The sequence below is a fragment of the Limnohabitans sp. WS1 genome, assembly GCF_003063265.1.
Taxonomy (GTDB): domain Bacteria; phylum Pseudomonadota; class Gammaproteobacteria; order Burkholderiales; family Burkholderiaceae_C; genus Limnohabitans_A.
In genome coordinates this window covers 54134-110157 of the sequence record NZ_NERU01000014.1, presented here as the reverse complement: position 1 = coordinate 110157, position 56024 = coordinate 54134, and the positions used below count along the sequence as shown (strand labels likewise).

General features: G+C 57.4%; 55 protein-coding genes, 1 tRNA gene and 1 pseudogene (2 of these 57 running past the window's edge). 36 read left to right on the top strand and 21 right to left on the bottom strand.

The window, feature by feature from the left end; all coding sequences use genetic code 11:
- The 3 genes from B9Z48_RS16010 to B9Z48_RS16000 form a co-directional block, all read left to right on the top strand.
- Positions 1–394: the 3' portion of a glutathione S-transferase N-terminal domain-containing protein gene (locus tag B9Z48_RS16010; protein WP_089959973.1), read on the top strand. Its footprint begins 218 nt before the window's first position; only the last 394 of its 612 coding nucleotides appear in the window; its start codon lies beyond the left edge, outside the window; its stop codon occupies positions 392–394.
- 18 nt (positions 395–412) lie between these two features.
- Positions 413–859 carry a ClpXP protease specificity-enhancing factor gene (locus B9Z48_RS16005; protein ID WP_108379706.1) on the top strand — a complete coding sequence of 149 codons (447 nt, stop codon included), beginning with the start codon at positions 413–415 and terminating at the stop codon, positions 857–859.
- Between the two features lie 53 nt (positions 860–912).
- Positions 913–988: transfer RNA gene (locus B9Z48_RS16000), tRNA-Thr, on the top strand.
- Between the two features lie 85 nt (positions 989–1073).
- On the opposite strand, the gene B9Z48_RS15995 is transcribed toward B9Z48_RS16000, so the two are convergent.
- Positions 1074–1376 (bottom strand): DciA family protein, encoded by a 303-nt coding sequence (locus tag B9Z48_RS15995; RefSeq protein WP_108379704.1) that lies wholly within the window; start codon positions 1374–1376, stop codon positions 1074–1076.
- Positions 1377–1598: 222 nt separating this feature from the next.
- Between B9Z48_RS15995 and secA the strand changes: the two genes are divergently transcribed.
- The 4 genes from secA (at position 1599) to B9Z48_RS15975 (ending at position 7021) form a co-directional block, all read left to right on the top strand.
- A complete protein-coding gene (secA, locus tag B9Z48_RS15990) occupies positions 1599–4349 on the top strand; it encodes a preprotein translocase subunit SecA (protein ID WP_108379751.1) in 2751 nt (916 codons plus the stop codon).
- 76 nt (positions 4350–4425) lie between these two features.
- Positions 4426–5655 carry a bifunctional glutamate N-acetyltransferase/amino-acid acetyltransferase ArgJ gene (argJ, locus tag B9Z48_RS15985; protein ID WP_108379702.1) on the top strand — a complete coding sequence of 410 codons (1230 nt, stop codon included), beginning with the start codon at positions 4426–4428 and terminating at the stop codon, positions 5653–5655.
- Positions 5652–6542: an ATP-binding protein gene (locus B9Z48_RS15980; protein ID WP_108379700.1), complete on the top strand. Its 891-nt coding sequence runs from the start codon at positions 5652–5654 to the stop codon at positions 6540–6542. Before argJ ends, B9Z48_RS15980 begins: the two co-directional genes overlap by 4 nt.
- Positions 6539–7021 (top strand): NUDIX domain-containing protein, encoded by a 483-nt coding sequence (locus tag B9Z48_RS15975; RefSeq protein WP_108379699.1) that lies wholly within the window; start codon positions 6539–6541, stop codon positions 7019–7021. Before B9Z48_RS15980 ends, B9Z48_RS15975 begins: the two co-directional genes overlap by 4 nt.
- Positions 7022–7043: 22 nt before the next feature.
- On the opposite strand, the gene B9Z48_RS15970 is transcribed toward B9Z48_RS15975, so the two are convergent.
- From B9Z48_RS15970 to B9Z48_RS15945, 6 genes and pseudogenes are all read right to left on the bottom strand, one after another.
- Positions 7044–7259: a DNA gyrase inhibitor YacG gene (locus tag B9Z48_RS15970; RefSeq protein ID WP_108379697.1), complete on the bottom strand. Its 216-nt coding sequence runs from the start codon at positions 7257–7259 to the stop codon at positions 7044–7046.
- On the bottom strand, positions 7256–8011 hold the full coding sequence (gene zapD / locus B9Z48_RS15965; protein WP_108379695.1) for a cell division protein ZapD: 756 nt from the start codon (positions 8009–8011) through the stop codon (positions 7256–7258). Before zapD ends, B9Z48_RS15970 begins: the two co-directional genes overlap by 4 nt.
- Before the next feature lie 22 nt (positions 8012–8033).
- Entirely contained in the window at positions 8034–8651 is a 618-nt protein-coding gene (gene coaE, locus B9Z48_RS15960) for a dephospho-CoA kinase (RefSeq protein WP_108379693.1), read from the bottom strand.
- Between the two features lie 6 nt (positions 8652–8657).
- Entirely contained in the window at positions 8658–9491 is an 834-nt protein-coding gene (locus B9Z48_RS15955; protein WP_108379691.1) for an A24 family peptidase, read from the bottom strand.
- 1 nt (position 9492) lies between these two features.
- Positions 9493–10707: a type II secretion system F family protein gene (locus tag B9Z48_RS15950; protein ID WP_108379689.1), complete on the bottom strand. Its 1215-nt coding sequence runs from the start codon at positions 10705–10707 to the stop codon at positions 9493–9495.
- Positions 10704–11879 (bottom strand): annotated as a pseudogene (locus B9Z48_RS15945) (GspE/PulE family protein); the annotation flags it as partial. The gene B9Z48_RS15950 and the pseudogene B9Z48_RS15945, both read right to left, overlap by 4 nt.
- A gap of 246 nt (positions 11880–12125) precedes the next feature.
- Between B9Z48_RS15945 and B9Z48_RS15940 the strand changes: the two are divergent.
- Positions 12126–13016: an NAD(P)-dependent oxidoreductase gene (locus tag B9Z48_RS15940; RefSeq protein ID WP_108379685.1), complete on the top strand. Its 891-nt coding sequence runs from the start codon at positions 12126–12128 to the stop codon at positions 13014–13016.
- 29 nt (positions 13017–13045) lie between these two features.
- On the opposite strand, the gene B9Z48_RS15935 is transcribed toward B9Z48_RS15940, so the two are convergent.
- Both B9Z48_RS15935 and B9Z48_RS15930 read right to left on the bottom strand, forming a co-directional pair.
- Complete coding sequence (locus B9Z48_RS15935; RefSeq protein ID WP_233261159.1) at positions 13046–14041, bottom strand: tripartite tricarboxylate transporter substrate binding protein; 996 nt, start codon at positions 14039–14041, stop codon at positions 13046–13048.
- Between the two features lie 149 nt (positions 14042–14190).
- Positions 14191–15174: a polyprenyl synthetase family protein gene (locus B9Z48_RS15930; protein ID WP_233261158.1), complete on the bottom strand. Its 984-nt coding sequence runs from the start codon at positions 15172–15174 to the stop codon at positions 14191–14193.
- A 218-nt stretch (positions 15175–15392) separates the two neighbouring features.
- Between B9Z48_RS15930 and rplU the strand changes: the two genes are divergently transcribed.
- From rplU to proB, 4 genes are all read left to right on the top strand, one after another.
- A complete protein-coding gene (rplU, locus tag B9Z48_RS15925; protein WP_089959923.1) occupies positions 15393–15704 on the top strand; it encodes a 50S ribosomal protein L21 in 312 nt (103 codons plus the stop codon).
- 12 nt (positions 15705–15716) lie between these two features.
- On the top strand, positions 15717–15977 hold the full coding sequence (gene rpmA, locus B9Z48_RS15920; RefSeq protein ID WP_019430604.1) for a 50S ribosomal protein L27: 261 nt from the start codon (positions 15717–15719) through the stop codon (positions 15975–15977).
- 105 nt (positions 15978–16082) lie between these two features.
- Positions 16083–17198, top strand: coding sequence for an Obg family GTPase CgtA (cgtA, locus tag B9Z48_RS15915; protein WP_089959920.1), 1116 nt, complete (start codon positions 16083–16085; stop codon positions 17196–17198).
- A gap of 57 nt (positions 17199–17255) precedes the next feature.
- A complete protein-coding gene (gene proB, locus B9Z48_RS15910; RefSeq protein ID WP_089959915.1) occupies positions 17256–18392 on the top strand; it encodes a glutamate 5-kinase in 1137 nt (378 codons plus the stop codon).
- A gap of 29 nt (positions 18393–18421) precedes the next feature.
- On the opposite strand, the gene B9Z48_RS15905 is transcribed toward proB, so the two are convergent.
- Entirely contained in the window at positions 18422–19039 is a 618-nt protein-coding gene (locus tag B9Z48_RS15905; RefSeq protein WP_108379681.1) for an RNA pyrophosphohydrolase, read from the bottom strand.
- A gap of 99 nt (positions 19040–19138) precedes the next feature.
- Between B9Z48_RS15905 and B9Z48_RS15900 the strand changes: the two genes are divergently transcribed.
- Both B9Z48_RS15900 and B9Z48_RS15895 read left to right on the top strand, forming a co-directional pair.
- Entirely contained in the window at positions 19139–20884 is a 1746-nt protein-coding gene (locus B9Z48_RS15900; RefSeq protein ID WP_089959904.1) for a proline--tRNA ligase, read from the top strand.
- Between the two features lie 32 nt (positions 20885–20916).
- Positions 20917–21522 (top strand): lytic transglycosylase domain-containing protein, encoded by a 606-nt coding sequence (locus B9Z48_RS15895; RefSeq protein WP_089959901.1) that lies wholly within the window; start codon positions 20917–20919, stop codon positions 21520–21522.
- 61 nt (positions 21523–21583) lie between these two features.
- Here the strand turns inward: B9Z48_RS15895 and grxD are convergent, their stop codons facing one another.
- The 4 genes from grxD to hemA form a co-directional block, all read right to left on the bottom strand.
- Complete coding sequence (gene grxD / locus B9Z48_RS15890; RefSeq protein WP_053171770.1) at positions 21584–21907, bottom strand: Grx4 family monothiol glutaredoxin; 324 nt, start codon at positions 21905–21907, stop codon at positions 21584–21586.
- 85 nt (positions 21908–21992) lie between these two features.
- Positions 21993–22862 (bottom strand): peptide chain release factor N(5)-glutamine methyltransferase, encoded by an 870-nt coding sequence (gene prmC / locus B9Z48_RS15885; protein ID WP_108379679.1) that lies wholly within the window; start codon positions 22860–22862, stop codon positions 21993–21995.
- Positions 22862–23950 (bottom strand): peptide chain release factor 1, encoded by a 1089-nt coding sequence (gene prfA / locus B9Z48_RS15880; protein ID WP_108379749.1) that lies wholly within the window; start codon positions 23948–23950, stop codon positions 22862–22864. Before prfA ends, prmC begins: the two co-directional genes overlap by 1 nt.
- A gap of 85 nt (positions 23951–24035) precedes the next feature.
- The gene (hemA, locus tag B9Z48_RS15875; RefSeq protein WP_108379747.1) at positions 24036–25307 is read right to left on the bottom strand and encodes a glutamyl-tRNA reductase; all 1272 of its coding nucleotides are present in this window, start codon (positions 25305–25307) and stop codon (positions 24036–24038) included.
- A 138-nt stretch (positions 25308–25445) separates the two neighbouring features.
- Here hemA and B9Z48_RS15870 point away from each other — a divergent pair, with 138 nt between their 5' ends.
- Together B9Z48_RS15870 and B9Z48_RS15865 are read left to right on the top strand one after the other, a co-directional pair.
- Positions 25446–25721, top strand: coding sequence for a hypothetical protein (locus B9Z48_RS15870; RefSeq protein WP_108379677.1), 276 nt, complete (start codon positions 25446–25448; stop codon positions 25719–25721).
- A gap of 110 nt (positions 25722–25831) precedes the next feature.
- Positions 25832–26746, top strand: a complete 915-nt coding sequence (locus B9Z48_RS15865) for a tripartite tricarboxylate transporter substrate binding protein (RefSeq protein WP_233261161.1) — start codon at positions 25832–25834, stop codon at positions 26744–26746.
- Positions 26747–26753: 7 nt separating this feature from the next.
- Here B9Z48_RS15865 and ugpQ read toward each other — a convergent pair whose 3' ends face one another.
- The 5 genes from ugpQ to ugpB all read right to left on the bottom strand — a co-directional run bounded on the left by ugpQ (position 26754) and on the right by ugpB (position 31784).
- Complete coding sequence (gene ugpQ / locus B9Z48_RS15860) at positions 26754–27515, bottom strand: glycerophosphodiester phosphodiesterase (protein WP_108379673.1); 762 nt, start codon at positions 27513–27515, stop codon at positions 26754–26756.
- The gene (gene ugpC / locus B9Z48_RS15855; protein ID WP_108379671.1) at positions 27512–28525 is read right to left on the bottom strand and encodes a sn-glycerol-3-phosphate ABC transporter ATP-binding protein UgpC; all 1014 of its coding nucleotides are present in this window, start codon (positions 28523–28525) and stop codon (positions 27512–27514) included. The genes ugpQ and ugpC overlap by 4 nt, the downstream gene beginning before the upstream one ends.
- A gap of 110 nt (positions 28526–28635) precedes the next feature.
- Positions 28636–29490, bottom strand: coding sequence for a sn-glycerol-3-phosphate ABC transporter permease UgpE (gene ugpE / locus B9Z48_RS15850; protein ID WP_108379669.1), 855 nt, complete (start codon positions 29488–29490; stop codon positions 28636–28638).
- A gap of 9 nt (positions 29491–29499) precedes the next feature.
- Positions 29500–30381, bottom strand: a complete 882-nt coding sequence (ugpA, locus tag B9Z48_RS15845; protein ID WP_062406255.1) for a sn-glycerol-3-phosphate ABC transporter permease UgpA — start codon at positions 30379–30381, stop codon at positions 29500–29502.
- Positions 30382–30479: 98 nt separating this feature from the next.
- Entirely contained in the window at positions 30480–31784 is a 1305-nt protein-coding gene (gene ugpB / locus B9Z48_RS15840; RefSeq protein ID WP_108379667.1) for a sn-glycerol-3-phosphate ABC transporter substrate-binding protein UgpB, read from the bottom strand.
- 280 nt (positions 31785–32064) lie between these two features.
- On the opposite strand from ugpB, the gene B9Z48_RS15835 reads away from it, so the two are divergent.
- From B9Z48_RS15835 to aspS, 10 genes are all read left to right on the top strand, one after another.
- Positions 32065–35943, top strand: a complete 3879-nt coding sequence (locus tag B9Z48_RS15835; RefSeq protein WP_108379665.1) for a DUF3683 domain-containing protein — start codon at positions 32065–32067, stop codon at positions 35941–35943.
- A 41-nt stretch (positions 35944–35984) separates the two neighbouring features.
- A complete protein-coding gene (locus tag B9Z48_RS15830) occupies positions 35985–36404 on the top strand; it encodes a gamma-butyrobetaine hydroxylase-like domain-containing protein (RefSeq protein ID WP_089959846.1) in 420 nt (139 codons plus the stop codon).
- 10 nt (positions 36405–36414) lie between these two features.
- Positions 36415–37146 (top strand): bifunctional demethylmenaquinone methyltransferase/2-methoxy-6-polyprenyl-1,4-benzoquinol methylase UbiE, encoded by a 732-nt coding sequence (gene ubiE / locus B9Z48_RS15825; protein ID WP_108379663.1) that lies wholly within the window; start codon positions 36415–36417, stop codon positions 37144–37146.
- A 35-nt stretch (positions 37147–37181) separates the two neighbouring features.
- A complete protein-coding gene (locus B9Z48_RS15820) occupies positions 37182–38180 on the top strand; it encodes a Tim44 domain-containing protein (RefSeq protein ID WP_089959836.1) in 999 nt (332 codons plus the stop codon).
- Between the two features lie 60 nt (positions 38181–38240).
- On the top strand, positions 38241–38801 hold the full coding sequence (locus B9Z48_RS15815) for a hypothetical protein (protein ID WP_108379661.1): 561 nt from the start codon (positions 38241–38243) through the stop codon (positions 38799–38801).
- Positions 38801–40375, top strand: a complete 1575-nt coding sequence (ubiB, locus tag B9Z48_RS15810) for a ubiquinone biosynthesis regulatory protein kinase UbiB (protein WP_089960099.1) — start codon at positions 38801–38803, stop codon at positions 40373–40375. Before B9Z48_RS15815 ends, ubiB begins: the two co-directional genes overlap by 1 nt.
- A gap of 24 nt (positions 40376–40399) precedes the next feature.
- Positions 40400–41881, top strand: coding sequence for a sodium:solute symporter family protein (locus B9Z48_RS15805; protein ID WP_108379659.1), 1482 nt, complete (start codon positions 40400–40402; stop codon positions 41879–41881).
- 175 nt (positions 41882–42056) lie between these two features.
- Positions 42057–42386 (top strand): FmdB family zinc ribbon protein, encoded by a 330-nt coding sequence (locus B9Z48_RS15800; RefSeq protein WP_089959827.1) that lies wholly within the window; start codon positions 42057–42059, stop codon positions 42384–42386.
- Between the two features lie 35 nt (positions 42387–42421).
- On the top strand, positions 42422–43093 hold the full coding sequence (locus B9Z48_RS15795; protein ID WP_108379745.1) for a DUF502 domain-containing protein: 672 nt from the start codon (positions 42422–42424) through the stop codon (positions 43091–43093).
- Between the two features lie 49 nt (positions 43094–43142).
- Positions 43143–44957, top strand: coding sequence for an aspartate--tRNA ligase (gene aspS, locus B9Z48_RS15790; RefSeq protein ID WP_108379657.1), 1815 nt, complete (start codon positions 43143–43145; stop codon positions 44955–44957).
- A 219-nt stretch (positions 44958–45176) separates the two neighbouring features.
- On the opposite strand, the gene B9Z48_RS15785 is transcribed toward aspS, so the two are convergent.
- Positions 45177–45635: an RNA-binding protein gene (locus tag B9Z48_RS15785; protein ID WP_089959821.1), complete on the bottom strand. Its 459-nt coding sequence runs from the start codon at positions 45633–45635 to the stop codon at positions 45177–45179.
- A gap of 442 nt (positions 45636–46077) precedes the next feature.
- On the opposite strand from B9Z48_RS15785, the gene katG reads away from it, so the two are divergent.
- Positions 46078–48237: a catalase/peroxidase HPI gene (gene katG, locus B9Z48_RS15780; protein ID WP_089960093.1), complete on the top strand. Its 2160-nt coding sequence runs from the start codon at positions 46078–46080 to the stop codon at positions 48235–48237.
- A gap of 247 nt (positions 48238–48484) precedes the next feature.
- Positions 48485–49747 carry a serine hydrolase gene (locus B9Z48_RS15775; protein WP_089959818.1) on the top strand — a complete coding sequence of 421 codons (1263 nt, stop codon included), beginning with the start codon at positions 48485–48487 and terminating at the stop codon, positions 49745–49747.
- A 141-nt stretch (positions 49748–49888) separates the two neighbouring features.
- Here the strand turns inward: B9Z48_RS15775 and B9Z48_RS15770 are convergent, their stop codons facing one another.
- Positions 49889–50488 (bottom strand): ATP-binding cassette domain-containing protein, encoded by a 600-nt coding sequence (locus B9Z48_RS15770; RefSeq protein WP_108379655.1) that lies wholly within the window; start codon positions 50486–50488, stop codon positions 49889–49891.
- A gap of 228 nt (positions 50489–50716) precedes the next feature.
- Between B9Z48_RS15770 and B9Z48_RS15765 the strand changes: the two genes are divergently transcribed.
- The 8 genes from B9Z48_RS15765 to B9Z48_RS15730 all read left to right on the top strand — a co-directional run.
- Positions 50717–51091, top strand: a complete 375-nt coding sequence (locus tag B9Z48_RS15765; RefSeq protein ID WP_158273294.1) for a response regulator — start codon at positions 50717–50719, stop codon at positions 51089–51091.
- Between the two features lie 225 nt (positions 51092–51316).
- Complete coding sequence (gene nudB / locus B9Z48_RS15760; protein WP_089959806.1) at positions 51317–51790, top strand: dihydroneopterin triphosphate diphosphatase; 474 nt, start codon at positions 51317–51319, stop codon at positions 51788–51790.
- On the top strand, positions 51787–52542 hold the full coding sequence (locus B9Z48_RS15755; protein ID WP_089959801.1) for an endonuclease/exonuclease/phosphatase family protein: 756 nt from the start codon (positions 51787–51789) through the stop codon (positions 52540–52542). The genes nudB and B9Z48_RS15755 overlap by 4 nt, the downstream gene beginning before the upstream one ends.
- Before the next feature lie 2 nt (positions 52543–52544).
- A complete protein-coding gene (clsB, locus tag B9Z48_RS15750; protein ID WP_089959796.1) occupies positions 52545–53771 on the top strand; it encodes a cardiolipin synthase ClsB in 1227 nt (408 codons plus the stop codon).
- Positions 53772–53840: 69 nt separating this feature from the next.
- On the top strand, positions 53841–54569 hold the full coding sequence (folE, locus tag B9Z48_RS15745; protein ID WP_089959793.1) for a GTP cyclohydrolase I: 729 nt from the start codon (positions 53841–53843) through the stop codon (positions 54567–54569).
- A gap of 2 nt (positions 54570–54571) precedes the next feature.
- Positions 54572–54994, top strand: a complete 423-nt coding sequence (locus tag B9Z48_RS15740; RefSeq protein WP_089959789.1) for a BLUF domain-containing protein — start codon at positions 54572–54574, stop codon at positions 54992–54994.
- Between the two features lie 44 nt (positions 54995–55038).
- Positions 55039–55917: a DMT family transporter gene (locus B9Z48_RS15735; protein WP_108379651.1), complete on the top strand. Its 879-nt coding sequence runs from the start codon at positions 55039–55041 to the stop codon at positions 55915–55917.
- 1 nt (position 55918) lies between these two features.
- A protein-coding gene (locus tag B9Z48_RS15730; protein WP_108379649.1) for a DUF429 domain-containing protein crosses the window boundary here: on the top strand, positions 55919–56024 show its beginning. It continues 719 nt past the right edge of the window; 106 of the gene's 825 nt are visible here — the first part of the coding sequence; the start codon lies at positions 55919–55921; the stop codon falls past the right edge of the window.

Below are 56024 nucleotides of genomic sequence, written 5' to 3'. Positions count from 1 at the left end.
CTTTCCTCATCCACAGTTGATGCCTGGTGATCCAGTAGACCGTGCCCGTGTCCGTTTGTTCTTGCTCAATTTCGAAAAAGAACTGTTCGCACATGTGCTGACTTTGGAAAATCGCGCCTTGAAGGGCAGTGATAAAACACTTGAAAAAGCACGCGCACACATCCGTGATCGATTGACTCAACTGGCCCCTGTTTTCTTGAAAAACAAGTTCATGCTGGGGGATAATTTCTCGATGCTGGATGTCGCCATTGCGCCACTGTTGTGGCGACTTGATTACTATGGTATTGAGTTGAGCAAAAATGCAGCACCTTTGCTCAAGTATGCAGAGCGCATTTTTTCGCGACCTGCCTACATTGAGGCATTGACGCCTTCGGAAAAGGTCATGCGCAAGTAAATTGCTTTGGAGTTCACAATGATCAGTGCAACCGAGTTGCCTTCGACCCGACCGTATTTGATACGTGCACTGTATGAATGGTGTTCTGAAAACGGCTTCACGCCTTATGTCGCTGTCAAAGTTGACAATTCGGTCCAAGTGCCTCGTGAATACGTGCAAGGTGGGGAAATTGTCCTGAATGTGAGCATGGATGCCACAAGCTCGTTGAAATTGGGCAATGAATTCATTGAGTTCAAAGCCCGATTTGGCGGTAAGCCTCGTGACATCATGGTCCCTATACATCGGGTCATGGCCATCTATGCACGAGAAAACGGTCAAGGAATGGCTTTTCCTGTCAGCGATGAAGATTCAAAGCCAATTCCCGTCAATGCGCTCGCTGCTGCAAAAAGTATTGAGCAAACCGATGAGCCGCCACAGCCTCCACCAGCAGCGTCGGGTCGTCCTGCTTTAAAGCGAATCAAATAAAAATTCTCTTTAAAGTCTAACTTGGTCAAATAGCACGTTAGAATTCAGCCCGTGCCGCTTTAGCTCAGTTGGTAGAGCACCCGCCTTGTAAGCGGTAGGTCGTCAGTTCGAATCCGACAAGCGGCACCACAGTTTAAAAAAACCTTGATCCCTAAGATCAAGGTTTTTTTTTGGCTGAACGCTGGGAATTAAATCTTCGTCAAAATGTGCAAAGTTATCGATTTTGAACTTTGATGCGAATTGTTGAGACGTGCAAGCCGTGTGTATTCAGGTGTGCCAATAAACTGGGCACCAGTTGACGAAGTTTGGCTGCCACTGCATTGGAGTGAACAATCAAGCACCAGCAGTTGTCCTCAATGGGGCCTGCCACGACATTGGGGCGTAATGCAGCAGGGATCAAGGACCGTACCGCATTCAAACGCTCGCTGGACGCATGGACACGGTTCATCAATGACGCCAGTGATGGTGACTCTTGTGCGGCTTGCTGTAGGGGGATGGCGTGATGACGACGTTGCATGTAATAAATAGGAACACAGCATTATCAAGGATGCGTGCAAGCAGGGCAAAGGTCTTTGGCGGGCTCAAGCGAGAGGCTAAAATCAGCAAGTTGGGCGATCCCTCAATGGAGTCGCCAAGGTCATGGGGCACATTGTCGCCTTAGACACGTTTTTGAATCTTTTAACCTGACAGGATAGACGGTCTGTTTTTCAGCCAGAAGCTGAAGGTGGATCAAATCAACATGGCCATCCCATTCCTTACCAAAATTTTCGGCAGTCGCAATGACCGCCTGCTCAAGCAATATCGAAAAACCGTTGAACGTATCAATGCACTTGAGGCAGGTTTGGAGGGATTGAGTGACGACGAGTTGAAGAGCAAGACGCAGCAGTTTCGCGACCGCTGTGCCGCAGGCGAGACATTGGATGCCTTGTTGCCCGAAGCCTTCGCTGTGGTCCGTGAGGGCTCTAAGCGCATCATGAAAATGCGCCACTTTGATGTGCAACTTGCGGGTGGTATTGCTCTGCATAACGGAAAAATTGCAGAAATGCGCACAGGGGAAGGCAAAACACTGACTTCCACCTTGCCAGCCTACTTGAATGCCATTGCAGGCAAAGGAGTCCACGTGGTCACCGTCAATGACTACCTGGCTTCAAGGGACGCGCAATGGATGGGCAAGCTGTACAACTTTTTGGGACTGACAGTGGGCATCAATTTGGCCCAACTGCCTCGAGAGGACAAGCAAGCTGCATACAACGCCGACATCACTTATGGCACCAACAACGAGTACGGTTTCGACTATCTGCGTGACAACATGGTCTATGAGGCTTATGACCGTGTTCAACGTCCTCTGAATTACGCCATCATTGATGAGGTGGATTCGATTTTGATCGATGAGGCACGCACACCTTTGATCATCAGTGGTCAAGCAGAAGACCACACTGCTACTTACTTGGCCATGAACCAAGTGGTGCCCTTGTTGACGCGTCAAATAGGTGAGGCCGATCCCCGCACGGGTGAAGGCATTGAAGTTCCGGGTGACTTCACCGTCGATGAAAAATCTCACCAGGTGTTTTTGACAGAACAGGGACACGAAAAGGCAGAAGCCGTGTTGTCTCAGTTGGGGCTCATCCCCCAAGGTGCTAGCCTTTACGATCCGGCCAACATCAGCTTGATGCACCACTTGAACGCAGCATTGCGTGCAGTGAATCTCTATCACAAGGACCAGCATTACGTGGTTCAGGATGGTGAAATCATCATCGTGGACGAATTCACCGGTCGATTGATGACGGGTCGACGCTGGAGTGATGGTTTGCATCAGGCCGTGGAGGCCAAAGAAGGGGTGCAGATTCAGGCTGAAAACCAAACTTTGGCCTCAATCACTTTCCAGAACTATTTCCGCCTTTACAACAAAATAGGTGGCATGACGGGCACGGCTGACACCGAGGCCTATGAGTTCCAGGAAATATACGGTCTTGAAACGGTGGTGATTCCGCCGCACCGCAAGAGCCAGCGTGAAGATCAACTGGACCGTGTTTATAAAACATCTCAAGAGCGCTATACCGCAGCTATTGCAGATATCCGCGAGTGTCATGAGCGTGGACAGCCTGTTTTGGTGGGCACGACATCGATTGAAAATTCAGAGTTGATCTCGAACCTTCTGACACAAGAGAAGTTGCCGCATCAAGTTTTGAATGCCAAGCAGCATGCCCGAGAAGCAGACATCGTGGCTCAAGCAGGGAGGCCCGCCATGATCACGATTGCCACCAACATGGCGGGTCGTGGAACCGACATTGTCTTGGGTGGCAATATCGAAAAAGATGTTCAAGCGGTGGAGTCCGATGAAAGTCTTTCAGCCGATGAACGCCAGTTGCGTGTCAACAGTATGCGAGAGCAGTGGAAAGTCACGCACGAGCAGGTCAAGGCATTGGGTGGTTTGCGGATCATTGCCACAGAAAGACATGAGTCACGGCGCATTGACAACCAGTTGCGGGGTCGTTCAGGTCGTCAGGGTGATCCAGGCTCGTCGCGCTTTTACCTGAGCTTGGACGATCCCTTGATGCGCATCTTTGCGGGTGATCGCGTCCGCGCGATCATGGACCGCTTGAAGATGCCTGAGGGCGAAGCCATTGAGGCTGGCATTGTGACGCGCAGCATCGAAAGCGCACAACGCAAAGTTGAAGGGCGTAACTTTGACATTCGCAAACAACTGTTGGAATACGATGATGTATCGAATGACCAACGCAAGGTCATCTACCAACAACGCAATGATATTTTGGATGCCACCGATCTGAATGGCCAGATTGCAGGTTTGCGTGAAGGCTGTTTTACCGACATGGTCAGGCAATACGTGCCTGTTGAATCGGTGGAAGAACAGTGGGATTTGCTCGGCTTGGAAAAGGTGCTGGCGGAAGAATGGGGGATCGAGTTGGGCCTGAAAGACAAGGTCCAGGCTGCCAATGCGATCACCGATGAGGACATTTTGGAAATGGTCGTCGATGCGGCCAATGCCCAGTTTTCAGCAAAACTCGAACAAGTGGGCCCAGACCAATTCGTCTCATTTGAGCGGATGATTTTGTTGCAAAGCATTGATACCCATTGGCGCGAACATTTGAGTGCACTGGATTATTTAAGGCAAGGCATTCACCTGAGAGGTTATGCACAAAAGCAACCCAAGCAAGAATACAAACGCGAAGCGTTCGAGTTGTTTGGCCAGTTGCTCGACGCTGTCAAGAACGAAGTCACCAGAACGCTCATGACGGTGCGAATCGATTCAGGAGATCAAATCCAACAAGCCGCTCAGGCCATTGAAGAGCGTGCTGAGCACATCAGCAATGTGACCTACAGCGCACCTGATGAAAATGGTCAAGCACAAACACAGCCTGCGACCAACTTGTCCAGCTTGGCCAACGATTGGGGCCAAGTGGGACGCAACGACCCTTGCCCTTGTGGCAGTGGTAAAAAATTCAAGCAGTGCCACGGCAAACTGGCTTGATCAAATGAAACAAAAACGGACTTCGGTCCGTTTTGACGTTGATGTTGTGTGTATCCCATTTGTTTGAAAGATCTTCATGCCCGTGAATTTGCCCCCACTGGACCCCGCACAGCTGAGCCCCATCGCGGGCGTGCGCATCGGCATCGCCCAAGCGGGTGTGCGCAAAGCCAACCGCAAAGACCTCACCGTGTTCTTGCTGGACGAAGGTGCGAGCGTGGCGGGTGTGTTCACCAGCAACCGCTTTTGCGCCGCCCCTGTGCAGGTCTGCCGTGAGCACCTGGCCGCGGGCAGTTCTGTGCGGGCTTTGGTCATCAACACGGGCAACGCCAATGCGGGTACCGGTGCACCGGGCATGGCCCATGCACGCCAAACTTGCGAGGCGCTTGCCGCACTGCTGAACTGCGAACCAACACAAGTGCTGCCGTTTTCGACCGGCGTGATCATGGAGCCGCTGCCCGTGGACCGCATCGTGGCGGGTCTGCCCGCTGCTTTGGCCGATGCGCAAGCTGCTCACTGGGCCAAAGCCGCCGAAGGCATCATGACCACCGACACCGTGCCCAAAGCGGCCAGCGTGCAGGTGCAGGTGGGCGGGAAGGCCGTGAGCATCACCGGCATCAGCAAGGGTGCTGGCATGATCCGTCCCAACATGGCCACCATGCTCGGCTTTCTGGCCACCGACGCTTGCATCGATGCAGGGTTGCTGCCTGCTTTGGCCAAACAGCTGGCCGATGGCTCGTTCAACCGCATCACCATCGACGGTGACACCTCGACCAACGACTCCTTCATGTTGATCGCTACGCACAAGGCCGGTCATGCGCCCATCACCTCGCTGGACAGTGCCGATGGCCAGGCTCTGCTCAAGGGCTTGATGCAAGTGGCCCGCCAGTTGGCGCACGCCATCGTGCGCGATGGCGAGGGCGCGACCAAGTTCATCACGGTGCAGGTCGAAGGCGGCCGCACGGGCGAAGAGTGCCGCCAGGTGGCTTATGCGATCGCGCACTCGCCCTTGGTCAAAACCGCTTTCTTTGCCAGCGACCCGAACCTGGGCCGCATTCTGGCCGCCGTGGGTTATGCGGGCATTGAAGACCTGGACCAAGGCCAGATCGAGCTGCACCTGGACGATGTGCATGTGGTCTCGAAAGGCGGCCGCCGAGCCGAATACAGCGAAGAAGACGGTCAGCGCGTCATGAAGAGCAGCGAGATCACCGTGCGTGTGGGCCTGGGCCGTGGCACCGCCAGCGACACCGTGTGGACCTGCGACCTGAGCCACGATTACGTCACCATCAACGCCGATTACCGTTCATGAACCTCCCCGCATCTTCTTCCTTGGACCAACTGCTGGCCAAAGTCAGCCAGCTGGTGGACCGCATCGAGTCGGTCTTGCCTCAACCCCTGTCGGCACCCGACTGGACGCAGGCCATTGCCTGGCGCTACCGCAAACGCTCGTCCGGCCACGGCGTGCTCGAACCTGTGCGCCATGTAGCGGCCATGACGCTGGCCGACCTCAAGGAAATCGACGACCAAAAGGAAAAGCTGCAGCGCAACACCGAGCAGTTTGTGCACGGCCGTCCGGCCAACAACGTGCTGCTCACAGGCGCACGCGGCACCGGCAAGTCCTCGCTCATCAAGGCCTGCCTGAACACCTATGCGCCGCAAGGTCTGCGATTGATTGAAGTGGACAAGGAAGACCTGACCGACCTGCCTGACATCATCGAAGTGGTGGCGGGTCGCCCCGAAAAGTTCGTGGTCTATTGCGACGACCTGAGCTTTGAAGATGGCGAGCCGGGCTACAAGGCGCTCAAGTCGATTTTGGACGGCACCGTGGCGGCCTCGACCCCCAATGTGCTGGTATACGCCACCAGCAACCGCCGCCACCTGCTGCCCGAGTACATGAGCGAAAACCTCACCTACAAACACACAGACGATGGCGAAGTCCATCCCGGTGAAGGCGTGGAAGAGAAAATTTCATTGTCCGAGCGCTTTGGTTTATGGATCAGTTTCTACCCCTTCTCGCAAGACGAGTACCTGACCATTGCCGGGCAGTGGCTCAGCGCCTTGGGGGCCACACCCGCGCAAATCGAGGCCGCACGCCCCGATGCGCTGCTGTGGGCTTTGGAGCGCGGCTCACGCAGCGGCCGGGTGGCCTACCAGTTTGCGCGGGACATGATGGGCCGCCAAGCCGACCCCGCATGAGCGCAGGTTTGCTGGTCGCCGACGGCGAGCGCGCACGCGAAGACCTGAGCACAGGCCAGGCCGAGCGAGCCGTGGTCGATGTGGCGGTGGGCGTGCTGCTGCAAGACGATGGCCATTTTTTGCTGACCTCGCGCCCAGAGGGCAAGGTGTATGCAGGCTATTGGGAGTTCCCGGGCGGCAAGCTCGAAGCGGGCGAGTCGGTCGAGCAAGCGCTGCGCCGCGAGTTGCAGGAAGAGCTGGGCATCACCATCGGTGCCGCCCAAGTCTGGAAAACCCAGATGGTCGATTACCCACACGCGCTGGTGCGGCTGCACTTTTGCAAGGTGTGGGACTGGCAGGGTGAGTTGCAAATGCGCGAGGCGCAATCACACGCTTGGCAGTTACTTCCCGTGGCTGTGACGCCGGTTTTGCCGGGCACCATTCCCGTGCTGGCTTGGCTGGCCCAAGAGCGTCAGTTCACGGACGCCACACACGCTTGAAACCCCAGGGGTTCCGGGCTTCTCACTGCAAACGCGGATCACCAAACGGCTCGTCGGGCGGGGTGTTGTCAGGCAGTTTGAATTCTTCGCTGGCCCAGGCCCCCAAGTCCACACCCTTGCAGCGGGCACTGCAAAACGGGCGGTAAAGATTGCTGGGGCTGTACAAGCTCTGCCCTGCACAGGCGGGGCATCGCACTTTGCGGGGTTTGAATGAATCTGTGGGTTCAGCGTTGCTCATGCGCACAAGGACATTTCAAATGGAACATCCTCGGTCGTGGCCACGAGTTTGCCATCGCTTTGCTGACGCATCATTCGGATGACCACCAGCAAGCGATTGCAACTGATCTCTGGCGTGATGCCCAGAGAAGAGTCGATCTTCAGACGCAAAAGTTGGTAAGTGCGACCTTGGGGCAGGTTTTGCTGCAACTGACCCGATGGCGCCATCACTTTTTGATTGGTGCCCGATTCGCGCAACATTTGAAGCAACATTTGAATCGCGTTGGACAGCGGTGCAAATGGGGCAGCCCATGAATTCAGGTCGGACGTTCGGCTGTTGGGATCGTGGTGTTGCCAAGCATGGTAGGCAGGCAAGTCAAATTCGCAGGTTCCCCCTGGGATGACGACGCGGCTGCGCAAAGCCATCAAGAAATCGCTTTCTGTGAGGCTTTGGCCAATTTTTCCATTGACTTGGTTCAGGGTGTCGAAAAGCTCGTCAAGTTGGGAGATCAACTGATCGAGCGCTTTTTCAGAGATGGCCGGATTGCCCCTGTAGCTGCCGTAGAGTTGTTTTTGTCGCTCTAAATCCTTCAAAACGTCGGATTTGAGCTCGGAACGCGAGCCAACCTCCATGATTTCAAACAAGGTGGTCAGTGCGAAATGATGGTCGATGGATTCCACCCGCTGAGTCAGCTGACTCAGGCGGTTAAAGAGCTGATGCAGTCGCAAATAGGTGCGAATGCGCTCGTTGAAGGGATATTCGTACAGTATCACGCAGCATTTTCCAATTCCGTAATCATAGCCCGAAGTCAGCGGCCACTTGAGTGACTTGAATTTCTAATTGAGACAAACTCAAGCCCTGATTGAAAATAACCACGTCGGCACAAGCCAAACGTTGCGCCCGCGAAGCCTGTTGTTGGATGATCCGTTTTACCTCTTGGGTGTTCAGGCCATTGCGGAGCATGACCCTGCCACATTGGGTGTCCTCATCGCAATCGATCACCACAACACGGTCCATTTGACGACGCCACCGTTCCCCCGATTCAACCAACAGGGGAACATCAAAAATCAAGCAGCGCTGGCCTTGGGTCAGCGCTGCCTGAGTTTGTTCGGCGGTGATTTGACTGACCAAAGGGTGGATGATGAGCTCGAGCTGTCTTTTGGCATTCGGGTCTTTGAAGACAAGTTCACGCATGGCTTGTCGGTCCATGGCACCGTCTGGACCGACCATGGCAGGTCCAAATGTGCGTTCAATGGCCACCATGGCTCGTCCATGAGGGGCCGTTAAGCTGCGGGAAATGGCATCAGCGTCTATGACGGCTGCCCCCAAACCTGCCCAAAGGCTGGCCACAGTGCTTTTGCCGCTGCCAATGCCGCCGGTGAGGCCAATCCGCCATACGCGTTGAGTTGTCATACGTGTTCAGATCTGAAAAGGGGGCAAGGAGCCAAACATCATGACCCACAAGCCCGCAAACACCAGAAAGGGACCATATGGCAGATACCCCTCAGGAGACAATTTTTCCCGAGACTTTAACCAAATGCCGACCAATGCACCTGTGATCGAGGAAATCAATACCAAGGAAAGCAAAGCGGGCCAACCCAGCCAGGCTCCTAAAGCGGCGAGCAGCTTGAGATCACCTTGACCCATGCCTTCTTTGCCTGTAATCCATTTGAACAAGTGCAAGACAAGCCACAGTAAAAGGTAGCCTGCACAGGCCCCCCACAAAGACATGCTCAGGGAAATGCCTGTCCAACTCAAACTGCTCATCAGCAATCCCGACCAAAGCAAGGGTTGTGTGATGGCATCGGGCAACAAGGTGGTGTCTGCGTCAATCGCTGCCAAAGCGACCAGTGCCGCTGAAAATCCGCACCAAGCCAAAGCTTCAACCCCAAATCCGTGGTGCATGAAGGCCCATGCAAACAAAATGCCTGTCAAACACTCCACCCCCAGATACCGCCATCCAATGCGGGCGCTGCAGTATCGGCAGCGGCCCTTGAGCAAGAGGTAACTCAGTGCCGGGATGTTGTCGAACCACCGCAGATCGTGCTGGCATTGAGGGCAATGTGAGCCAGGCCAAGCCAGGTTGTAGGTGGGTAAATTGGAGGGGGCCGCTGGATTGGACATGAGGCTGGCTTCGGCCTCCCACTGGGCCTGCATCATGCGGGGCAGTCGGTGTATCAGTACATTCAAAAAACTGCCCACCACCAGACCCAGCAAAGCTGGCAAGCACAAGGTCAAGACCGCATTGTTCATTTTAAAAAGCCTGGCCCAGTCGAAAAATAGGCAAATACATGGCCACCAAAATGGCACCGATGAACCCGCCCAACACCACAATGATCAGCGGCTCCAGAAGGCTGGATAAACCATTGACCTGGTCATCCATTTCGGTTTCCATGAGGGCGGCGGCCCTGGCCAGCAAGCTCTCAAGAGCGCCAGTCTCTTCACCGATTGCGCAAAGTTGAACAATCATGGCGGGAAAACGACCATTTTGCCCCATGGCTTCACTCAAACTGCCGCCCTGCGCCACGCGGCGCTGAAATTGCAGTGTCCATCGGGCAAAAACCGGATGATCACAAGCTTGTGCGGTGGGTCCTAAAGCCTCCGTCAAGGGGACGCCTGCGGACAGCAAGGCTGAGAGAGTTTGGCCCCAACGTGCCACCACCGATGTGGTGATGAGCGGGCCGACAACAGGCCAGCGCAACAACCACCTCGCGGTCCATTGACGCAAGCGATCGCGGCTATCACTTGGCCGCTGTGCAAACCAGAAAGCCACCATCAAAGTGATCAAAAGCAGGGGGCCGAAGTGTACAAGGGCATCGCTCAAACCGACCACAATTTGGGTGGCCCAAGGTAATTCGGCGCCAAATGATTTGAAAACGTCTTGGAAAACAGGCACCACAAAAACCAAAATCATGACCAAGATGCCAATGGCAACCGACAAGACCGCACTGGGGTACATCAGCGCTGAGCGAATTTTGGAGCGAAGTGCCTCGTTTTTTTCAAGCGTCAGCGACAGGCGCTCCATCATGACGTCAAGAATGCCTGCTGATTCACCCGCTTGCACCATGTGCACGTACAAGCCGCTGAAGTGTTGGCTGTGCTTGGCCAAGGCGGTATGCAAGCTCAGGCCTGCTTCAACATCTTCTTGCACATCGCGCAATGTTTGAACCAGTCCAGGTGAGGTCATGCTGCGACTCAGCATGTTCAGTGACTGAAGCAAAGGAATACCTGCACGCAGCAAGGCCGCCAATTGGCGCGTCATGGCAGACAGGTCTTTGGGTCGCACCTTGGGTGTCGTGTCCCACCAAAGACGGTTCACTTGAATGTGTTGCAGACCTTGTCTTCGTAAATGGGCTCGGGCCAAATCTGCATTGAGCGCATGGAGTTTGCCTTGATGCAATTGGCCTTGCGAATTTTGACCCTTCCAAGCAAAACTGGGCGTTTGGCGAGCATTGGAGCCTGGATTCATGCTTCCTCCCGAGTGGCCGCCAGCACCTCGTCCAAAGATGTGATGCCTTGAAGGACTTTGCGCAGGCCAGCCATGCGCAAGCTGGCCACGCCTTCTTTTTGGGCCAGTTTGGCGACTTCTTGGCCGACAGCATCGTGTAACACCAGATTTTGCATGTCAGGGCTCACGGGCATGACTTGGAAGATGCCTGTTCTGCCTGAAAAACCTTTGTGGCAATGTTCGCAGCCCACCGGTGTGAAAACCTCGACGTGCTCGTTGGGCAGCAGTTTCAAGCCCAGTCCAGCCTGATGCAACACGGCAGAGGGTACTTGCGTGGCTTGTTTGCAATGGACACATAAACAACGCACCAGACGCTGGGCTGTGATCAAGGTCACGCTCGCTGCAATGTTGTAGGGGGCCAAGCCCATGTTTCGCAAGCGGATCAGTGTCCCTGGTGCATCGTTGGTGTGCAAAGTAGAAAGAACCAAATGACCGGTTTGTGCGGCTTGGACGGCAATATTGGCTGTTTCGAGGTCACGTATTTCACCCACCATCAAAATGTCAGGGTCTTGGCGCAAAAACGCCCGCAGCGCTACAGCAAAACTCAAGCCGGGCTTGTCCTGGACATTGACCTGATTGATGCCTGTCAGCTGGATTTCACAGGGGTCTTCGACGGTGGCAATGTTGACTTCCGAGGTGTTGAGCAAGTTCAAGCAAGCATAAAGCGATTGTGTTTTGCCAGAGCCCGTGGGACCGGTGACCAGCACCATGCCGTGTGGGGCGCGAATGGCCTGAATCAGTCGTGCCAAGTCCTCGGGTTCGTAACCCAGTCGTGTCAGGTCCAGTTGTGCTTGTGCTGAATCCAAGATGCGGACAACCAATTTTTCACCAAACAATGTTGGCAAAGTGCTGATGCGCAAATCCAGTGAGCGACCATCGCCCAGCTGGAGCTTCATTCGCCCGTCTTGGGGAAGACGTTTTTCAGCAATGTCCAGTCTCGACAGGACCTTCAGACGGGAAGCCAATCGATCCTTGAGCGCCATGTGGGGGGTGGCCATTTCACGCAACTCACCATCGATGCGCATGCGCACCCGGTAATGGTGCTCATAGGGCTCAAAGTGCAAGTCAGAGGCTTTGAGGGCCACCGCCTTTTCGAGCAGTTGTTGCACGTAGCTGACGACTGGAGCATCGTCAGCGCCCATGGTCGAGGGTCGTGAAAGTAAGGGCTCCAAGCTGGCTCCTAAGTTGATTGAATACCAAGTTATTCAAATCATGGTGCTTGAACTTGTGTTTGTAAATGATGTAACCCCAAATTTTGTAGGAGTCGTGGCTGCTTTGCCGTCAAAAAAAGAATTCGTCAAGGACCTGTGTTTCAGCAAAACTTGGGGAGTGGGCACAAAATATTCGACAAACGTCAACATCAATGACTGGAGACAAACATGCATATTGGAATCGCTGGAATTGGCAAGATGGGGGCGGCCATTGGTTCACGACTTTTGTCGCAGGGCTACAAGGTGACGGTCTGGAATCGAACCTCCGTCAAGGCGCAGTCCTTGCTCGACGCAGGTGCTCAATGGGCTCCAACGCCCAAAGCCTTGGCTGAGTCGGTCGATGTGGTCCTGACTTTGTTGACCAATGAGGCGGCTTTAGATCAGGTTTATGGTGCCGAGTCTGGATTGTTGGCCGGACAGGTGAAGGGGAAGACCTTCATTGACATGAGCACAGTTCGCCCAGCCAAACCTCAGGAAATGGCCGGGCTTGTCCAAGCCGTCCATGCGTATTTTCTGGAGTGTCCGGTCGGCGGCAGCGTAGGGCCCGCCAAAGAGGGCAAGTTGCTGGGTTTTGTGGGTGGACAAGCGCAGGATTTGGCGAGGGTCCATGCTTTGCTGAGTGTCATTTGTCGACGCGTAGAGTATGTCGGCCCACACGGTGCTGGGGCGACCATGAAGTTGGCCGTCAACTTGCCCTTGATGGTGTATTGGCAAACCTTGGGCGAGGCCTTGTCATTGGTTGAACCTCTGGGTCTTGATCCTCAACGGGTGATCGATATTTTGTCGGACTCTTCAGGTGGCCCCAACATGCTGAAGGTTCGAGGCAACATGATTGCCCAAACCTTGAAGCAGCAAACCAGCGATCAAGTCACCGTGAATGTGGCCACCATGCGCAAAGACATGCAAGCCATGCTGGACCAAGGTCAGGCCACACAAAAAGTACTTCCACTGACCGCCCTGGCTTTGCAAAAATTCGATGCGGCCGCCCAAAACGGTTTAGACGGAAAAGATTGCTCTGAGCTATTGGTGTGGTGGTTGTCCCAGGGTGGCCGCGCCTGAAAGGCTAAAGAGCCACCCTGTTTGTTGCCTTATTCGAGGCGCATTTCCCGAATGATGGCTCTGAACTGGTCCATTTGCCGACGCAACATGGCATCTTGTTCGGCCGGGGTTGAGCCGACACCTTCTGCACCCAAATCGTTCAAACGTTTGATCACATCGGGGTGTCGAACGGCAGCGATCACTTCCTTGTTCAGGCGTTCAATGATGTCCTTCGGTGTTTTTGCGGGGGCGAAAACACCGTTCCAGCCTTCAAGCTCCAAGTTGGGGAAACCAAGTTCTTTGACGGTTGGAACATCTGGCAAGCCGGGAATGCGTTTGGAGGCTGTGGTCGCCAAGGCTTTCAAGGTGCCGGCTTTGATCTCGGCCAAAGACGAGGACAACTGATCCCCGCCCACTTGAAGGCGGCCCGCTAACAACTCTTGTTTAAGTGGGGCTGCGCCCTTGAACGGGATGTGTGTGATGTTGACTTTGCCTTCTTTTTTGAAAGCTTCACCCAATACATGCATGGTGGAACCGGGGCCGGTTGATCCATAGTTGTATTGCAAGGACGGGTTAGAGCGCAACAAAGTGGCCAACTCTTTGAGGTCTTTGGCCGGTACGCTGGGGCTGGCGGTCCATACAAAGGGGACGTAAACAGCAATGGAAACACCGGCAAAATCGGTATCCACGTTAAAAGGTGATCGATTGGCCAAGGTCTGCGCAACAGAAGCCAGCGGAAATGACAAGTTGTGCATCATGATGGTGTAACCATCGGGGGCAGCCTTGGCCATCAAATCGGCACCGATTGCACCTCCTGCCCCCCCACGGTTGTCGACCGTGACCGCTTGCCCCATGGACTCGCTCATCTTTTGTGCCACGATGCGTGCGACGATGTCAGTGGTGCCTCCCGCTGGAAACGGAACGATCATCTTGATGGGTTTTGTGGGGTATGTTTGCGCCATGGCGGTGGGCTGAATGGCCATGGCCAAGAAGCCCAGAAACGCAGAAGCGAAAATCAAACGCCTTGATTTGGATGTTGAACGCATGAAGTCTCCTAGTGTTGTGATTCCTTTGTTATGAAACAAAGGTGAAAATCACTATCACACAGTCAACAGGCCTCTGGCATCACCAAAGTGACAAACTGGGCATCGGTAAAAGGCGGTGCAGATGCCCCCTTACCGACAGGCGCTTTTCATCATGTTCGCCGGTTGAGCAGTTGTGATGCAAGCACCAGCATGGCATTTCGGTAGGGGTTATCTGGCAACTGCATGGCAGCGTTAATGGCCCGTTGTGCTTCTGCCGCTGCGGCGTCGCGGGTGGCTTCAAGAGCGCCTGTTGTCCGGACAATGGTCACGATATCGCTCAAACGATCCACGCTGCCCGTTTCAATGGCTTCACGCACGGTTTGTCTTTGTGCTGCATCACCGCGCTGCATGGCCAAAATCAAAGGCAAGGTGGCTTTGCCTTCGCGCAAATCATCACCCAGGTTTTTGCCCATTTCAGCAGTGTTGCCATCATAGTCAAGGACATCGTCAATGACTTGAAAAGCAGTTCCAAGGGCTTGACCATAGTCAGCGCAAGCCTGCTCTATTTCGACAGGACTGTTGGCCAAAACGGCACCCAGTCTGGCGCTGGCCTCGAATAACTTGGCGGTTTTGGAGCGGATGACCTTCAGGTAGCCGTCTTCGTCCAGTGAGGCGTCGTGCATGTTCATCAGTTGAAGCACTTCACCTTCGGCGATCACATTGGTGGCATCCGCCAAAATTTGCATCACACGCATGCTCTGTGCATCCACCATCATCTGAAAGGCACGAGAGTACAAAAAATCACCCACGAGAACGCTTGCGGGGTTGCCAAAACGCTCGTTGGCCGTGGGTCTGCCACGTCGCAAAGTAGATTCGTCGACAACATCATCGTGCAGCAATGTGGCCGTGTGGATGAATTCGACCACGGCGGCCAGGTTGTGGCGCTGAGGACCTTTGACGCCCAAAGCCCCGCATGTCAACAGCAGCAAAACAGGTCGAAGTCGTTTACCCCCAGCCGAGATGATGTATTTGGCCACTTCCCCAACCAGTGGGACGCCCGAATCGAGTCGTTGGGCAATGACGCGGTCAACTTCAATCATGTCGGGAGACACGAGGTCAAGAACGGCGGCGGTGCTGTTTTCAGAGTCAGACAACTTGGGGTATCCGGCAGGGTGACCTGGCTGAGCCGAGGCGGTAAAAGCATAAAAATTCCATGCTTCATGTGCATGCTGATTATATAGAGCGCGGTGTGTCCGATGCCTGAAACAAAGGGCAAGTTGATGCCGAAGTCTGGTCAAAGAAATGCGAACGTGCTAGAATCTCGGGTTCCTTGGGGATCAGCCCTTGGAAACTTCCATTCAAGAGGTCTAATATGTACGCGGTCATAAAAACCGGTGGCAAACAGTATCGTGTTGTCGCTGGCGAAAAAATTAAAGTAGAACAGATTGCTGCGGACGTTGGCCAGGAAATCGTGATTGATCAAGTTTTGGCCGTCGGTACCGGCGCTGAACTCAAGATCGGCACGCCCCTGGTGTCCGGCGCCACAGTCACAGCCACGGTGTTGGCTCATGGCAAGCACGACAAAGTGCACATCTTCAAGATGCGCCGTCGCAAGCACTATCAAAAACGTCAGGGTCACCGTCAGCAGTTCACTGAACTGCAAATCGGCGCGATCGCTGCCTGAGGAGAATAGGTCATGGCACAGAAAAAAGGCGGCGGCTCTACGCGCAACGGTCGTGATTCCAAGCCAAAAATGCTCGGCGTCAAGGCTTTCGGTGGTGAACTGATCAGCGCTGGCTCGATCATCGTTCGTCAACGTGGCACCAAGTTCCATGCGGGCAACAATGTCGGCATTGGCAAGGACCACACTTTGTTTGCCCTGGTTGACGGCCACGTGTCGTTCTCCACCAAAGGCGAACTGAGCAAACACATGGTCAACGTGACACCGGCTGTTTAAGCCCGTCCCGCCCATGGCGCAGAGGAGCCCCGCAAGACGGGGCTTTTCGCTTTTCTGGCCCTGTCGTGGATTAACGTCAGGGCCTCACGCTACACTGGAAATCTCATGAAGTTCGTTGACGAAGCCTATATTGACATCGCCGCAGGTGACGGCGGGAACGGCTGCGTCTCGTTCCGACACGAAAAGTACAAAGAATTTGGTGGCCCCAACGGGGGGGATGGTGGTCGAGGCGGGCATGTGTTCGCGTTTGCCGACATCAACCTGAATACCCTGGTCGATTACCGCTACTCGCGCCGCCATGAGGCCAAGCGGGGCCAGCATGGCATGGGCTCGGATATGTTCGGCGCAGCGGGCGACGACGTCACCCTCAAAATGCCGGTGGGCACCATCATCACTGATGCCGAAACCGGCGAAGTGTTGTATGAGCTGCTGGTGCCGGGTGAAACCATCATGATCGCCAAGGGCGGCGACGGCGGCTTTGGCAATATGCGCTTCAAAAGCGCGATCAACCGCGCCCCGCGCCAGAAAACACCTGGCTGGTTGGGTGAAAAGAAAGAGCTCAAGCTTGAGCTGAAGGTGCTGGCCGACGTGGGCCTGCTGGGCATGCCCAACGCGGGCAAGTCCACTTTCATTGCTGCCGTCTCGAACGCCCGCCCCAAAATCGCCGATTACCCCTTCACCACCTTGCACCCCAATCTGGGTGTGGTCCGCGTCGGCCCTGAGCAAAGCTTTGTGGTGGCCGATGTGCCGGGACTCATTGAAGGCGCGTCGGAAGGTGCTGGCTTGGGTCATTTGTTTTTGCGCCACCTGCAGCGCACCCGTTTGTTGCTTCATGTGGTCGACTTTGCGCCGTTTGACGAGAACGTCGACCCGGTGCAGCAAGCCAAGGCCATCGTGGCCGAACTCAAAAAATACGATCCCGGTCTTTACAACAAGCCGCGCTGGCTGGTGCTCAACAAGCTGGACATGGTGCCCGCCGATGAGCGCGAAGCCCGCGTCAAGGACTTCATCAAGCGCATGCGCTACAAAGGTCCGGTTTTCCAGATTTCGGCCCTGACCCGCGAAGGTTGCGAGCCGCTGATCAAGGAAATTTACAAGCACATCCGCGCTCAGCAGATCATCGAGCAAGGCGTGGTGGACATTGATCCCCGATTCAAAGAGCAGGATAAGCCGCAAGAGCCCGATGCCGATGATCCGCGCTTCAAGCCGCTGCCCGACTGACGCAGCCACTCCCAGCCCCTTTCAAGCGCTGTTTCAACGCCAAGCCAACTTTTCAGCATGACCTCTGCCGCCGTTTCCTCTCTGTTGCGCGATGCACGCCGTATCGTCGTCAAAGTCGGCTCCAGCCTGGTGACCAACGAAGGCCGGGGGCTGGACGAGGGTGCGATTGGCGAGTGGTGCCGCCAAATGGCGCTGCTCAGCGCCCAGGGCAAAGAAGTGGTCATGGTCTCCAGCGGCGCCATTGCCGAAGGCATGAAGCGCCTGGGCTGGACCACCCGCCCGAGTGAAGTGCCGGCGCTGCAAGCCGCCGCTGCCGTGGGCCAAATGGGCCTGGCGCAGATGTACGAAACCAAACTGCGGGAGAACGGCATGGGCAGCGCCCAGGTCCTGCTCACGCATGCCGACTTGGCCGACCGTGAGCGTTACCTCAATGCCCGCTCCACTTTGCTGACCTTGCTCCAGCACCGCGTCTTGCCCGTGATCAACGAAAACGACACGGTGGTCAACGACGAGATCAAGTTCGGTGACAACGACACCTTGGGCGCTTTGGTGGCCAACCTGATCGAAGCCGACTTGCTGGTCATCCTGACCGATCAAAAAGGCCTGTACACCGCAGACCCACGCAAAGACCCCTCGGCCACCTTTGTGCACGAAGCCCGTGCCGGTGATCTTGCCCTGGAAGCCATGGCGGGTGGTGCGGGCTCCAGCATCGGCAAGGGTGGCATGATCACCAAAATCCTGGCAGCCAAGCGGGCCGCAGGTTCAGGCGCGTCCACCGTGATCGCCTGGGGGCGCGAACCCGATGCGCTGCTGCGCCTGAGTCAAGGTGACAACATGGGCACTTTGCTGGTGGCCCAGACCGCTAAACAGCAAGCCCGCAAACAATGGATGGCCGACCACCTGCAACTGCGGGGCTCGGTCACGGTGGATGCGGGTGCAGCCCACAAGGTGCTGACCGAGGGCAAGAGCCTGCTGCCCATTGGCATGACGGGTGTGGCGGGTGAGTTCTCTCGGGGCGATGTGATCGCCATCCGAGACGAGCAAGGCGCTGAAATTGCCCGTGGCTTGGCCAATTACGCCAGTGCAGAGGCTCGTTTGCTGTGCCGCAAACCTTCACACGACTATGCGGTCTTGTTGGGATACACCGCTGAGCCCGAAATGGTGCACCGCGACAACATGATCTTGTCGCACTGAGATCGCGCCACGCCGAACAAGATGCTCATTCAACCTTGTGGGTTGGGGTCAAAGCTGGCCCCTGGGGGTAATTCCATGTGGGCAGGTGGGTGCATCTCCATGGAGGAGTGGTCGGGTTCATAAGTTTCACGTGGACCACGCATACCGCCCCGCAGGTAGCGATTTTGCCGTTCGTTTCGCGGCAAAAAACGGGCAAGCTCGGTGAGCGCCATTTCGTAAACGCCACGCTTGAACTCCACCACCACATCCAGAGGCACCCAGTAATCGTTCCAGCGCCAAGCATCAAACTCGGGGTGGTCCGTGGCGCGCAGGTTCAAATGGTGGTCGTGCGTGACCAATTGGAGCAGATACCAGATTTGTTTCTGGCCTTTGTAAAACCCACGCGCATCCCTACGGATGAAGCGGTCTGGCACTTCATAGCGCAACCAGTCACGGGTTCGGGCAACGATGCGCACATGCTCTGGGTGGAGCCCCACTTCTTCATGGAGTTCCCGAAACATGGCTTGTTCGGGGCTCTCACCCCGGTCAATACCACCTTGTGGAAACTGCCAACTGTGGGTTCTGATGCGCTTGCCCCAGAAAACCTGGTTTCTCTGGTTGAGCAGAATGATGCCGACGTTCGGCCTAAAGCCTTCACGGTCAAGCATAATCAACCTCAAAATTTTAAATTGTGTCCATTATGCACGCCGCATCAGCGCTGGCTCTTGGATGTTTCCCTGATGTCCCAGTTTTGTTAGTTTCATGCCATGAAAGCTTCCCAGTTCCTGATTTCAACTCTCAAAGAAGCACCTGCTGACGCAGAGATCGCCAGCCACAAGCTGATGACCCGCGCCGGCATGATTAAAAAATTGGGTGCGGGCATCTACAACTACATGCCCATGGGCTTGCGCGTGATCCGCAAGGTCGAAGCCATTGTGCGCGAAGAGATGAACCGTGCCGGTGCCATCGAGATGACCATGCCCGTGGTGCAGCCGGCCGAGCTGTGGCAAGAAACGGGACGCTTTGACAAGATGGGCCCAGAGCTGTTGCGCATCAAGGACCGCCACGGCCGTGACTTCGTGATCCAGCCGACCAGTGAAGAGGTCGTGACCGATGTGGTGCGTCAGGAAGTGCGCAGCTACAAACAGCTGCCCAAAAACTTCTACCAAATCCAGACCAAATTCCGTGACGAGCGCCGCCCCCGCTTTGGCCTGATGCGTGGCCGGGAATTCATCATGAAAGATGCTTACAGCTTTGACCGCGACATGGACAGCGCCAAGGCCAGCTACCAGGTCATGGCCGGTGCTTACCGCAAGATTTTTGATCGCTTTGGCTTGACCTACCGCGCAGTGGCCGCTGACAGCGGGGCCATTGGTGGCGACTTGAGCGAAGAATTCCAGGTGATCGCAGCCACCGGTGAAGACGCCATCGTGTACTGCCCCACCAGCAACTACGCCGCCAACATGGAAAAGGCAGAGGCCTTGGCGCCCAGCGTGCCTCGCAGCGAGGCCAAGCAAGCCTTGACCAAAACGCCCACGCCCGGCAAGAGCACTTGTGAAGACGTCGCCGCCTTGCTGAACGTGCCTCTGTCCACCACCGTCAAGTCGCTGGTGCTGGCCACCGACTCACTCAATGAGCAGGGCGAGATCGTGAAGTCACAAGTCTGGCTGTTGCTGCTGCGCGGCGACCATGACATGAACGAAGTCAAAGTGGGCAAACTGCCCGGCATGGAGGGCGGCTTCCGCTTTGCCACTCTGAGCGAAATTGAAGATCACTTTGGTTGCAAACCTGGCTATTTGGGCCCATTGGATCTGAAGAAGCCCGTGCACTTGGTGGCTGACCGCGACGTGGCCGTGATGGCCGACTGGATTTGTGGGGCCAACGAAGAAGACTTCCACATCACGGGTGTCAACTGGGGGCGTGACCTGCCCGAGCCCGCCTTGGTGGCCGACATCCGCAATGTGGTGGCGGGTGACAAATCGCCCGACGGCCTGGGCGAGCTGGCCATTGAGCGAGGTATTGAGGTGGGCCATGTGTTCTATCTGGGCACCAAATACTCCAAGGCCATGAATGCCACTTTCCTGGACGAGACCGGCAAGCCACAGTTTCTGGAAATGGGTTGCTACGGCATTGGTGTGACGCGCTTGCCCGCCGCCGCCATTGAGCAAAACCACGACGAGCGCGGCATCATCTGGCCCGACGCCATTGCCCCCTTCACCGTGGTGGTTTGCCCTATTGGCATGGACCGCAGCGAAGCCGTCAAGCAAGAAGCCGAGCGGATTTACACCGCTTTGCTGGCCGACGGTGTGGACGTGATCCTGGACGACCGGGGTGAGCGTCCGGGTGCCATGTTTGCAGACTGGGAGTTGATCGGTGTGCCGCACCGCATCACGATTGGCGACAAGGGCCTCAAAGACGCTCTGGTGGAATACCAACACCGCCGCGATGTCGAATCGAGCAAAGTCGCTGTGGCACAGATCCTTGATCACCTCAAGGCGCGACTGGCGGCCTGAAACATGCAAAGGTGCCGCTGAGTACCCGCCCAATGCGCCGCGCATTCCTGGCCCAAATGCTGCTGGGACTATGTCCGGCCGGTGTCGTCCGGGCCGGCTCCCAAATCGAAGAGCCTTTGTCCCACTCGGTGCGTTCTGCCCTGAGTGCGGCGGTAATGGCCGCTGCCCCGCCTGAACCGCTGCTGAGCACGCCCCAAGAGCAGCAGGCCTATGCCCAATGGCAGGCGTTCAGCAGTCAGCGACTGGCTCGCTACAAAAACCACCCGACTGAGCGCCAGGAGTTTTTGCAAACCCTTTGGTACGAAGCCCGCAGAGCGGGCCTGCCCCTGTCCCTGGTACTGGGTGTGGTACAGGTCGAAAGCGCCTTCCGAAAATACGCCATTTCCAGCGCTGGGGCCATGGGTTATATGCAAGTGATGCCCTTTTGGGCAAGGCTGATTGGGGATGGCAACGCAAGCCGTTTGTTCCACATGCAGACCAATTTGCGTTTTGGATGCGTCATTCTTCGGTATTTGCTGGATCGAGAGCGTGGGGATCTGTTCATGGGGCTTGGCCGCTACAACGGCAGCCGTGGCAAGTCAGCCTATCCACAGGCCGTGTTCGCGGCACAGCGGCTGTGGGTTCATGTGGTGGATTGAAAACAAAAAAGCCACCCGAAGGTGGCTCTGGCGGGATTTGAAGCCCGAGTGTGGTGGTTGATCAGGCTTGGCCGTTGATGACCTGCTGCAACTCGCCCGATTCGTACATTTCCATCATGATGTCCGAGCCGCCGATGAATTCGCCTTTGACGTAGAGCTGGGGGATGGTGGGCCAGTTGCTGTATTCCTTGATGCCCTGGCGGATTTCAGCGTCGTCCAGCACGTTCACGGTTTTGACCGTCTTGGGGTCCACGCCGACGGCTTTGAGGATCTGAATGGCACGGCCAGAAAAACCGCACATGGGGAAGCTGGCGCTGCCCTTCATGAACAGGGTGATCTCGTTGCCTTTGACGAGTTCGTCGATGCGTTGCTGGGTGTCGCTCATGGTGTTGCTCCAAATGGGGTCGATGTCGTATAGGGTGAATTATGTCTCTGATTGAAAGTCTGCCATTTTCACAGGGATGTTGCTGTCACTTCGGCATGGCCGCGCCCGTGCACCGCTCGATGCCGCTCAGATCGCGGCGCGACTGCACCTGCTCAAACCCGGCTTCGCGCAGCAGCGCTTGTACATGGGTCGCCTGGTCCCAGCCGTGTTCGAGCAGCAGCCAGCCGCCCGGGGTCAGACAGGCAGGGGCTTGGGCGATGATTTGGCGGATGTCATCGAGGCCATCGGGGCCGCTGGTCAGGGCCTGCAGGGGCTCGTGTGTCAGTGCGGCCAGGTGCGGGTCGCTTTCGGCCACATAGGGGGGGTTGGAGATGATGAGGTCAAAACGGCCCGTGCGCTGGATGTCTACTGCACTCAGCCAGTCGCTGGCGATGAATTGCACGCGCAGCTGCAAGCGGGCGGCATTGGCGCGGGCCACGGCCAGGGCGTCTTCGCTGGCGTCTACAGCCCACACGGTGGCATCGGGCCGGGCGTGTTGCAGCGCCAGGGCCACCGCGCCGCTGCCCGTGCCCAGGTCGAGAATGCGGAGCGAGCGATTGGAGGAGGAAGATGAGGGCGCGGAATCAGCCAGACACGCCAGAGCCCAGTCCACCAGGGTTTCAGTGTCGGGGCGCGGGTCCAGTACACGCGCATCCACGGCCAGCGTCAGGCCAAAAAAATCCTTGCTTCCGGTGATGTAGGCCACGGGCTCACTGCTCAGGCGGCGCTGCAGCGCGTCTTGCCATGCGTTTGTTTGCGCAGGCGTCAAGGTGTCGCTGTCGTGGGCCAAGAGCCAAGCGCGGTCGTGCAGCGGGCGTTGCAGGCTGTGCAGCAGCAAGATCTGCGCGTCCACCCGGGCCAATCCTTGGGTTTGGGCTTGGCGCAGGCACGCGGTGACGGTGTCGGCGGTCTGCATCAGGCGGTGGCCCCGATTTCCAGCGCGGCCAGCTGTTCGGCCGCTTCGTAGCTTTGCAGCGCGTGGACCACGTCCTGCAAATCGCCCTCCATGATGGTGAGCAGCTTGTACAAAGTCAGGTTGATGCGGTGGTCGGTCAGGCGCCCTTGCGGAAAGTTGTAAGTGCGGATGCGGTCGCTGCGGTCGCCGCTGCCGATCAGGCTCTTGCGCTCAGCCGCGTCTTTGGCGGCGCGTTCGGCACGGTCTTTTTCCTGAATGCGGGCTGTGAGCACTTTCAGGGCCTGGGCCTTGTTGCTGTGCTGGCTGCGGCCATCCTGGCACTCGGCCACGATGCCGGTGGGCAAGTGGGTGATGCGCACGGCCGAATCGGTTTTGTTGATGTGCTGCCCACCCGCCCCGCTGGCGCGGTAGGTGTCGATGCGCAAGTCCGAAGGGTTGATCTTGATGGCCTCGGCTTCGTCAGGCTCGGCCAAGACCGCCACGGTGCAGGCGCTGGTGTGAATGCGGCCTTGCGTTTCGGTGGCGGGCACGCGCTGCACCCGGTGACCACCGGATTCAAACTTGAGTGCGCCGTAAACCTGGTCGCCCTCGATGCGCACCACGACTTCTTTGTAGCCGCCCAGTTCGCTCATCGATTCCGAGACGATTTCGCACCGCCAGCCCTGGCTTTCGGCGTACCGCGAGTACATGCGCAGCAGGTCCCCTGCAAACAGGGCCGACTCGTCGCCCCCGGTGCCTGCACGGATTTCGACAAAGGCCGGGCGGGCGTCGTCGGGGTCTTTGGGCAACAGCATGCGCTGCAGTTCAGCTTCGAGGGTTTGCAGCTCGGCGTTGGCGCTGGCGATTTCCTCTTCGGCCATGTCACGCAAGTCAGGGTCGTCCAGCATGCTTTGGGCTGAGAACAAGTCAGCGTTGCGTTGCTGAAAGCGGGCAAATCGCGAGGCCACGGCGCTGACCTCGGCATGTTCCCGCGACAGTTTCAGGAACTGCGTCATGTCGGCCATGATGTCTTCGCGGGACAGCAGAAAGTCCAGCTCCGTCAAACGCAGGGCATAGCGTTCGAGTTGTTGGATGAGAAAAGGTTTCATGCGAACAAAATTTGTGTAGCTTGGCGCTTGAGTGCCAGAAAAAGCCATGTGTCAGAGCGAAAGCCCTGGCCTACAAAGTTTGTCGCTAACGCTCTTTGCGCAAAAACACGCGCTGCACGGTGTGCATGGTCTGTGCGCGGTGTTCCGGGTCTGCGCCGCGCAATTCGGCCAGAGCACCATGCATCATTTTTTGGGTCAAACCTTTGGACAAGGCTTCCATCACGGCAACAGGGTCGTCGCCCCGGGCCAGGAGCTTTTTTGCCCTGGCCAATTCGGCTTCGCGCCAAGCGTCGGCCTGGTTTTGCAGTTGTTGAATCAGGGGCACCGTGTCGCGCTGGCCCAGCCAGTGGCTGAAGCTTTGTACCCCAGCGTCAATGATGACCTCGGCCTCGGCCACGGCCGCTTGACGCTGAGCCTGACCTGCTTGAACCACGCTGGCCAAATCGTCCACGGTGTAGAGGTACACATCTTCAAGGGACTTGACTTCGGGTTCGATGTCACGGGGCACCGCCAAATCGACCATGAACATGGGGCGGTACTTGCGCTTTTTCAGGGCCCGTTCCACCGCGCCCAAACCAATCAAGGGCAGGGTGCTGGCGGTGCAACTGATGACGGCATCAAACTCGTGCAAACGCTCGGGCAGGTCGGCCAGGCGCATCACTTCGGCACCAAAACGGCTGGCCAAGAGTTCACCCCGGTCCAGGCTGCGGTTGGCAATGGCCATGCTGTGGGGCTGTTTGGCGGCAAAGTGGGTTGCCACCAACTCAATCATTTCTCCGGCACCCACAAACAAAATGCGAATGTCCTTGAGGTCTTCAAACAATTGGCTCGCCAGTCGCACCGAGGCGGCGGCCATGCTGATGGAGTGGGCTCCAATTTCGGTAGAGCTGCGCACTTCTTTGGCGACAGCAAAGCTGCGCTGAAAGAGCTGGTTCAGGGTGCTGCCCAAAGCACCAGCTTGCTCGGCCGCTCGCACGGCATCTTTGAGTTGACCCAAAATTTGGGCTTCGCCCAGAACCATCGAGTCCAAACCACTGGCCACACGAAAAGCGTGTCGGGCCGCCTCATTGCCTTCGAGCAAGTAAGTGTGCGCATGGAGTTCAGAAGCGCTGACGCCGCCTGTTTGCGCCAACCAACGCAAAGTGTCGTTGGTGGCCGCTTGGTCAGCGGCGCAATAAATTTCGGTTCGGTTGCAGGTCGAAAGAATGGCCGCTTCGGGCTCTTGTGCGATGCGGTGGGCCAAGTCTCGGCGCAAACCTTGCAAAGTAGGGACCAATTTGTCAACGGCGAAAGCAAACCTGCCGCGCAAATCGAGCGGTGCAGTGGTGTGGTTCAAGCCCAAAGTCCAAACAGCCATGAGGTCCATTATAGGCACGGTCTGTCAACTTGAGTTGACACGATGGGTGAGGAATTTGATTGACGTGTCTTTGAAGGCACAATTTAAAGTCAAAAAACAGGTAAAAGCTGTCTCTCTATTCCACAAAATCGAGTCAATATGACATTTTGGCAATTGATGTTGCATTTTTTAGGCTTTGTCATGCCCGCCTTGGCCATGGCCGTGTTCATGCCCTTGGCCGGGCGATGGGTCATGGGGCCGGGTGGTTCATCGTGGGGACGTCGAATGGGACTGCACGCCTTGAGTGGGGTGTTGGTGTTGGTGGCCGGCTTGTGGGTACAGGGGCAAGATGGAAAAATGAACACTTACATCGTTCTGGTGCTGACCGCCGCAACGCTGGAATGGGTTTTGAACAAAGCCTGGAAACGCCGTTGACAACCCTGTAAGGCTTTCTCTGCCAATTTCAACCACTGAAGGGAGTTCATATGACACAGACTACAAAACGCATCACCAAGCTCATCGTTTCGATTGGTTTGGCCGCAGCCATGGGCAGTGCCTGGGCTTTTCCAACCAAACCGATCCGGGTGGTGATGGGTTTCCCGGCGGGTGGCCCGCTCGACCAGCACGCCCGCCTGCTGACCGACCGGCTGCAGGCCCAGCTCGGGCAGCCCATTTTGGTGGATTACAAAGCAGGCGCGGGCGGCACCGTGGGCGCTCAAGAAGTCATGCGTGCAACGCCCGATGGCCACACGCTCATGTTGGCCAACACCGGGGTGATGGTCATCAACCCGGCGCTGTACACCAAGCTGCCTTACAGCACCTTGCGTGACTTTGTGCCCGTGGCCCGCACCGCCATGCAGCCGCTGGCGCTGTTGGTCAACCCCAGAGTGCCTGCCAACACGCTTCAGGAGTTTGTGGCCTATGCCAAAGACCGTCCCGGCCAGATCAACTACGGCTCGGCGGGCAATGGCGGCAGCAGCCACTTGGTGCCCGAGATGTTCAAGTCGGCCACTGGGCTGTTCATGGTGCACATCCCTTACCGCGGCAGCGCCCCCGCCTTCACCGACCTCATGGCGGGGCAGGTGCAATTCATGGCCGAGAGCATTCCGCAAGCTGCCCAATACCACAAGCAAGGCAAAGTGCGGGCACTGGCCGTGACCAGCCGCGAGCGCAACCCGGCCTTGCCCGATATCCCCACCGTGATGGAAACCGGCATCAAGAATTTCGAAGTGGTTGGCTTTTATGGATTTTTGGCCCCGGCAGGCACACCCAAAGACGTGGTGAATAAGCTCAGCGACGCGTTCAAGGCCGTGATGAACCAACCCGACATCCGCCAACGCATGGTGGCGCAAGGGGCCGATCCGGCCTATTTGGGGGCTGAGGACTTTGCGAAATTCCTGACGGCCGAAATGCCGCGCTGGGCGGCGGTGGTTCAGAAATCGGGGGCCAAGCTCGATTAAGGGGCGCTCAGGCCGGGCTGAAAAGATCCACCCGGTCGGTGATGATGCCGTCGGTGCCCAGGGCCAGCAGGTGCTGTGCGGCCCAGTCGTCATTGACGGTGTAGCTCAGGCACCGCATGCCTGCGCCATGGACTTGGGCCACGGTGGCCGCGTCCCACAGAGCGTAGTTGGCGACCACGGCCACGCATTTGAGTTCTTGCGCTTTCTCAAACCAGCCGGTCCAAAGCGTGTCGACCAGCAAGCCGCGTGGCAATTCGGGTGCAGCTCTTTGTGCGGCAGCTAATGCATCCGGTTTGAACGATGTCAGGAGCGGTGGCACGGCAGCGCCCGCCCAAAGACGAGCAGCCAAGCGGGCCACGGCCTCTCCCGTGGCGGCTTCGGTGTTCGGCGTGGGCTTGATTTCGATGTTCAGCAGGTGGCCATTGCTGAGGCAAAACCGCGCCAGTGCTTCAAGCGTGGGCAAGGCCTCGCCCGCAAAACTGCGCGAATGCCAGCTGCCTGCGTCCAGCTGCGACAGGGCATGCCAGGGCAGCTCACCGCCGATGCCTTGGCCATTGGTGGTGCGCGTCAGCGTGGCGTCGTGCATCAGGAACACCACGCCGTCGGCGCTGAGCTTGGCGTCGCATTCAAACATGCGGTAGCCGTGCGCCGCGCCCAGCCGGAAGGCGGCCAAGGTGTTTTCCGGGGCGAGCTTGCCCGCACCCCGGTGCGCGATCCAGCGCGGGTAGGGCCAGGCGGGGAGGGCGGTCTCGGCGTTGGTGGGGTTCATGCTGTGGCGATGCGTTGACCGGTTTTGGCGTCAAACCAGTGGAGTTTGTCCGCGCGGGGGGTGATGCAAAAAGATTCGCCTGCTAAAGGGGCGGGCAGGGATGCGTCCAGGCGCAGCGTGAGGTTTTCTGCACCCAAACGGGCGTGCACCAGCCGCTCAGCGCCGAGCAGCTCCACGGTTTCCACCTGCAAAGGCCAGCCTGTTGGCGTGATGTCCATGTGCTCGGGTCGAATGCCCAGAATGCGGCCTGCCGGGGTGTCTGGGGCTTGTTGGAGCAAGTTCATCGGGGGCGAGCCAATGAAGCTGGCCACAAAGGTGCTGGCCGGGCGGTTGTAGACCTCTTCGGGCGTGCCGAACTGCTCCATGTGGCCGCCGTTCATCACGATCATGCGCTGGGCCAGGGTCATGGCTTCGACCTGGTCGTGTGTGACAAACAGGCTGGTGATGCCGAGTTCGCGGTGCAGTTTTTGAATTTCCAGCCGGGTTTGGGCACGCAGTTTGGCGTCCAGATTGGACAGCGGTTCGTCAAACAAAAAGACTTGGGGCTGGCGCACGATGGCGCGGCCCATGGCCACGCGCTGGCGCTGGCCGCCAGAGAGTTCGCGCGGCTTGCGCTGTAAGAGGTGGGAGAGTTCCAGAATGCCTGCGGCCTTGTCCACCCGGGCTTTGATCTCGTCCACTGGCACTTTGGCGATTTTCAGGCCATAGGCCATGTTGTCGAACACGCTCATGTGCGGGTACAGCGCGTAGTTTTGAAACACCATGGCGATGTCGCGTTCGGCCGGCTCCAGGTCGTTGACCACGCGATCACCGATCGAGATGGTGCCGCCCGAGATGTCTTCCAGGCCCGCCACCATGCGCAGCAAGGTGGATTTGCCGCAGCCCGAAGGCCCGACGATGACCACGAACTCTCCGTGTGCGATCTGTGCACTCAGGTCGTGGATGACGGTGTTGGCCTTGGCCCCTTGGCCATAGGTTTTGAGGATGTGAGAGAGGGTGATGGCAGCCATATGTTTTTTGATCAGACGAGGACAGAGCGCCGCTTCGCAGCGGTCTGTCCCCGGCTTGTTAATTCGACGAGGACAGAGCAACGCTTCAAATGGGTCTGTCCCCGGGGTTATTATTTTTCCGTATCAACCAGGCCCTTGACGAACCATTTTTGCATCAGGATGACGACCAGCGCCGGGGGCAGCATGGCCAAAATCGCGGTGGCCATGACCACGTTCCATTCGGTGTAAGCCTCGCCCGCGATCAGGCGTTTGATGCCCATGACCACCGGGTACATGTCTTCGTTGGTGGTCACTAAGAGTGGCCACAGGTATTGGTTCCAGCCGTAGATGAACTGGATCACAAACAGCGCCGCAATCGAGGTGCGTGTCAGTGGCAGCAGGATGTCGATGAAAAACCGCATGGGACCCGCGCCGTCCATGCGTGCGGCTTCCACCAGCTCGTCAGGCACCGTCAGGAAAAACTGCCGGAACAAAAACGTGGCCGTGGCCGAAGCGATGAGCGGCACCGTCAGGCCCGCGTAGCTGTTGAGCATGCCCAGGTTGGAGACCACCTCGTAGGTGGGGCCAATGCGCACTTCGACGGGCAGCATCAGGGTGACAAAAATCATCCAGAACACCAGGTTGCGCAGCGGAAAGCGGAAATACACGATGGCAAAAGCCGAGAGCAAAGAGATGGCGATCTTGCCAATGGCAATGACCAGCGCACTGACCAAGCTGACCCACATCATGGGCGCTGCCGCCGGGATGCGGCTGCCTGCGCTGGTTTCGCCGCCAAACAGGGCGGTTCTGTAGGTCTCCAGCGCGTGGCTGCCGGGCCACATGGACATGGGCACCGATTGGGCGATCTCGGCAGCGCTTTGGGTCGATGCGACAAAAGTCAGGTACAGAGGGAAGGCCACGATCACCACCCCTAGGATCAGCACCAGGTGGGACAGGACCGTGAGGCCGGGGCGTTTTTCAATCATGGGGCGGGCTCAGTACTGGACTTTTTTCTCGACAAAACGGAACTGCACCACTGTCAGTGCCACCACGATCAGCATCAGGATGACCGACTGTGCGGCCGAGCCGCCCATGTCCAGCGCCTTGAAGCCGTCGTAGTAAACCTTGTAGACCAAAATGGCCGTGTCTTTGCCGGGGCCGCCTTGGGTAGTGGCGTCGACAATGCCGAAGGTGTCAAAAAAGGCATAAACCACGTTGATGACCAAGAGGAAAAACGTGGTGGGCGACAACAGCGGGAACACGATGGTCCAAAAGCGGTGCCAAGGGCTGGCCCCGTCAATGGCCGCCGCCTCCAGCAGGGATTTGGGGATGGACTGCAGCCCCGCCAAAAAGAACAGGAAGTTGTAGGAGATTTGCTTCCACACGGCCGCTACCACGATCAGCGTCATGGCATGGCCCGAATCGAGCAAGTGGTTCCACTCGATGCCCACCGAGCGTAAATAAAAGGCGATCACGCCCATGGGCGAGGCGAACATGAACAGCCACAGCACGCCTGCCACCACCGGGGCCACGGCGTAAGGCCATATCAGCAGGGTTTTGTAGATGGCAGCGCCCTTGAGCACCCGGTCGGCCATCACGGCCAGCAGCAGCGAAATGCTCAAGCCGAAAAAAGCCACCAGCAAGGAAAAAACCGCCGTGGTCTTGAAGGATTCGAGGTAAGTGCTGTCGGCAAACAGGCGCTCAAAATTTTCCAGTCCGACAAATTCGGTGCTGGTGCCAAAAGCATCTTGTGACAGCACGCTTTGGTAAAGCGCCTGCCCGGCGGGCCAAAAAAAGAACACCAGCACGATGGCCATTTGGGGAGCCACCAAAAGCCAAGGCAACCAGCGGGACTGAAATCGAACGCGTTTTTCCATAGGGGCAGAGTTTAGGTGAGCCACAAAAGCTCAAAAAGCAGGGGCACATGGCCCCTGCTTTCAAGACAAAACCCGGGCAGACGGCCCGGGGCGCGGGCTCACTTGTTGGCTTTTTGGAAGCGCTCGAGCTGCTCGTTTCCACGTTTGACTGCGGCGTCCAGGGCTTCTTTGGGCGCTTTCTTACCGGCCCAGACCTGTTCGAGTTCCTCGTCGTTGATGGTGCGGATTTGCACAAAATTGCCCAAACGTATGCCGCGTGACTTCTCGGTGGTCTTGCGGATCATCTGCTCCACCGACACGTCGGTGCCAGGGTTTTGCTTGTAGAAGCCCGATTTCTCGGTCATCTCATAAGACGCCTTGGTCAGTGGCAGGTAGCCGGTACGCTGGTGGCTCTTGGCCGCTTCTTCGGCCTTGGACAGGTGGGCAAAGAACTGAGCCACGCCCTTGTATTCGTTGTCTTTCTTGCCCGACATGACCCACAGGCTGGCACCGCCAATGACGGTGTTCTGGGGTGCACCCGCCACATCGGGGTAGTAAGGCAGGGTGGAGATGCCGGAGGCGAACTTGGCGTTGCGCTTGATGTTGCCGTACAGCGCAGACGAGCCGGTGGTCATGGCGCATTCGCCCGACACAAACACCGCATCGGCCGCGTTGCCCCGGCCTTTGTAGACGAACAGTCCGGTTTTGGCCATGTTGGCCAAGTTGTCGATGTGGCGCACATGCAGCGGGCTGTTGAAAGTCAGGCGTGCATCAATGCCGCGCATGCCGTTGCCTTTGGAGGCGAACTCGGTGTTGTGCCAGGCCGAGAAGCTTTCGAGCTGCGTCCAGCTCACCCAGCTGGTGGTGAATGGGCATTTGTGGCCAGAGGCCTTGAGCTTGCCTGCGGCCAGCGCCACTTCAGGCCAGGTCTTTGGTGGCTTTTCAGGGTCCAGGCCAGCGGCCTTGAAGGCGTCTTTGTTGTAGTGGAAGACTGTGGTGGAGCTGTTGAAGGGGAAGCTCAACATCTGGCCGTTGGGAGCGGTGTAATAACCGGCCACTGCAGGCACGTAGGCGTTGGCGTCAAAAGTGACGCCGGCTTTTTTCATGACCTCGCCGACAGGCACGATGGCACCTTTGCTGGCCATCATGGTGGCGGTGCCCACTTCGAACACCTGCAGGATGTGCGGGGCATTGCCGGCACGGAAGGCGGCGATGGCGGCGGTCATGGACTCGTCGTAGCTGCCTTTGAAGGTGGGCACGATTTTGTAATCTTTTTGGCTGGCGTTGAAGTCTTTGGCCAGGTCGTTGACCCACTCGCCCAAGGCACCGCCCATGGAGTGCCACCACTGGACTTCGGTTTGGGCTTGGGCTGACACGCTGGCCAGGCCCAAGGCGAGGGCGGTGAGGGAGAGTTTGAGTTTCATGAAAGTTCCTGAAAAAAGCTTGAACAATCAAAAAGCCCCCTGTTTTGGGGCATTCTGACGCGATGACTGTGCCTTTGAAAAATGACAAGTCTATTAGGGATGGATGAATTCAAAGTGACAATCCGGATTTTCCATGAGCCGTGACTCTCAGGTGACAGGTGCCCCCACCCCCGGCGCGTGTTTGTTGCACTGCGGTAACATTCAGCCTCAGCCGGTTTGACATTGGTTTCGGGTCTGGCTGACAGCGTCTTGAGCGACGCCTTTGACTGAGCCTAGCCCCATGAATGCACCCATTACGCTCCAACATTTGATGCAAGCCGACGCCGAAGCGCCGCGTTTGCGTGAAATTCCCTACAACTACACCAGCTTTTCAGACCGCGAAATCGTGTTGCGTTTGCTGGGTGAGTCAGCTTGGGACCTGCTGAACCAGCTGCGCGAGGAGCGCCGCACGGGCCGCTCTGCCCGCATGCTGTATGAAGTGCTGGGTGACATCTGGGTGGTGGAGCGCAATCCTTATCTGCAAGACGACCTGTTGGACAACCCGGCCCGCCGCAAACTGCTGGTCGAGGCCCTGCAGCACCGCCTGGGCGAGGTGCAAAAGCGCCGCACCCCGAGTGTGGATGCTGCCCGCGACGCCTTGGTTGGCCAATTGCTGGCCATGGCCGCCCAGGCCGTGACGCAGTTCAGCGAGCGTTTCACCCGCATGGCCAAGCTGCGCAGCCAGGTGCAAAAGACCTTGGGCCGCCTGACGGCCAAAGACAACATCAAGTTCGATGGCCTCTCGCGTGTGAGCCATGTGACCGACGCCACCGACTGGCGTGTGGAATACCCCTTTGTGGTGCTGACGCCTGACTCTGAGGTCGAAATGGCTGGGCTGGTCAAAGGCTGTATCGATTTGGGCTTGACCATCGTCCCACGCGGCGGCGGTACGGGCTACACGGGGGGCGCGATCCCGCTGACCTGGAAGAGCGCGGTCATCAACACCGAAAAGCTCGAAGCCATGACCGAGGTCGAAATGATCGACCTGCCGGGCATTGCGCACAAGATTCCGACCATTTACACCGAAGCCGGTGTGGTCACCCAGCGCGTGGCCGATGCGGCCGAGCGCGGCGGTTTTGTCTTTGCGGTGGACCCAACTTCGGCCGAAGCCAGCTGCGTGGGCGGCAACATCGCCATGAACGCAGGCGGCAAAAAGGCGGTGTTGTGGGGCACGGCACTGGATAACCTGGCCAGCTGGCGCATGGTCACGCCCGACGCCGAATGGCTGGATGTGGTGCGCATGGACCACAACATGGGCAAGATCCACGACGCCGAGGTCGCCACCTTTGAGCTGCGTTACTTCAAGGCCGACGGCAAAACCCCGATCCGCACCGAAACCCTGGTCATTCCGGGCAAGACTTTCCGCAAGGAAGGTTTGGGCAAGGACGTGACCGACAAGTTCTTGAGCGGCTTGCCCGGTGTGCAAAAAGAAGGCTGCGACGGCCTGATCACCAGCGCCCGGTGGGTCGTGCACCGCATGCCCACCCACACCCGCACCGTGTGCATGGAGTTCTTTGGCCACGCCCGCGAGGCGGTGCCCAGCATCGTCGAGATCAAAGACTTCATGTTTGCCGAGCAAAAGCGCACCGGCACCGTGATGGCCGGTTTGGAGCACTTGGACGACCGCTATTTGCGGGCCGTGGGTTATTCCACCAAGAGCAAGCGCGGTGGCTTTCCCAAGATGGTCTTGATCGGTGACATCGCCGGTGACAACGCCGACGACGTGGCCAAGGCGACCAGCGAGATCGTGCGCATCGCCAACTCGCGTAGCGGCGAAGGCTTCATCGCCATCAGCCCCGAGGCGCGCAAAAAGTTCTGGCACGACCGCAAAAAGACAGCGGCTATTTCGCGCCACACCAACGCCTTCAAGGTCAACGAAGACGTGGTCATTCCGCTGCCACGCATGGCCGAGTACACCGACGGCATCGAGCGCATCAACATCGAACTCAGCCTGCGCAACAAACTGCAGTTTTGCCGTGAGCTGGAAGATTTTCTGCAAAAGGGCAACCTGCCCTTGGGCAAGCAAGACGATGCCAGCGACATTCCTTCGGCCGAGTTGCTGGAAGACCGCGTGGCGCAAGCCCTGGCGGTGGTGCGCGAAGTGCGCGATCAGTGGCAAGGCTGGTTGACCGATGTCGACGCGCTGTTCCATCAGTTGCAAGAGCACAGCCTGCGCGCCAGCTGGAAGACGCAAATTCGCCCAGCTTTCCAGAACATCTTCTCCGGTTCGGCCTTTTTGCCGATCCTGACCGAAGTCACGGCCATTCACCAACGCGTGCTCAAAGGTCGCGTGTGGGTGGCGCTGCACATGCACGCAGGTGACGGCAATGTGCACACCAACATCCCGGTCAACTCCGACAACTACGAGATGCTGCAAACCGCGCACGAGGCGGTGGCCCGCATCATGGTGCTGGCCCGCAGCCTGGATGGCGTGATCTCGGGCGAACACGGCATTGGCATCACCAAGCTGGAGTTTTTGACCGACGACGAGTTGGCCAACTTCACCGCCTACAAAGCCAAGGTGGACCCACAAGGGCGCTTCAACAAAGGCAAGCTGCTGCGTGGCGCGGCCCTGACGGGCTTGGGCGACGATGTGCATGCGGCCGATTTGACGCACGCCTACACCCCCAGCTTTGGCCTGATGGGCCATGAGTCGCTGATCATGCAGCAGTCCGACATTGGCGAGATTGCCGCCAGCGTGAAAGACTGCCTGCGCTGTGGCAAGTGCAAACCCGTGTGCGCCACACATGTGCCGCGTGCCAATTTGCTCTACAGCCCGCGCAACAAGATTTTGGCGACCTCTTTGCTGGTCGAGGCTTTCCTCTACGAAGAGCAAACCCGCCGGGGCATCTCCATCAAGCATTGGCAAGAGTTTGAAGATGTGGCTGACCACTGCACCGTGTGCCACAAGTGCCTGACGCCTTGCCCGGTCAACATCGACTTTGGCGATGTGTCCATGAACATGCGCAACCTGTTGCGCAAGATGGGGCAAAAGAGCTTCCGGCCCGGCAATGCTGCCGCCATGTTCATGCTCAACGCCACCAACCCCGAGACCATCAAGCTGGCGCGTGCCGCCATGGTGGGTGTGGGCATGAAGGCGCAGCGCTTTGTGGCCGGTTTGCTCAAGGGCGTGGCCCGCAAGCAGACCAGCGCACCGCCTGCATCGGTGGGCACCGCGCCCATCAAAGAGCAGGTGATCCACTTCATCAACAAAAAAATGCCGGGCAACTTGCCCAAGAAAACCGCGCGTGCTCTGCTGGACATCGAAGACAACGATTACGTGCCCATCATCCGCAACCCGAAGGCCACCACCTCGGAGTCCGAAGCGGTGTTTTACTTCCCCGGTTGTGGCTCTGAGCGCCTGTTCAGCCAAGTGGGCTTGGCCACTCAGGCCATGCTCTGGCATGTGGGCGTGCAGACCGTGTTGCCACCGGGCTACCTGTGCTGTGGCTACCCGCAAAAGGGCTCGGGCCAGTTTGACAAGGCCGAGAAGATCATCACCGACAACCGTGTGCTGTTCCACCGCGTGGCCAACACGCTGAACTACCTGGACATCAAGACCGTGGTGGTGAGCTGCGGCACCTGCTATGACCAGCTGCAGGGCTACCAGTTCGACAAGATCTTCCCCGGCTGCCGCATCATCGACATCCACGAGTTCTTGCTCGAAAAGGGCATGAAGCTGGACGCGGGCGGGGCCTATCTTTACCACGACCCTTGCCACAGTCCCATGAAGCAGCAAGAGCCCATGAAGACCGTCAAGGCCTTGATGGGTGACAACGTTCTGGAGAGCAAACGCTGCTGCGGCGAGTCGGGCACGCTGGGCGTGACGCGCCCGGACATCTCGACCCAGGTGCGCTTTCGCAAGGAAGAAGAGTTGCTCAAAGGCGAAGCCGCCTTGCGCGCAAGCGGTGCGCTGGCCCCGCAAGCCAACGTGAAAATCCTGACCAGCTGCCCGAGCTGCCTGCAAGGCTTGTCGCGCTTTGGCGACGACATGAAAAACGGCCTGCTCGAAGCCGACTACATCGTCGTCGAGATGGCCAAGCACATCCTGGGCGAGAACTGGATGCCCGAGTACGTCAGCGCCGCCAATGCAGGCGGCATTGAGCGCGTGCTGGTGTAAGCCCGGCACGCAACCCGACAGCAAAATTTCGAAAGCAAAACATGGCCGGATTGAAAAAAGACATGCCCCACCCCGAGTCGCTGACCTTGCACGGTCAGACCCGGGTATTGGAAATCGGGTTTTCCGACGGTGCTCAGTTCCGCATCCCGTTTGAGCTGATGCGCGTGTACTCGCCCTCGGCCGAGGTGCAAGGCCACGGCCCCGGCCAAGAAGTGCTGCAAACCGGCAAGCGCGAGGTCGGCATTGCCGAAATCGAGCCTGTGGGCAATTACGCCGTGAAACCCACCTTCACCGATGGGCACGAATCGGGTTTGTTCACTTGGGAGTACCTGTACTTTCTGGGTGACCAGGAAGCGGCCCTCTGGAAGCAGTACGAAGACCGCCTGCAAGCGGCGGGCATGAGCCGCGACGCGCCCATGGTCGAAGCCTCGGCGGGCGGCAGCTGCGGTCACAAGCATTGAGGAAGTCGGCATGAGCAGCACCCACTTCGGTTTCAAAACCGTCGACGAGAGCGAAAAAGCCAAGCATGTGCGTGGCGTGTTCGACTCGGTCGCGTCCAAATACGACGTGATGAACGACCTGATGTCCATGGGCTTGCACCGCGTGTGGAAGGCCTACACCGTGCAGGTGGCCAACCTCAAAGAAGGCTATCAGGTGCTGGACATCGCAGGCGGCACGGGCGACTTGTCCATGGCCTTTGCCAAAAAAGTGGGGACCACGGGCCGCGTGGTGCACACCGACATCAACGAAGCCATGTTGTCCACCGGGCGTGACCGTTTGGTTGACCACGGTCTGGTGCTGCCCACTTTGGTGTGTGATGCCGAAAAACTGCCTTTTCCGGATGGGCATTTCAATGTGGTCAGCGTCGCCTTTGGCCTGCGCAACATGACGCACAAGGACGTGGCTTTGAAGGAAATGTGCCGGGTGCTCAAGCCAGGCGGTAAATTGTTGGTTTTGGAGTTTTCCAAAGTGGCCAAACCCCTGGAAAAAGCCTACGACTGGTACAGCTTCAAGATCTTGCCCCAGTTGGGCAAGCTGGTGGCGGGTGACGCCGACAGCTACCGGTATTTGGCAGAATCCATCCGCATGCACCCCAGCCAAGAGGATCTGAAAACCCTTATGAAAAATGCCGGATTTGGCCATGTTGATTTTCACAACTTGTCGGCCGGGGTGGTAGCCTTGCACATGGGCATCAAATGTTGATGTCCGAAAATTGAATTTCCTGAGTTGGAGACACCATGAACAGAAAGTTGATGACACTGATGCTCGCGGGCGTGATGGCCTTGGGCAGCCTGAACGCCGAGGCCGCACGCCGCATGGGTGGCGGAAAATCCATTGGGCAGCAATCGAATCAGGTCACCAAGCGCGATGCAGCGCCTCAAACACCTGCCGCGCCGGCACAAAATGCAGCCCCCACCAATGCGGCCAAACCTGCTGCCGCACCAGCTGCTGCTGCACCGAAGAAACCATGGGGTGCCATGTTGGGCGGTTTGGCCGCTGGTTTGGGCTTGGCCTGGCTGGCCAGTTCGCTCGGCATGGGTGAGGCCTTTGGCAACATCTTGATGGCTTTGTTGATCGGTGTGGCAGTGATCGCTGTGATCGGCATGATCATGCGGGCTCGCCGAGGCGGTGCGACGCAGACGAATGGTCTGGCCTACCAAGGTGCAGGAGGCTCTGCCAACAACCCTGCATCCCTCAAGGAATACAGCCCTCACAATGTTGGCAATGACGCTTCAGCGCGTCCTTGGGAAGCCCAAAACACGCGTTTTGACAGCTCTGCTGCCTCGCAATCCACAGGTTCCATGATCGGTTCGGGCATCGGTTCGAATTTGGGTGGTACACAAACCTGGGGCATTCCTGCGGGTTTTGATGTGGACAGCTTCATCACCGCTGCGAAACGCAATTTTGTGACTTTGCAAGACGCTTGGGATCGTTCTGACATCAGTGCTTTGCGCTCCATGATGACGGATGCCATGGTTTTGGAAATACGCAACCAATTGGCAGAGCGTGAAGCGCAATTCCCAGGTCAACCAAACAAGACCGAAGTGGTCATGCTTGACGCCCAGCTTTTGGGCATTGAAGAGCAGGCCGACGCCTACATGGCCAGTGTCGAGTTCAACGGCATGATCCGTGAAGACGCAGTGTCGGGTCCTAGCCCATTCCGCGAAGTCTGGAACATGACCAAATCCAAGCAAGGCGGTGGTTGGCTGGTTGCAGGCGTGCAAGCCTTGCAATAAAGCGGGAACGACAAAGCCCTGATGCTTCGGGGCCTGTACTTTCGGGAATAATCGGGGACTATGGGAACACAGTCCCCTTTTTCATGGGCCGCTCAGGCGCTCCCCGACATGGTCAACCGGCTCGCAGCCAACTTCCAGCCCCCAGCCTGGGTGGTGGACGAGAGCGTCAACCGCCTTGTTTTGTTCCTCAACCATGTGCTCATGAACGAGCCTGAAGCCATGGCCCGTCTGGCCCGCCAAAAAGGCCAGCGCATCGAGCTGGTTTGGGATCGCATGCAACTTCAACTCAGCCCTACCCCCGCAGGTTTGCTTGAGCGTGGTCATTTTGAAGGCTTCGATCTGCGCCTGACGGTGACCGAAGACTCGCCCGTCTCCATCGCTTCGGCTTTGGCTCGGGGCGACAAACCCAAGGTGCGCATTGAAGGCGATGTGCAGTTGGCTGCTGAAGTCAATTGGCTGATTGACCATGTCCGCTGGGATGCCGAAGAGGACTTGGCTCGCCTGATCGGCGACGCCCCCGCGCACACCTTGGCACAAGTCGCTCGTCAGGCTTTGGCCGCTTTGCGCAGTTTTGTCGCCCAGCGACCCGGTACCGGGTTGCGTACGGGCAGCGCAGCATGATGCGCTGGGGCCGTTTCGGGCGCGGCGCCTTCATTGTTTTCATCGTCCTGCGCTACGGCCTGGATGAGTTGGTGCTCTCGAGCTTTCAAAAACCCTGGATACGCCTGCTGGCCCGTGTGCTCTCGGTGGGCCGCGACTTGCGCTCGCCCCGGGCGGTGCGCCTGCGCGAGGCGCTCGAGCGTCTGGGTCCGATCTTTGTGAAGTTTGGGCAAGTGCTGTCTACCCGGCGCGACTTGCTGGCCCCCGACATCGCCGAAGAACTGGCCAAGCTGCAAGACCGCGTGCCCCCCTTCAGCTCGGAAATCGCAGTGGCGTCGATCGAGCGGGCTTTTAACCGCAAAGTCGACGACATCTTTGAAACTTTTGAGCGCGAGCCCGTGGCCAGTGCCTCGATTGCTCAGGTTCACTTTGGCACCTTGCGAGGCAAATCGGGTGAAGTGCGCGAAGTGGCCGTGAAGGTCTTGCGCCCCGGCATGCTGCCCGTCATCGACAAAGACCTGAGCCTGATGCGCATGATGGCCGGTTGGGTGGAAAACCTGAGCGCCGACGGCAAACGACTCAAGCCCCGCGAGGTGGTGGCCGAGTTTGACAAATACCTGCACGACGAGCTGGACCTGGTGCGCGAAGCGGCCAACGCAGCGCAGCTGCGCCGCAACATGCAAGGCCTCGATCTGGTGCTGATCCCCGAGATGATCTGGGACTTTTGTCATCCCGAGGTCATCGTCATGGAGCGCATGCACGGTGTGCCCATCAGCCAGGTGGACCGCCTGCGTGAAGCGGGTGTGGACATTCCCAAGTTGGCCCGCGATGGCGTGACCCTGTTTTTCACACAAGTGTTCCGCGACGGCTTTTTCCATGCCGACATGCATCCCGGCAACATCCAGGTCAGCCTGGCCCCTGAGACCTTTGGCCGCTACATCTCCTTGGACTTCGGCATCGTGGGCACGCTCACCGAGTACGACAAAGAGTACCTGGCGCAAAACTTCACCGCGTTTTTCCGCCGCGACTACAAGCGCGTGGCCGAACTGCACATTGAATCGGGATGGGTCCCGCCGGAGACGCGGGTGGATGAGCTGGAGTCGGCCATCCGTGCGGTGTGTGAGCCTTACTTTGACCGTCCGCTCAAAGAGATTTCGTTGGGCATGGTGCTCATGCGCCTGTTCCAGACTTCGCGCCGCTTTCAGGTCGAAATCCAGCCCCAATTGGTGTTGCTGCAAAAAACCCTGCTCAACATCGAAGGCCTGGGGCGCGATCTGGACCCGGAGCTGGACCTGTGGAGCACGGCCAAGCCTTTCCTGGAAAAGTGGATGCTGGACCAAATTGGCCCTAAAAAGTTATGGGAAGAGCTCAAGTCGCAAGCTCCGCACTACGCCAAACTGCTGCCGCAGTTGCCACGCTTGCTGCACGAGTACTTGAAACAACCACGCCAAAACGATGTGCGTCAGATGGAGCAGTTGCTGGCTGAGCAGCGACGAACCAACAGATTGCTGCAAACCCTGATTTACGCCGGGTTGGGCTTTGTGGTTTCCTTGGTCGTTTTGCAGGTGGGCATGCACCTGCAACTGATTTACTAAGCCTGAATTTTGGAGGGTACGAAGGTGTTGCTGACTTTTGTGATCGCTTACTTGGCCGTGACCATTGGCATTGGTTTATTGGCTGCTCGCCGGGTTCATGGGGCCAAGGATTACCTGGTGGCGGGACGGAGCTTGCCGTTGTACATGAACGTGGCCACCGTGTTTGCCACCTGGTTCGGGGCCGAGACGGTCTTGTCGGTGTCGGCCACCTTTGCCAAAGATGGTCTGAACGGTATTCCCGGTGATCCCTTTGGGGCCACGGTTTGCCTCGTGCTGGCGGCTTTGCTGTTTGCCAAGCTGTTTTACCGCCTGAACCTGCTCACCATTGGCGACTTCTACAAGGTGCGCTACGGCAAGTCGGTGGAGGTGCTGACCAGTGTGGCGATTGTGTTGTCATACCTGGGCTGGACCTCGGCGCAACTGACAGCGCTGGGCTTGGTCATCCATGTGCTCTCGTCCGGGGCGATTGATTTGAATTACGCCATCATGATGGGCGCAGCCGTGGTGCTGGTCTACACCGTCTTTGGTGGCATGTGGTCGGTGGCCTTCACCGATTTGTTCCAGACCGTGATCATTGTGGTCGGCCTGATCCTGGTGGCCACCCTGGTGGGTGGCAATGCGGGTGGCTTTGACAAGGTCGTGGCACAAGCGGCCGCTGACGGGAAGTTCGACATGTTCCCTGCCGACATGGATGCCGCCGCCTGGTGGGCCATGGCAGGTGCTTTCTTTGCGTTTGCTTTTGGCTCCATCCCGCAGCAGGACGTGTTCCAGCGCATGACCAGTGCCAAGGACGAAAAAACCGCCGTGCGTGGGACCCTCATTGGCGGTCTGATGTATTTTGTGATCGCCTTCATTCCGCTGTACATCGCTTATGCGGCCCTGATCGCCCACCCCGAGCTCAAGGCCTTGTTCGAGTCAGAGGACGCGCGCGCCATCCAGCGCATCCTGCCCGATCTGGTGTTAGGCCAAATGCCCATGTGGGCGCAGATTTTGTTCTTCGGCGCTTTGCTCTCGGCCATCTTGTCCACCGCCAGCGGTGCCTTGTTGGCCCCCACGGCCACTTTCACCGAAAACGTGCTCAAGCCCTTTGTGCCCCACATGAGTGATCGTCAGTTCTTGCTGCTGCTGAGGATCATTTTGGTCACCTTCTGTGCTTGTGCCTTGTTGTTTGCACTTAACAGCAACAGCACCATGTACGAAATGGTGCAGAACGCCTACAACGTCACTTTGACCGGGGCCTTTGTGCCCTTGGTGGCTGGTGCATTTTGGCCAAGGGCCAACACGCAAGGGGCCTTGATGTCGGTGGTTATGGGGGTGGGCACTTGGTTGGTTCTGAGTTTGCTGGGGACAGAGACTTTGGTTCCAGCCAACTTGCTCGGCCTTTTTGCATCGATTTTGGGCATGGTCATTGGCTCATTGATGCCGAGCCTCATTCCCAACCAGGGTCATTCAATGCTCAGTGCTTTGCATCGTGCCAGCATGGGTGGGCATTCGGACAAGCATTGATGGATTGACGACTTGGGTGAGGGCGCAATCACTGAGGGTCAATGAGGCAAGTGATGCCCTAGAGGGTCAAGCAGTCCATGTACAGCCCTAAGGTTTGCAGGACAGGCGGCGGTTGCAAAATCTCTGCGCGCCTATAATTAAAGGTTTTCCCGCATTACCCTTTAAGGCTTTTCATATGCCCATTTATGCTTACAAATGTGACGCCTGCGGCCATGCCAAGGATGTGTTGCAAAAAATGAGTGACGCTCCTCTGACCGATTGTCCGGTTTGCGGTGCACCCAAATTCAGCAAGCAATTGACAGCACCTGGCTTTCAGCTCAAGGGCACTGGTTGGTACGCCACCGACTTTAAGGGCGGTGGAACCGCGGCAGTGCCTGCTGCAGCAGCAGCTGTTCCGTCTTCCGATGCCTCACCGGGTTCTGCACCTGCCGCAAGTCCTGAGGCTGGTACGGCGGCAGCAACTTCCAGCGCGGCTGGCTGCGCAGCCTCTTGTGCTTGTCATTGAAGTTTTTTCGTCAGATTCCACGATTGCCCTTGCCCATGAAACACCGCAGCTTCAAACAGTATTTCATCACCGGTTTGCTGGTGTGGCTGCCCATGGGGATCACTGTGTGGGTGCTGATGTGGTTGCTTGGGCTGCTCGACGCCATTTTCTTGGCCGTTTTGCATGCAGCCGACACCTTGATTCCTGGCATTCACGCCAGCGCCGAATACCTTCGAGGTGTGCCTGGTCTGGGTGTGGCCATAGTGGCCGTGTTCATTTTTGCCACGGGCGTTTTTGTGGCCAATATGTTTGGCCAGTGGTGGCTGCGCAAATGGCACGGCCTCATGAACCGCATTCCTGTGGTGCGCAGCATCTACACCAGTGTCAAGCAGGTGGCCGACACCTTGTTTTCGGGCAGTGGCCATGCGTTTTCCAAAGCCTTGTTGGTCCAATACCCCCGTCAGGGTTCATGGACCATTGCCTTTTTGACCGGAACCCCTGGGGGGGAAGTGGCCAAGCATCTGGGTCAACCCATGGTGAGTGTGTATGTGCCCACCACGCCTAACCCGACCTCGGGCTTTTTCCTGATGATGCCCCGAGCCGATGTCATTGAGCTCGACATGAGTGTTGACGATGCACTCAAATACATCATTTCCATGGGGGTGGTGGTGCCCGGCACGCCTGTCCCCAAGCCTCCGTCAGACCCGGCCCAACCCAAGCTGGACTGACGCGCCTTTTTTTGAATCTTGTTCCTGCGTATCCTGAAAGTCCAACAACATGTCCATGCGTTCCCACTACTGCGGTCTGGTGACCGAAGCCCTGACGGGCGAATCCGTGAGCCTGTGCGGCTGGGTCAACCGTCGCCGTGACCACGGTGGCGTGATCTTCATCGACCTGCGCGACCGCGAAGGCTATGTGCAAGTGGTTTGCGACCCGGACCGCCCCGACATGTTCAAAGTGGCCGAAGACGTGCGCAACGAGTACTGCGTACAAATCAAAGGCGTGGTGCGTGCCCGTCCTGATGGCACGACCAATGACAACATGAAGAGCGGCAAGATCGAGGTGTTGTGCCACGAACTGATCGTGCTCAACGCCTCCGTCACACCTCCTTTCCAGATTGACGAAGAAAACCTGTCTGAAACGACTCGCCTCACACACCGTGTGCTGGACTTGCGCCGTCCCTACATGCAAAACAACCTGATGTTGCGCTACAAAGTGGCCATGGAAGTGCGCAAGTACCTGGATGAAAACGGGTTTGTTGATATTGAAACCCCCATGCTCACCAAGAGCACGCCCGAAGGTGCCCGCGACTACCTGGTGCCCAGCCGCGTGCACGATGGTCAGTTTTTCGCTTTGCCCCAGTCGCCTCAGCTCTTCAAGCAACTCTTGATGGTGGCGGGCTATGACCGTTACTACCAAATCACCAAGTGCTTCCGTGACGAAGACTTGCGTGCTGACCGTCAGCCCGAATTCACTCAGATCGATATCGAAACCTCCTTCCTGACCGAAGAAGAAATTCGCGACATGTTCCAGGGCATGATCAAACGCGTGTTCCTCAAAACCATTGGCGTGGACCTGGGCGAGTTCCCGGTCATGACCTACCAGGACGCGATGCACATTTATGGCTCCGACAAGCCGGATCTGCGCGTGAAGCTGCAGTTCACCGAAGTGACCGACGTCATGGGTGACGTGGACTTCAAGGTGTTCTCCGGTGCTGCCAACATGAAAGGCGGCCGTGTGGTCGCCCTGCGTGTGCCCAATGGTTCGGTCGAAGGCGGTGGCATCAGCCGTGGCGAAATCGACGCGTACACCGAGTTTGTCAAGATTTACGGTGCGAAGGGTCTTGCCTACATCCGCGTCAACGACCTGTCCAAGGGCCGCGAAGGTTTGCAGTCACCCATCGTTAAAAACATCCACGACGCTGCATTGACGGCTGTGCTGGAGCGCTCGGGTGCTCAAAACGGCGACCTGATTTTCTTCGGTGCTGACAAAGAAAAAATCGTCAATGATGCCATTGGTGCCCTGCGCATCAAGATCGGTCACAGCGCATTTGGCAAAGCCAATGGTCTGTTTGAAGACCGTTGGGCCCCGATGTGGGTGGTCGACTTCCCGATGTTCGAGTACGACGACGAAAACCAGCGCTACACCGCTGTGCACCACCCCTTCACCGCGCCCAAAGACGGTCACGAAGACTGGATGGTCACCGCGCCAGAGAAGTGCATCTCCAAGGGCTATGACATGGTCTTGAACGGCTGGGAAATGGGCGGCGGCTCAGTGCGTATTCACCGTGCCGATGTGCAGCAAAAGGTGTTTGACGCCTTGAAGATCACACCCGAAGAAGCCCAGATCAAGTTCGGCTTCTTGCTCGACGCGCTGCAATACGGTGCACCTCCACACGGTGGCCTGGCTTTCGGTTTGGACCGCATCGTCACGCTCATGACCGGTGCTGAATCCATCCGCGACGTGATCGCCTTCCCCAAGACCCAACGTGCTCAGTGTTTGCTGACCCAGGCACCAAGCCCGGTCGACGAGAAACAGTTGCGAGAACTGCACATTCGCTTGCGTAACTTGGATGCCGTCAAGTCAGCTTGATGACTTGATCAGTGCCACATCTTCGTTGATGTGGTTTTGAAAAAAACGCCACAGATGTGGCGTTTTTTTTGCAAGTTCGTGGGATGAAAGTGGTTTTGGCACCGACCCAGTAAAAAGGCTTCAAAACCGAAGTCTTGAAGCCTTTGACATCTGTATCCCAGTGTTGACTGGTTCAGAAGTTACGCAGCAGAACGTCTGCCACGAGCGAAAAGGGAGGGCTTAGTAGCCGCCGCGACCGCCGCCACCGTAACCACCGCCACCGGAACGATCACCACCACCGCCGTAGCCGCCACCACCGGAGCGATCGCCACCGCCGTAGCCACCACCGCCAGAGCGGCCACCGCCACCGTAGCCGCCACCGCCGGAGCGATCACCGCCACCGCCGTAACCGCCACCACCACCGAAGCCGCCTGTACGGGGAGGACGTGCCTCCATCGGACGGGCTTCGTTCACGGTGATGCTGCGGCCACCCAAAGATTGACCGTTCATGCCAGCGATGGCAGCTTGTGCTTCGGCATCGCTGCCCATTTCGACAAAGCCGAAACCTTTGGAACGACCTGTGTCGCGTTCCATCATGACTTTGGCGCTGGTGATGGCGCCGAATTCGCCGAAGGCCTGTTGCAGGTCTTCGTCGCGAACGGTGTACGGCAAGTTGCCGACGTAAAGTTTATTGCCCATGGGGACTCCTCAGAAATACATAAAACAAAGCGATGGGGTCCCGAAAGCACAACAAACTGAGAACTGCCGCCGTAGCGCGCGAAACTGACCGATCACCTGACTTGTGCCGTTTTTTATGACGTACACGCATGCATTATGGGGCATAGCGTAGAAAAGGGGTCAATAACTTCACTTGTTGTGCATTTGACCTCGTTGATCGAAGGTGTTTCCGCGTCATTGGAGTCAGTGCAAAAGGTTTATTCGAGCATGCGCCACGTTGTGTGGCTTGGATAACGCAAGCAGGCCGTGGCTATCGCGGTCATTGAATAAATCGCTGATTCAGTCGTCACGGCATGCGTAAACTGAGATCTCGGATGTGAAAGTTTTTTCTTTCTGCAGCGGTTTCCACAAGACCGTATTTGCAAACACCGAACCTCGAGATACCCACCACGAAGGATGCACCATGAACCCCACTTCCACCACCGCAGGCCAATGCCCCGTCATGCACGGTGCCAATACCCATGCCAGTTCCGCCAACGCCGCCAAGGCGTGGTGGCCCAAGGCGTTGAATCTGGACATCCTGCACCAGCATGACACCAAGACCAACCCCATGGGGGCCGATTTCAACTACCGCGAAGAAGTCAAAAAGTTGGATGTGCCTGCGCTCAAAAAAGACCTGACGGCGCTCATGACCGACAGCCAAGACTGGTGGCCTGCCGATTGGGGGCATTACGGCGGTTTGATGATCCGCATGGCCTGGCATGCCGCGGGCACTTACCGCATTGCCGACGGCCGGGGCGGTGCGGGCACGGGTAACCAGCGCTTTGCGCCGCTCAATTCTTGGCCCGACAACGCCAACCTCGACAAGGCGCGTCGCCTGCTCTGGCCGATCAAAAAGAAATACGGCAACCGCATCAGCTGGGCCGACTTGATCGTGCTGGCGGGCAACGTGGCTTATGAATCGATGGGCCTCAAGACCTATGGATTTGCTTTTGGCCGCGAAGACATTTGGCACCCCGAGCAAGACATTTATTGGGGCGCAGAAAAAGAATGGTTGGGTTCGGAACGCTACGACGGCGGTGACCGTCAATCTCTGGAAAACCCCTTGGCCGCCGTGCAAATGGGTTTGATCTATGTGAACCCCGAAGGCGTCAACGGCCAGCCCGATCCCTTGAAAACGGCGCAAGACGTGCGCCTGACCTTTGCCCGCATGGCCATGGACGACGAAGAAACCGTGGCCCTGACCGCAGGCGGTCACACCGTGGGCAAAGCACATGGCAACGGCAAGGCGCAAAACCTGGGCCCCGCTCCAGAAGGTGCCGATGTGAACGAACAGGGCCTGGGCTGGATGAATCACAGCACACGCAGTGTGGGTCGTGACACCGTGACCAGCGGCATCGAAGGAGCCTGGACCACCCACCCCACGCAGTGGGACAACGGCTACTTCCATTTGTTGCTCAACTACGAGTGGGAGCTGACCAAGAGCCCCGCTGGTGCGCACCAGTGGCAGCCCATCGACATCCAGCCAGAAGACATGCCAGTCGATGTGGAAGACCCGTCGATTCGCCTGCAACCCATGATGACCGACGCCGACATGGCCATGAAGATGGACCCGGCCTACCGCGTGATTTCAGAGCGCTTTCACAAAGACCCCGAGTATTTCTCCAAGGTTTTTGCCCGCGCCTGGTTCAAGCTGACGCACCGTGATCTGGGCCCCAAAGCCCGATACATTGGCCCCGAAGTGCCGCAAGAAGACCTGATTTGGCAAGACCCGGTGCCTGTAGGCCAAGCCAACTACGACGTGTCAGCGGTCAAAGCCAAGATCGCGGCCAGTGGCTTGAGCGTGAGCGAGATGGTGACCACTGCCTGGGACAGTGCCCGCACCTTCCGCCACTCCGACAAGCGCGGCGGTGCCAACGGCGCACGCATTCGCCTGGCCCCGCAAAAGGACTGGGCAGGCAATGAACCTGCCCGTCTGGCCAAGGTGTTGGGCGTGCTTGAAGGCATTGGCAAGGACAGCGGCGTCAGTGTGGCCGATGTGATTGTGCTGGCTGGCAATGTGGGTGTGGAGCAGGCCATCAAAGCGGCGGGCTTTGACATTCCGGTGCCCTTCCAGCCGGGGCGTGGCGACGCCAGCGAGGCCATGACCGATGTCGAGTCGTTCGCGGTGCTCGAACCGATCCACGATGGCTTCCGCAATTGGGTCAAACAGCACTACGCCGTGAGCCCCGAAGAGTTGTTGCTCGACCGAGCCCAACTCATGGGCCTGACCGCGCACCAGATGACGGCGCTGATCGGCGGCATGCGCGTGCTGGGCACCAACCACGGTGGCAGCCAGCACGGCGTGTTCACCGATCGGGTGGGGGTCTTGAGCAACGACTTTTTTGTGGTCTTGACCGACATGGTCTACCAGTGGAAGCCCACGGGCCGCAACTCTTATGACATTTGTGACCGCAAAACAGGCCAAACCAAGTGGACGGCCAGTCGGGTGGACCTGGTGTTCGGCTCCAATTCGGTGCTGCGGGCCTATGCCGAGGTCTATGCCCAAGACGACAGCCGCGAGAAGTTGGCGCGTGACTTTGTGACCGCGTGGACCCTGGTGATGAACGCTGATCGTTTTTGAAGACGCCAAACGGTTGGTCTGCATCCAAGCATGTCGGCTGAAATGACTTGCTGGATCGGTTGAGTTGTGCAAAGTGCACAGTTTTCGGTTCAGCGGCATTGCTGGATCGCGGTGGTGTTGATAAATCAGACCCTTGGATGTGTTTGCGTGGTGACGCCTTTGGCTCACATGCAGTGAAATGGGGGTGCTAAAGTTTTTCGGTGCTGGAGTATCACCAGACATTTTTGATCCATCCAAGGAGAATGCCATGTTGAAAGTCGTTTATTTGGGAGCGCTGACGCTTGCTTGTGCATCATTTGTGCAGGCTCAACCCCTGCCAGTGGCTTCACCCGAGAGTGTCGGCATGTCAACTGAGCGATTGCGCAATATTGACCGCTTTTTAGAGGATGAGATGGCGCGTCAGCGGGTGCCCGGTGCTGTGGTGGCCATTGCCCGACAAGGCAAACTGGTTTATTTCAAAGCGTTTGGACATGCAGACAAGGCCAAGGGTATTTCTGCCACCACCGACACGATTTTTCAACTCGCTTCCATGACCAAGCCCATGGCTTCTGTCGGAGCTCTGGCCCTGACTGAGCAGGCCCGACTCCCATTGCAAAGCAAGTTATCAGACTACTTCCCAGGTTATCAAGCCATGCAAGTGGGGGTGCCCACGGCAGATGGTAAGTTCACTTTGGAACCTCAAAAACGTCCCATTTTGATTCATGACCTGTTTCGTCACACTTCGGGCATCACATATGGTGGGCGTCCCGATGGCGGCAGTCCCATTGCGGCGTTATGGCCCAGTGGTGGTGCCGCTTCTTATATGGGCACTTCCAAGGAGTTTGCAGAGGCGCTGACCAAACTGCCGCTGGTTTACCAACCAGGAACGGTTTTTGAGTACAGCTTGTCTGTGGATGTGCTGGGTGCAGTGGTCGAAAAAGTAGCAGGAAAATCGCTGGGTGACCACTTGAGCGAAACTGTTTGGAAACCTTTGAAAATGGAGAACACCACCTTCAAGTTAAGCGATGCGCAGCGTGCCAAAGTGGCGCAACCCTTTCCACAAAACCCATTGGATGGCAAACCCCAGGCCATTGCACTGATCAACAAGCCCGCCACCTTTGACTGCGGAGGTGCATGTGCATTTGGCACCATGGGCGATTACGTGCGTTTCGGTCAAATGTTGCTCAACGGTGGCAGTTTGGAGGGTAAACAAATTTTGAGTCCTGCCTTTGTGCAATGGATGACCAGCAATCATCTGGGCCCAGGCATTCAAAACCGCGTGGCCAATGTGGAGCCGCATCGCGCTGGATATGGCTTTGGACTCGGCGTGGCTGTGAGAATGGAGCCTGGCTTGGCCGCTGTGCCTGGCAACCCTGGCGAATATTCATGGAATGGCGCCAATGGCACGGGCTTTTTTGCCGACCCCAAGGCACAGTTGGTGGTGGCGTTTGGCACTGCAGCTCCTGGTGACTTGCGCAAGTACTACAGAGAACAGATGCAGGATTTGGTGTACGGCGCACTGGTAAAGTGATGTCCGCCTTCCGGCAGCAGTACGAAGGGGGTCATGGCAGTGGACGAGTGACCCCCATCATGGCTTTTGGTTTGATGAAAGAGGGATGGGCAAAAAGCGCTTTGATTGGCGCAATTTCAGTATTTTGTCGGCAGGACTGCATCAAAGCCCAAGAACGGATGCCAAAGGGATATCGCTGGGCACTTCGTAGTCAGCCACCAGCCAAGCCCGACTGGGATGATCACTCGCTTCGTTCAAAAAGGATTTGATGATCCGGATGGACGCGGTGTCCAAAGAGACAAAGGGCTGATCCAAAAGTGTCACATCGGCACCGCAAGCCAGGGCGGCGAGCAATCCGACTTTGCGTCGGCTGCCGGTTGACAACATGTTCAGACGTTTGTTCAGGTGTGCACGCATGGACAACTCGTCGGTCAAACTTTCCAACAGTGACTTGTCCCAGCCTGGGTACAGGGGACTTAGCTTGTCCAAGCATTCTTGAACGGTGGCTTCGTCGAATTCAGGTGTTTGCAAGTTGACCCAGAAAACACCCCCCGAAGGCCTGCGGATTTCGCCTGAAAAGAGACTCAAATCACCCGCCAAAAGCCTCAACAGCGTGGTTTTTCCACAGCCTTCTTCTCCGTAAATCCAGTTCACGCCAGGCGGCCAGCCGTGATGGAGGTCATTAAAAAGGTCTTGATGGGCTGGGCCACCTTGGAGTTGGTGCACCTCAATGACAAATGGTGAAAGTGATGGGGTCAGCATGCCGTCATCCTAGCAAGCTTGTCAGCACAAGATGTTGGAGTGCTTGGGTGAAAGGGTTTAAAGTTCATTTAAAAATTACATTCATGTATTTATCTGCCCACAATGATCGCTTTATTAAAAAAAATAGCGGAGCGGTTTTCCGTCCATTCAAAGACCACTGACGAATTTTTTTCAGACACAGCCCCATCTGCATCGGCACATTCGCCTCAGCCACACGGTTGCCATGTTTTGGTAGCAGAAGACCAAGAACTCAGCCGCAAGGTGGTGGGTGTTTTGCTGCAAAGCATGGGACATCGTGTCAGTTATGCCGAGGATGGTGTTCAGGCTTTGGAGTTGGCCAAGTTGGGGGGCATTGATTTGGTCTTGATGGACATCCATATGCCGCTCATGGATGGTTTGACCTGTGCCCGACTCATTCGGGCATTGCCTGGGCCTCAAGCGTTTGTGACCATGGTGGCTTTAACCGCTGATTTGAATGCCCACACCGTTGAGCAAGCCAAATTGGCAGGCATGCAGGAGGTGTTGTCTAAACCACTTCAAAAATCATTGCTTGCCCATTTGTTGCCTGAAAAAAGTCAAAGTGCTTTTTCTGATCGGCTTTGACTTGCGTCCCACTCCCAAGCCCATCTGATTTTCAGAACTTGGTCTTTGACATGTCATGTCAAGGCACCCTACAAACAGCAAAAACGGGCCATTGTTTTTTCAGTTCTGAGCCGAGAGCACAAATTTCGGGCTTGGATGGCCGCCACATGATTTGGGTCAAGAATTCAGTGTTCTTGTGAGTTGGATGCTGCTCAAGGGTTGTGCGTGTCACCCTAGAATGTCGCCATGGGCGATACGACAAAACTCTTCAAAATTCCGCAGTCGGTGCTGGTGGTCATCCATACCCCAGCGGGTCAAGTTTTGTTGATTCGCCGCACCGATTCGGGCACATGGCAGTCGGTGACCGGCAGCAAAGACCACCCCCATGAGAGCTGGGCTGACACGGCTGTGCGAGAGGTATTCGAGGAAACCGGCATCCAAGCGCACAGCCCGGGTTGTCATTTGCACGATTGGCAACTTGAAAATCAATATGACATCTACCCAGAATGGCGTTGGCGTTATCACCCTGATGTCAGTCGGAACACAGAGCGGGTTTTTGGCTTGTTGGTGCCGCAAGATCATCCCATTGTGTTGAGCCCGCAAGAGCACACCGAGTCGCAGTGGTTACCCCTTCACGCCGCAGCAGATCAGTGTTTTTCAGCCTCCAATGCAGAGGCCATCCTGATGTTGCCGCGTTTTTTGCAGCAGGTCGCCCCTTGACCCCGCAGCGCCATGAACACCCGGTTTTGAGGGTGGTCAGTTACAACATTCACAAGGGCGTGCAAGGTTTGGGTCCCGCTCGGCGACTGGAAATCCACAACCTTGGACATGCGGTGGAACAACTCGATGCCGACATTGTTTGCTTGCAAGAAGTCAGGCGCATGCATCGCCTTGAAGCTGCACACTTCAGTCGCTGGCCTGAACAGTCGCAGGCCGAGTTCCTGGCCCCAGAGGGTTATGAGGCCATTTATCACACCAATGCCATCACCCGTCACGGCGAGCATGGCAATGCCCTGTTGTCGCGCTGGCCCGTCTTGACGCACCAGCACCGTGACATGTCAGATCATCGTTTTGAGCAACGTGGGCTGCTGCACACCCAAGTGCAAGTTGTGGACCGTTTGGTGCATGTGTTGGTGGTTCACTTGGGTTTGATTCCCTCCAGTCGGGTGCGTCAGGTCCAGCAATTGCTCTCTCACATTGAGAAGGAAATTCCCTCACACGAACCTGTTTTGGTCGCGGGGGATTTCAATGATTGGGGGCGGGGGCTGGGCCAACGCATGGCCTTGGCGGGGTTTCAGGAGTGGCGCGAGCAGTCGACGCCCACCTACCCCTCACGCTTACCCCTGAACCAGTTGGACCATGTCTATGCCCGAGGGCTCACGCCTGTGCACGCCATGGTGCCTTCGGGGCGCATTTGGCGTCGCATGTCAGATCACTTGCCTTTGGTGGCGGAATTCGCTTGGAACGACTGAGCATGCGGCACAACGCGTTGAGCGATGGCCATCAAATTCGCTTGATCGAAGGCGGTCAGGCGTATTTCGAATCATTGGCACAGGCCTTGGCCCAAGCGCAAAGCCATGTTTTGCTGGAAACCTATATTTTTGACTTTCATGGTGCCGCGCTCATCGTGGCAGAGGCATTGGAGAAAGCGGCTGCGCGTGGCGTCAATGTCTGGTTGCTGGTCGATGGTGTGGGCACGTCCAATGTGCCTGCACCATGGCGAAAGCGATTCGATGTGGCTGGGGTTGAATGGCATGTTTATTCACCCTTGGGTGCTTTGGGCTTGCTCATCCCCAGTCGTTGGCGTCGTTTGCACCGCAAACTCTGTGTGGTGGATGGACAAATGGCTTTTTGTGGCGGGATCAATATTTTGGACGATTGGCATGATCCGCACCACGGCCCATTGAGTCAGCCGCGCTTGGACTTCGCTGTCGGTGTGCAGGGTGATTTGGTGTCACACATCGAGGAAGCCATGTCCCAACTCAGGCTGCGCTTACAAAGCGTCGAGAGCGTGCGCAGGCACCAGATTCCCCAAGCCATCCGTTTGTTCAAAACAGCAGGCCTGACCTTGCCTTGGCAGCGCAACGCGCTTCACCCCAAGGATGGTTTTGCCAAGGGAAGAGCAGGTCTTTTACTGCGGGATAACTTGTTGCACAGAGGGCAAATTGAGCGAGCGTACTTGAAGGCGATTGGCTCGGCGCGTCATGATGTTCTGATTGCCAGTGCTTATTTTTTGCCAGGTCGCCGATTGCGCCAAGCGCTGGTGCACGCGGCCCAGCGTGGAGTGCGGGTGCGCTTGTTGTTGCAAGGTCGATATGAATATTTCATGCAATACCATGCCGCCAAGCCCGTGTATGGTGCCTTGTTGGCCGCAGGCATTGAAATTCATGAATACGCGCCGAGTTTTTTACATGCCAAAGTGGCGGTGGTCGATCCCGACAATGACCGGCCTTGGGCCACAGTGGGGTCCTCGAACCTGGACCCTTTGAGCCTATTGCTTGCTCGGGAGGCCAATGTGGTGGTGGCTGACCGGGAATTTGCGCAAGGCTTGCATCGTCGTTTGTGCCATGTGATTGACACGCAAAGCACGCTTGTGGAAATGGGGGTTTACAGCCAGCGGCAATGGCACCAACGTGTGCGCGACCGCATCGCATTTGGCTTGATGCGCTTGGCACTTTTTTTAACAGGCTATCGTTATTGATGGCAGCCTTTTCAGATGTCCCTGATGGCTGTGCGTCGATCATTCGCTGGTAGTATCTTCAACATGTTAATGAATTCCCCAGACGCCATGATTGCTTCTGCTCCCACGCCCGAAGACGAAGGCGTACCTGTTTCCGTAAAAATCCGAGAGCGCATCCACGCCGCCCGCAAGCGTTTCCATGCCAACGACAACATTGCCGAGTTCATTCAGCCCGGCGAGTTGGACAAGCTGCTCGACGAAGTCACCAGCAAGATGGCGGGCGTGCTCGACAGCCTAGTGATCGACACCGTGAACGACCACAACACGGGCGATACTGCCCGACGTGTGGCCAAGATGTACCTCAAGGAAGTGTTCAAGGGCCGCTATGTCGAAGGCCCCGAGATCACCGAATTCCCCAACGCCGAGCACCTCAACGAGCTGATGATCGTCGGCCCCATCACCGTGCGCAGCGCCTGCAGCCACCACTTTTGCCCAGTGATCGGCAAGATCTGGATTGGTGTGCTGCCCAACGAACACACCAATGTGATCGGTCTGTCCAAGTACGCTCGCCTGGCCGAATGGATCATGGGCCGCCCCCAGATCCAGGAAGAGGCCGTGGTGCAACTGGCCGACCTGATTCAACGCAAAACCCAGCCTGATGGCTTGGCCATCGTCATGGAGGCCAGCCACTATTGCATGGGATGGCGTGGCGTCAAAGACATGGACAGCAAGATGATCAATTCGGTCATGCGCGGGGCGTTCCTCAAGGACCCGAATCTGCGCCGTGAATTTCTGTCATTGATTCCTGGAAAGAACTGACCATGTTGGTACGCCTGCTTTACGCCAGCCGTGCGGTGGATACTCGCCCCGAGACCATCGAATCCATTCTGGCTCAGTCGCGCCAGTTCAACCCGACCAGTGGCATCACCGGCATTCTTTGTTACGGCGGCGGCATTTTCTTGCAAGCCATTGAAGGCGGTCGTACCGCAGTGAGCGAGTTGTACGGCCACATCCAAAGAGATGCCCGACACAAAGATGTGGTGCTGCTGCATTACGAAGAAATTTCTGAACGCCGCTTTGGTGGCTGGACCATGGGTCAGGTCGATGCCTCGCGCGTGAACACGAACATCTTGCTCAAGTACTCCGAGCGAGCCGAGCTGGACCCTTACAACGTCTCGGGTAAAGTCTCATTGGCTTTGCTTGAAGAGCTGATGGCCACGGCCTCCATCATCGGCCGGGCTTAAAACGCCCCTTCACCCCAAGCCCCGCAAGGGGCTTTTTCACGCCCATGCCCCTGAGTGCACTTGCCCTGGTTGTTCTGGCCGGACTCATCCATGCCAGCTGGAACATCGCCGCCAAAAAGGCTGGAGGCGACGTGCGCTTTGTGGCCTTCACCTCGGTGGTTTTGATGCTGTTTTGGGCCCCCGTGGGCCTGTGGATGGGCTGGCAACAAGTGCCCGCTTGGGGTCTGTTGGAGTGGAGCCTGGTGCTGGCCAGTGCCTTGCTGCACATCTTTTACTTCATTGTCTTGTTGCGCGGCTACCGAAAGGCCGACCTGACGGTGGTCTACCCGCTGGCCAGGGGCTCGGGGCCGCTGCTGTCGTCCATGGTGGCGATTTTCTTCCTGGGCGAGCAAATTACTTCGCTGGGCCTCTTCGGCATCTTGGGGGTGGTGGGCGGCGTGTTTTTGATTGCGGGCGGCCCGGGCCTTTGGCAGGCCGCGCAAGACCCTGAGAAGAAAGCGCGTGTGCGCACCGGCATTGTTTATGGCGGCATCACCGGCTTGTTCATTGCCAGCTACACCATGGTCGATGGCTACGCCGTCAAGGTGGCGCTGATGTCGCCCGTTTTGGTGGACTACTTTGGCAATCTGGTGCGGCTGGTTTTTTTGACGCCCACTTTGCTGCGCGACCGCCCAGCCGTGTGGGCGCTGTGGTTGCAGCAGCGGCGCTACGCCTTGATCGTCGGCATCTTCAGCCCTGTGTCGTATGTGCTGGTGCTGTACGCCCTACAGGTGGCTCCGCTATCACATGTGGCCCCGGCGCGTGAAGTGTCCATGCTGTTTGCCGCCTTGCTGGGCGGCCATTTGCTGGGCGAAAAAGACCGGGGGCCGCGCATTGCCGGGGCCGTGCTGATTGCCGCAGGCGTGATGGCTTTGGGGTGGTGAGATGAACCCAACAACACTGATCGGCTGCGACTTCTCCAGCAGCCCCAGCAAACGCAAACCCATCGTGCTGGCGCTGGGCCAGGCCCGGCAGGGCAGGGTGCAGCTGC

Excerpts from the sequence above, each read along its gene's own strand:
- B9Z48_RS16005 (WP_108379706.1), top strand. The coding sequence starts at position 413 with ATGATCAGTGCAACCGAGTTGCCTTCGACCCGACCGTATTTGATACGT.
- B9Z48_RS15995 (WP_108379704.1), bottom strand. The coding sequence starts at position 1,376 with ATGCAACGTCGTCATCACGCCATCCCCCTACAGCAAGCCGCACAAGAG.
- secA (WP_108379751.1), top strand. The coding sequence starts at position 1,599 with ATGGCCATCCCATTCCTTACCAAAATTTTCGGCAGTCGCAATGACCGC.
- argJ (WP_108379702.1), top strand. The coding sequence starts at position 4,426 with ATGCCCGTGAATTTGCCCCCACTGGACCCCGCACAGCTGAGCCCCATC.
- B9Z48_RS15980 (WP_108379700.1), top strand. The coding sequence starts at position 5,652 with ATGAACCTCCCCGCATCTTCTTCCTTGGACCAACTGCTGGCCAAAGTC.
- B9Z48_RS15975 (WP_108379699.1), top strand. The coding sequence starts at position 6,539 with ATGAGCGCAGGTTTGCTGGTCGCCGACGGCGAGCGCGCACGCGAAGAC.
- B9Z48_RS15970 (WP_108379697.1), bottom strand. The coding sequence starts at position 7,259 with ATGAGCAACGCTGAACCCACAGATTCATTCAAACCCCGCAAAGTGCGA.
- coaE (WP_108379693.1), bottom strand. The coding sequence starts at position 8,651 with ATGACAACTCAACGCGTATGGCGGATTGGCCTCACCGGCGGCATTGGC.
- B9Z48_RS15955 (WP_108379691.1), bottom strand. The coding sequence starts at position 9,491 with ATGAACAATGCGGTCTTGACCTTGTGCTTGCCAGCTTTGCTGGGTCTG.
- B9Z48_RS15950 (WP_108379689.1), bottom strand. The coding sequence starts at position 10,707 with ATGAATCCAGGCTCCAATGCTCGCCAAACGCCCAGTTTTGCTTGGAAG.
- B9Z48_RS15940 (WP_108379685.1), top strand. The coding sequence starts at position 12,126 with ATGCATATTGGAATCGCTGGAATTGGCAAGATGGGGGCGGCCATTGGT.
- B9Z48_RS15935 (WP_233261159.1), bottom strand. The coding sequence starts at position 14,041 with ATGCGTTCAACATCCAAATCAAGGCGTTTGATTTTCGCTTCTGCGTTT.
- rplU (WP_089959923.1), top strand. The coding sequence starts at position 15,393 with ATGTACGCGGTCATAAAAACCGGTGGCAAACAGTATCGTGTTGTCGCT.
- rpmA (WP_019430604.1), top strand. The coding sequence starts at position 15,717 with ATGGCACAGAAAAAAGGCGGCGGCTCTACGCGCAACGGTCGTGATTCC.
- cgtA (WP_089959920.1), top strand. The coding sequence starts at position 16,083 with ATGAAGTTCGTTGACGAAGCCTATATTGACATCGCCGCAGGTGACGGC.
- proB (WP_089959915.1), top strand. The coding sequence starts at position 17,256 with ATGACCTCTGCCGCCGTTTCCTCTCTGTTGCGCGATGCACGCCGTATC.
- B9Z48_RS15905 (WP_108379681.1), bottom strand. The coding sequence starts at position 19,039 with ATGCTTGACCGTGAAGGCTTTAGGCCGAACGTCGGCATCATTCTGCTC.
- B9Z48_RS15900 (WP_089959904.1), top strand. The coding sequence starts at position 19,139 with ATGAAAGCTTCCCAGTTCCTGATTTCAACTCTCAAAGAAGCACCTGCT.
- B9Z48_RS15895 (WP_089959901.1), top strand. The coding sequence starts at position 20,917 with ATGCGCCGCGCATTCCTGGCCCAAATGCTGCTGGGACTATGTCCGGCC.
- grxD (WP_053171770.1), bottom strand. The coding sequence starts at position 21,907 with ATGAGCGACACCCAGCAACGCATCGACGAACTCGTCAAAGGCAACGAG.
- prmC (WP_108379679.1), bottom strand. The coding sequence starts at position 22,862 with ATGCAGACCGCCGACACCGTCACCGCGTGCCTGCGCCAAGCCCAAACC.
- prfA (WP_108379749.1), bottom strand. The coding sequence starts at position 23,950 with ATGAAACCTTTTCTCATCCAACAACTCGAACGCTATGCCCTGCGTTTG.
- hemA (WP_108379747.1), bottom strand. The coding sequence starts at position 25,307 with ATGGCTGTTTGGACTTTGGGCTTGAACCACACCACTGCACCGCTCGAT.
- B9Z48_RS15870 (WP_108379677.1), top strand. The coding sequence starts at position 25,446 with ATGACATTTTGGCAATTGATGTTGCATTTTTTAGGCTTTGTCATGCCC.
- B9Z48_RS15865 (WP_233261161.1), top strand. The coding sequence starts at position 25,832 with ATGGGCAGTGCCTGGGCTTTTCCAACCAAACCGATCCGGGTGGTGATG.
- ugpQ (WP_108379673.1), bottom strand. The coding sequence starts at position 27,515 with ATGAACCCCACCAACGCCGAGACCGCCCTCCCCGCCTGGCCCTACCCG.
- ugpC (WP_108379671.1), bottom strand. The coding sequence starts at position 28,525 with ATGGCTGCCATCACCCTCTCTCACATCCTCAAAACCTATGGCCAAGGG.
- ugpE (WP_108379669.1), bottom strand. The coding sequence starts at position 29,490 with ATGATTGAAAAACGCCCCGGCCTCACGGTCCTGTCCCACCTGGTGCTG.
- ugpA (WP_062406255.1), bottom strand. The coding sequence starts at position 30,381 with ATGGAAAAACGCGTTCGATTTCAGTCCCGCTGGTTGCCTTGGCTTTTG.
- ugpB (WP_108379667.1), bottom strand. The coding sequence starts at position 31,784 with ATGAAACTCAAACTCTCCCTCACCGCCCTCGCCTTGGGCCTGGCCAGC.
- B9Z48_RS15835 (WP_108379665.1), top strand. The coding sequence starts at position 32,065 with ATGAATGCACCCATTACGCTCCAACATTTGATGCAAGCCGACGCCGAA.
- B9Z48_RS15830 (WP_089959846.1), top strand. The coding sequence starts at position 35,985 with ATGGCCGGATTGAAAAAAGACATGCCCCACCCCGAGTCGCTGACCTTG.
- ubiE (WP_108379663.1), top strand. The coding sequence starts at position 36,415 with ATGAGCAGCACCCACTTCGGTTTCAAAACCGTCGACGAGAGCGAAAAA.
- B9Z48_RS15820 (WP_089959836.1), top strand. The coding sequence starts at position 37,182 with ATGAACAGAAAGTTGATGACACTGATGCTCGCGGGCGTGATGGCCTTG.
- B9Z48_RS15815 (WP_108379661.1), top strand. The coding sequence starts at position 38,241 with ATGGGAACACAGTCCCCTTTTTCATGGGCCGCTCAGGCGCTCCCCGAC.
- ubiB (WP_089960099.1), top strand. The coding sequence starts at position 38,801 with ATGCGCTGGGGCCGTTTCGGGCGCGGCGCCTTCATTGTTTTCATCGTC.
- B9Z48_RS15800 (WP_089959827.1), top strand. The coding sequence starts at position 42,057 with ATGCCCATTTATGCTTACAAATGTGACGCCTGCGGCCATGCCAAGGAT.
- B9Z48_RS15795 (WP_108379745.1), top strand. The coding sequence starts at position 42,422 with ATGAAACACCGCAGCTTCAAACAGTATTTCATCACCGGTTTGCTGGTG.
- aspS (WP_108379657.1), top strand. The coding sequence starts at position 43,143 with ATGTCCATGCGTTCCCACTACTGCGGTCTGGTGACCGAAGCCCTGACG.
- B9Z48_RS15785 (WP_089959821.1), bottom strand. The coding sequence starts at position 45,635 with ATGGGCAATAAACTTTACGTCGGCAACTTGCCGTACACCGTTCGCGAC.
- katG (WP_089960093.1), top strand. The coding sequence starts at position 46,078 with ATGAACCCCACTTCCACCACCGCAGGCCAATGCCCCGTCATGCACGGT.
- B9Z48_RS15775 (WP_089959818.1), top strand. The coding sequence starts at position 48,485 with ATGTTGAAAGTCGTTTATTTGGGAGCGCTGACGCTTGCTTGTGCATCA.
- B9Z48_RS15770 (WP_108379655.1), bottom strand. The coding sequence starts at position 50,488 with ATGCTGACCCCATCACTTTCACCATTTGTCATTGAGGTGCACCAACTC.
- nudB (WP_089959806.1), top strand. The coding sequence starts at position 51,317 with ATGGGCGATACGACAAAACTCTTCAAAATTCCGCAGTCGGTGCTGGTG.
- clsB (WP_089959796.1), top strand. The coding sequence starts at position 52,545 with ATGCGGCACAACGCGTTGAGCGATGGCCATCAAATTCGCTTGATCGAA.
- folE (WP_089959793.1), top strand. The coding sequence starts at position 53,841 with ATGAATTCCCCAGACGCCATGATTGCTTCTGCTCCCACGCCCGAAGAC.
- B9Z48_RS15740 (WP_089959789.1), top strand. The coding sequence starts at position 54,572 with ATGTTGGTACGCCTGCTTTACGCCAGCCGTGCGGTGGATACTCGCCCC.
- B9Z48_RS15735 (WP_108379651.1), top strand. The coding sequence starts at position 55,039 with ATGCCCCTGAGTGCACTTGCCCTGGTTGTTCTGGCCGGACTCATCCAT.